Source organism: Aeromonas sp. EERV15, from assembly GCF_900079845.1.
Taxonomy (GTDB): Bacteria; Pseudomonadota; Gammaproteobacteria; order Enterobacterales; family Aeromonadaceae; genus Aeromonas; species Aeromonas sobria.
On record NZ_FKKY02000001.1, the window covers coordinates 172,784 to 229,353 of the forward strand.

Genomic DNA, 56,570 nt, shown 5'->3' on the forward strand with positions numbered 1-56,570 from the left:
TGCAGGTGGTGGATCTCGACATGGGGGACGAGGTGCGCTCGGTGGACTCCCTCTCCGGCGGCGAGAGTTTTCTGGTGTCGCTGGCGCTGGCGCTGGCCCTATCCAGCCTCTCGTCGCGCCAGACCCAGGTCGAGTCGTTGTTTATCGACGAAGGGTTCGGCACCCTTGATCCGGACAGTCTGGATCTGGCGCTCTCCAGCCTCGACTCCCTGCAGGCCGCCGGTCGCCAGATCGGGGTCATCTCCCACGTCCAGACCTTGGTGGAGCGGATTGGCGTACAAATCAAGGTCGAAGCCCTCGGCGGCGGCGAGAGCCGAGTGCGGGTCCCCTGAGTAACATCGGTTCAATCACCAATACCATCAGCTCAATCACCACGCCATAAACCACAAGACCCCGCCAATTGGCGGGGTCTTGTTGTAAGGGAGGCTATCAACCGAAGCGGTAGGCGCCCATATAGAGGCTGCCGCCATCCCAGCTTTCGTGCAGCCGGGTGGGCGCCACACCATCGGCCGCCCCCAGCGCCACAAAGAGTGGGCGCAGGTGGTCGTCGTGGGGATGGGACTCCACCGCTCCGGGAGCCAGCCGACGATAGTCGAGCAGCGCCAGCCGATCCTCGTCAGCCATCTTCTGCTCCAGCCAACCGACAAACTGGCTGGCCCACTCCGGCACCGGTGAATCATCCGGCCCCAGCGCCCGCAGGTTGTGGGTGATGGCGCCGGAGGCGAGGATGCCAATCCCCTGACTGCGCAGCGCCCCCAGCACCTCCCCCAGCTGCCACAACTGGGCCGGGGTGAAACTGGCGGGGATGGAGATCTGCAGCAGCGGGATCTCGCTCTCAGGGTCGATCAGGGAGAGCGGTGACCAGACCCCGTGATCCAGCTCGCGCCGCACCGGGGTGGCGGTCAGTCCCGCCAGCGCCAGCTGGTCGCTCACCCCCTGCTGCAACCACTCGGGGCTGCGGGCAGGCCAGCGCATCCGGTAGAGGGGCTCGGGAAAGCCGTAGAAGTCATACATCAGCGCCGGTTTAGGCTCGACGTTGATCTGCAGCTCGCGGCTGAACCAGTGGGCGGAGATGACCACCAACCCCTTGAGCTCACCCAGACGCAGGGTACGCAGAAAGCGGGTGGCGGGTTGCTCACGCAGTACCAGATCCGGTGCGCCGTGAGAGATAAACCAGACGGGGGCGAGGGACATAAAGCGAACTCCAACAAGGTGTCAGGGGGCGATACCTGAGGGGATATCGCTGTTGGAATCGATTATCACCCTGCCATTTAAGGTGAACAATCCAGCAAGATAGATAAGCACTATCAACCAATGGTTGATAATTTCACCCCTTCACTCCTTCACGACCGAGAAGCGGCAATACATATCAAGGCGGTGGTGCATCCGGCTGCGGTCGGGGAGCACGAAGCGCCATCCGGGTCGCGGCGCCATGATCCTGCCACTCCCGCCACGCCAGCCCCTCGGCGGCAGCCTCCTCTGTCACCGGATGGGAGAAGCTCGCAAACAGACGAAGGTTGTCAGGCCAGCAGTGACCAGGCAGTGCCTGAACCAGCAGCAGGGCGGTGCCCAGCAAGAGCAGGGCCAATCCGGTTTCATGGCTGTTTTTCATCCCGACCTCCTTCACCTGCGCGCCAATGAACTAACATTTTTGCGCAAGCTGGTGACAAGACGGTGACAGTGGGGGGGTGGTCATTTTACAACATCTGAACCTCAACCGGGCCAAACCACCACAGGTGGTAACATTCGTGTCCCGTCAGTCCGGATCAGTGGCCGTATATCCTAAATAGTGACCGATAGGAAAACGTTATCCCTTAAAAGAAAACGTTATCTGGTCAAAACGTTGTTTCTGGATCATAAAAAGATTCCAAAAACTGGTGTATATTGCTCGGCGGAAATTCCTTAACCATGAAGATTGACATGAAAAAGACCAAAATCGTCTGCACCATCGGTCCGAAGACCGAATCCAAAGAAATGCTGGCCAAAATGCTGGATGCCGGCATGAACGTCATGCGCCTGAACTTCTCCCACGGTGACTACGCCGAACACGGCGGTCGTATCAGCAACCTGCGCGCAGTAATGGCCGAAACCGGCACCCACGCAGCTATCCTGCTGGACACCAAGGGTCCGGAAATCCGTACCATCAAGCTGGAAGGCGGCAATGACGTCGCGCTGGTCGCTGGCCAGACTTTCACCTTCACCACCGACCAGACCGTGGTTGGTAACAAAGACAAAGTAGCTGTGACCTATGCCGGTTTCGCCAACGACCTGCGCGTCGGCAACCGCATCCTGGTTGATGACGGCCTGATCGGTCTGGACGTTATCGAAATCACCGAGCGCGAAGTTATCTGTAAAGTGCTGAACAACGGTGATCTGGGCGAGAACAAAGGCGTTAACCTGCCGGGCGTCTCCATCAAGCTGCCGGCCCTGGCCGAGAAAGACAAGCGCGACCTGATCTTCGGTTGCGAGCAAGGCGTTGATTTCGTTGCTGCTTCCTTCATCCGTAAGAAAGAAGACGTACTGGAAATCCGTGAGCACCTGAAAGCCCACGGTGGCGAGAACATCCAGATCATCTCCAAAATCGAAAACCAGGAAGGCCTGGACAACTTCGACGAGATCCTGGCTGTCTCCGACGGCATCATGGTTGCTCGTGGCGACATGGGTGTAGAAATTCCGGTTGAAGAAGTTATCTTCGCCCAGAAGATGATCATCACCAAGTGCAACAAGGCACGTAAAGTGGTTATCACTGCCACCCAGATGCTGGATTCCATGATCAAGAACCCGCGTCCGACCCGCGCCGAAGCTGGTGACGTGGCTAACGCCGTGCTGGATGGTACCGACGCAGTGATGCTGTCCGGTGAGTCCGCCAAGGGTAAGTACCCGCTGGAAGCCGTGACCATCATGGCCACCATCTGCGAGCGTACCGATGCAGTGATGCAATCCAACCTGTCTGCTGCCAATGACAGCAACAAGCTGCGCATCACCGAAGCCGTTTGTAAAGGTGCCGTAGAGACCTCCGAGAAGCTGGACGCCCCGCTGATCGTGGTTGCTACCGAAGGCGGCAAATCTGCCAAAGCCATTCGCAAGTACTTCCCGCAAGCCTGGATCCTGGCCATCACCACCAACAAGAAAACTGCTGCCCAGCTGGTTCTGACCAAGGGTGTGGTTGCTCATGTTGTTGACAGCATCGCTTCTACCGACGATTTCTATCGCATCGGTAAAGAAGCTGCGCTGCAAAGCGGTATGGGCCTGAAGGGTGACGTAGTTGTTATGGTCTCCGGTGCACTGGTACCGAGCGGCACTACCAACACCGCTTCTGTTCACGTTCTTTAATCAGAGCTGAACAACGTGAAAACGGCGCCTTCAGGCGCCGTTTTTTTTATCCCTCCCCCTGCTTACCAGACCATCCCGGTGTTAGAATCCACGCCAATTTAATCTATGTGGGAAGTTTCCCACGCCCCGTGTAATAACCCGGAAGTTATATGCCCTCAATACGTTTTAAAAGAGCCTCGGCCACCCTGTTGCCGCTGCTCTGTCTAATCTCCAGTCTCTGCACCCCGCTCGCCATGGCGCAAGATGTGCCCTCTCGAGCCACAGTTCAGCGCACGCTGGACAGTCTGGCGAAAACAGAAACGCCGACGGTCAGCCAGCAAGAGGATCAGAAGTTGCTGACCGCAACCCTCGCCCTGCTCGACAGCATCGACAAGGAAGAGGCCAAAGCTAAAACCCAGGCCCAGCGCATCCGCAACCTGCCCACCGAGCTCAACGAGATCAGTGCCAAGATCGATGCCCTGACCAAAGGCAAGAGCGTCGAGCAGATCAAGAGCGAATACGCCAGCATGAGTCTGGCGGAGCTCGATAGCCGCCAGCCGGAAGTACTGGCCAATATGCAGGGAGCCCAGGAGGCGCTAGGCGCCATTGGCAGTCAGCTGACCACTCTGCAGACCCTGCCGGAGCGTGCCCAGACCAGCATGAGCCGCGCCTACCAGCGCAGCCAGGAGATCCGCAGCCGTCTCAATGCAGGCGAAACTGTCAGCAGTGCCGAGAAGATGAAGCTGAACGCCGAATCCGCACTGCTGGATCTGCAACTGGCGCTCCTGCAAAAGGATTTGGATAACCGCACCAGCATGCAGGATCTGGCGGTCAAACAGCGCGACTACCAAAGTGCCCGTCTCGCCAGCGAAGAGCAGAAGCTGCAACTGCTGCAGGAGCAGAGCAGTGCCAAGCGCCTTGGCGACACCGAAAAAACGGCCGAACAGACCGGTGAACTGGTCGCCAGCGAAGATAACCCGCTGGTGCAAAAAGAGCAGGAACTCAACCACCAGCTGAGTCAGCAGTTAGTCAACGCCACCAGCAACCTCAACTCGCTGGTACAAAAAAACCTGCAAGCCAAGACCTGGTTAGAACGCGGCATCCAGACCGAGCGCAACCTGAACGAACAGGTACAGATGCTCAAAGGCAATCTGCTGCTCTCTCGTATCCTCTATCAGCTCTACCAGCAACTGGAGGCGGCCCCCGCAATCGCCGTCAAGAATCTGGAAGAGCAGATCGCCGATCTGCATCTGGCCCAGTTCGAACTGAGCCAGCAGCGTGACCAGCTGTTCCAGAAGAACCTCTATCTGGACAACCTGATTGCTGGCAGCAAGGATCCGGTCAGCGAGGAGGACAAGGCCAGCCTTGCCAAGCTGCTCGATACCCGTATCAACCTGCTCGACCAGCTTAACCGCCAACTCGACAGCCAGCTCACCAACGCCATCAGCCTGCAGCTGACCCAGCAGCAGCTGGCCCGTACCCACGACGCTATCGAGTTTACCCTGCAGCAGCACATCTTCTGGGTAAGCAGCAACAAGCCTATCGACAGCAAGTGGCTTATCAACTGGCCCACCCAGGCTTACAAACAAGCCTCTGACTGGGTGCTCAAGCCCGACTGGAAGCACTGGCGCGCACAGCTGCTGGCGGTCTCCGTACTGGCCTTCCCGCTGTTGCTGATCGGGGGCGTACTGATGTGGAAGCGCCCCATCCTTATCGAACAACAGAAGCGGATCACCAAAGATCTGGGTCGCTTCCGTCAAGACAGCCAGTGGCACACCCCCAAGGCGCTGCTGTTCACCCTGTTGCATCGCCTGCCGGGCAGCCTGTTCATTCTGGCTGGCGGCCTGTTAATCACCTACTGCGGTCTGCTCAGCCCGAAACTGACGTTCCAGATCACCCTCAACCTCGCCCTCGGTTATCTGGTATTCAGTGTCTATCTGGCCGTGATGCGTCCGGGCGGCATCGCCGAATCCCACTTCCGGATCCCGAAGGCGGAGTTGCAGGCCACACACACCAGCATGCGCTACCTCTGGCTGCCACTGCTGCCGCTGATCATGCTCGCAACCAAGGCGGTGGTTGAACCCTCGACTCTTGGCAACGACGTGATCGGCCAAGGTATGACGCTCTTCCTGCTTGGACTGGCCGCCTATCTGGTGTTCCCCATCTCCCGCGCCCGCATCAAGGGCGAGGCGAGCATGCAAAAGTCGATCATCGCGATCGCGCTGGCACTGGCGCCAGTGGCACTCATCGTGTTGGCGGTGCTTGGTTACTACTACACAGCACTGAAGCTGACCGGTCGCCTGATCGAATCCTTCTACCTGCTGATTACCTGGGGTTTGATCTACCGTACCGCCCTGCGTGGTCTGGAGCTGGCCGCCCGTCGCCTGGCTTATCGCCGCGCAGTCGCCAAACGTGATCACAAGTCTCAGGAAGATGCAGAAGGTGGCGAATCCATTGAAGAACAGCCGATGGATCTGGAGGATGTCAGCCAGCAATCCCTGCGCCTGACCCGTACCGTGCTGCTGGTGATCTTCGGCGTGGCCTTCTACTGGCTCTGGTCTGATCTGGTGGCGGTATTCTCTTACCTCGATAGCATGGTGTTGTGGCACAAGAGCGAAGGAACCGGCGCCAATGCCATCCTCTTCCCGGTTAGCCTCAGTGATGTGCTGATCGGCTTCCTCATGCTCGGTGGTGCCTGGTCACTGGCCCGCAACCTGCCGGGTCTGCTGGAAGTACTGGTGCTTTCACGGTTACGCCTGGCCCAGGGTACTGCCTACGCCTTCACCACCATGCTCAACTACCTGCTGATTGGGGTAGGTACCCTGACCGCCCTCTCCATGATGGGCGTGCAGTGGGACAAGCTGCAGTGGGTCGCGGGTGGTCTGTCGGTCGGTATCGGTTTCGGTATGAAGGAGATACTCTCCAACTTCGTCTCCGGCATCATCATTCTGTTTGAACGTCCGGTACGGATCGGTGACACCGTCACTATCGGCTCCTTCTCCGGTACCGTCTCCAAGATCCGTATCCGCGCCACCACCCTGACCGACTTCGACCGCAAAGAGGTGATCATCCCCAACCAGCAGTTGATGACCGAACGGCTGATCAACTGGTCCCTCAGTGATACCGTCACCCGGGTTATTGTGCGAGTCGGTGTGGCCTATGGTTCGGATCTGGAGCTGACCCGCACCCTGCTCAAACAGGCTGCGGATGAGAACAGCCGTGTACTGAAAGACCCGTCACCTATCGTCTACTTCCTCACCTTTGGCGCCAGCACCCTGGATCATGAGCTGCGCTTCTTCGTGAGCGAACTGGGTGATCGCAACCCGGCGGTGGACGAGTTGAACCGCAAGATCGATCAGCTGTTCCGCGAGAATGGCATCGAGATCGCCTTCAACCAGATGGATGTCTATATCAAGAACATGCAGGGAGAAGAGCAGAAGGTGGAGTCCAGCTCCACCGCCCTGCCGCCTCCAGCTGAAGATGGCAAGCAGCCAGCCTGATAGCCCAGCTGCAATGACTTGATGACAAAAGCCGCTCACCCAAGGGGAGCGGCTTTTTCATGGCTATCTCTCAATGATCTGTTGAAAGGCTAATCTTGGCATAACACCTCAGTTCCAGGCCTACCATCATGGATATCTCAGCCTTTCAATACCGGTTGCCGGTATCTACAAAGACCGCTGTAAGCAGAGTTCAATCCAAACATGTTCAGACTGTCTCATCCCCCTGCGAGCACCACCAGACCGATCGGAAAACCCCATCCCGCAGTCGCTATAAATCGGTTTACCACCCCGGGGCACTGACCTATGGTAAAGCATGCAATATATGCATCAAGGAGCCAGGTTCCCGATGAATGACCTAGAACTGCAACAGATCCTGTTTCGCTCCTTCGATGTAATACCGCTGCCTATTCTGGTGTCGGAAGCCATTACGCGACCCGATAGCACCTCACCGGACCTGCTTTCGCAACGGCTCCACCGTTTTATCAACAAGGCATTCCTTGAACAACTGGGTTACGACCTTGCTGATCTGCCGGACATGGCCTCCTGGTTTCGACTCGCCTACCCGGATGAAGGGTATCGTCGCACCATCATAGATGCCTGGCATACCCAGGTGGAGCAGAGCCTGGCTCAAGGGCTGGAAGTCGCCGAAATGCCTGCGCTGATCCGCTGCAAGAACGGTCAGTCCCGTTGGTTTGTCGCCACCGCACAACTGGGGGCGGATGCCATCCCTGATTGCCATATCATCACCTTTCGCGACATTCACGACCTGCAGTGCATGGTGGAAGAGGTGAGTCGCCTCTCCTGTACCGATCCCCTCACCGAACTGACCAACCGGCGCGGGGCCCAGCAACAGCTGCAGGCCCACTGGTTGCAAGATGAGACCCTGGCGGTGGTACTGGGGGATATCGACCATTTCAAGCTGATCAACGACTGTTATGGTCATCCTGCAGGCGATGCCGTGCTCTGTGCCGTCGCTCACGCCATGGCCAGCCAACTGCTGCCAGGAGAGAGCCTGGCCCGCTGGGGCGGGGAAGAGTTTTTGCTGATCTTGCCAGGTTGCACCATCGAGCAGGCCGTATTACGTGCCGAGCAGCTGCGACAGCAGGTCTGTGCCACCCGCTTACCGTGGCAAGGGGAGCAGCTCTCGATCACCATCAGCTTGGGTTGTGCCAGCATGAAGAGCCAGGAGAGCCTCGACAATCTGCTGATGATGGCCGACCGGGCCCTCTATCAAGCCAAGGCACAGGGGCGTAATAGGGTTGTCATCTCGGCGGAATAAAGTCGTGATCAGAAGGGGAAGCCGACTCCCGGCCATAAAAAAACCGAAGCACCAGGCTTCGGTTTTTTATTGCAGCAACTGGCTTGCGCCAGCCGGGCATTACTTCTTGATACGGATAACCGGGGTCTCGCCCACAGTCACAGCACCAGTCAGTTTGATCAGCTCTTTGATCTCATCCATGTTGGAGATGACAACCGGCGTCAGGGTAGACTTGGCTTTCGCTTCCAGAATGGCCAGATCGAACTCGATGATGGTGTCGCCACGCTTGACCTGCTGGCCTTCATGAGCGATACGAGTGAAACCTTCACCCTTCAGTTCAACGGTGTCGATACCGAAGTGAACGAACAGCTCGATACCTGAGTCGGATTCCAGAGAGAACGCGTGGTTGGTCTCGAAAATCTTGCCGATGGTACCATCGCACGGAGCAACCATCTTGTTGCCAGTTGGCTTGATGGCAATACCGTCACCCACGATCTTCTCAGCGAAGACAACATCAGGCACATCTTCGATCGGTACGATTTCACCTGACAGCGGGGCATACAGCTCAATGCCACCGGTATCAGAGCTATCATCGGAAACCAGTTTCTTCAGTTTATCAAACAGACCCATAGTAAAGCTCCTAGAGATGATTTGTCGCTGCTTGCAGCCGATCTTAGCAGACTGCTTTTTGCTTAATAAAGTTATCTACGCAAGCTTCAATTTCAGCTGCAGTGGCAAAGCTCAGCGCCTGCTCGGCCATTGCCTTAACATCTTCAAAGTTGGTGTTGCGGATAAGCTTCTTGATACGCGGTACAGAGATGGCGCTCATGGAGAACTCATCCAGACCCATACCCAGCAGCAGCAGGGTGGCGCGCTCGTCACCGGCCAGTTCACCACACATACCGGTCCACTTACCTTCGGCGTGGGACGCATCGATAACCATCTTGATCAGAGTCAGGACGGAGGGCGACAGCGGGTTGTACATGGCGGAAATCATCTCGTTACCACGATCGACAGCCAGAGTGTACTGGGTCAGGTCGTTGGTACCGATACTGAAGAAATCCACTTCCTTGGCCAGATGGTGAGCCATCACGGCCGCAGCCGGGGTCTCGACCATGATACCCACTTCGATGGATTCATCAAAGGTTTTGCCTTCAGCACGCAGTTCGGCTTTCAGCGTCTCTACCGTTGCTTTCAGGCTACGGAACTCTTCGACAGAGATGATCATCGGGAACATGATGCGCAGTTTGCCGAAGGCAGACGCACGCAGAATGGCCCGCAGCTGAGCGTTCATGATGTCTGCGCGGTCAAAGAAGATCCGCACGGCACGCCAGCCCAGGAAAGGGTTCATCTCTTTCGGGAAATTCATGTACGGCAGTTCTTTGTCGCCGCCGATATCCATGGTGCGCACGATGATCGGCTGATCCGGCATCGCTTCGGCCACTTCTTTATAGGCTTTGAACTGCTCGTCTTCGGTCGGCAGCGCATCACGATCCATAAACAGGAACTCGGTACGGTACAGACCTACGCCTTCGGCGCCATTGCGGATGGCACCTTCGGTATCCTTGACGGTACCGATGTTGGCGCACACTTCGACCTGATGACCATCCAGGGTGATGGCAGGCAAGTCTTTCAGCTTGGCCAGCTCATCTTTCTCGGCCTGGAACTGGGCCTGGAACTTCTTGGCCTCGGTCAGCTGTTCAGCGGTCGGATTGACAATAATCTGGTTGTTGATCCCATCAAGGATCAGCAGGTCACCATTGTTGACACGCGCAGTGATGTCGTTGGTGCCCACGATGGCCGGCAGCTCCAGAGAGCGGGCCATGATGGAGGTGTGAGAGGTACGGCCACCGATATCGGTGACAAAACCCAGCACATATTTCAGATTGATCTGAGCAGTTTCAGACGGGGTCAGGTCTTTGGCGACCAGGATAACCTCTTCGTCGATGGTGCTCAGGTTGACAACGGCGATGCCCAGTACGTTCTTCACCAGACGGGTACCGATGTCACGGAAGTCAGTGGCGCGCTCACGCAGATAAGGGTCATCCAGATCAGCCATCATTTTGGCGTACTGTTCGATCACCTCATAAACGGCTTTGTCAGCGGAAGCCTTGTTGTCTTTGATGAAGGATCTGATATCCCCTTCCAGCTCCTCATCTTCGAGCAGCATGATGTGGCCTTCGAAGATGGCCTCTTTTTCCTCACCGAAGGTGCGACCGGCCATGGTTTTGATGGCTTCCAGCTGAGCAGCTGACTTGGTACGAGCTTCGAGGAAACGGTTGATCTCGACATCAATCTGCTCGGCAGAAATTTTGCCCTGATTGATAACGATTTCATCTTCTTTAAGAAGAAGCGCCTTACCGAATGCGATACCGGGGGACGCAAGAATGCCAGATATCATAATCCTTCCTATTAAAACGACTGTGGGGGAGGAATAAAGCTGGATTACTCCAGCTCGTCCATCAGGGCAACCAGCTTCTCAACAGCTTGTTGAGCGTCCGGACCATCGGCCTGGATGGTCACGTTGGTGCCCTTGGTCAGGCCCAGGGTCTGCAACTTGAACAGGCTCTTGGCGCTGGCGGACTTGCCACCGGAGACCACAGTGATCTCGCTTTGGAATTCTTTGGCTTCTTTCACGAACTGAGCTGCCGGACGGGTGTGCAGGCCGTTTTCAGCAGTGATAACAACAGACTTCTCGTACATGGTTTCACCCCATATTATTGATATTTTTTGGTGGATTGGTCGGTTTTGAAGCGCCCTGACCCACCGTGTCAGTATGGATATGTTGTAAAGTAACGAAAGCAGACCCGCAATAGCTTAATCCAGGTCAAGTTTCTGTGCAGTAATCGGCGCGCTGGTTGGCAATTTTCAGTTATTGGGCTACAAGCCGCATCAGGACTGGCCTGAAATTATTTTATAACGAAAAATAACACTTTGTTACTTTGTGATACCAAGCCAGCAAACACCGCGTGACGCCGCACAGGATATGAGATTTGCCGCACGATGTCTGCTTTTTTTCTCATGCAGGAACTTGTTATTTTACCCCAAAAAATAAGAAACAAGTGACACTAACTGGCGCTGAGTCTAGCCCATAAAGAAGCGGCGCTCCTGAGAGCGCCGCTTCTTTGACAAAATCCGATCAGTTACTGTTGCAGCTCTTGCTCGCTGAATACCCCGGCAAACAGGGCGCTGGAGAGGTAACGCTCCGCCGCGCTCGGCAGTATCACGACAATCGTTTTTCCTTCGAATTCTGGCAGTTCTGCCAGACGACTGGCCGCCACTACTGCGGCACCCGAGCTGATACCTGCCAGAATGCCCTCTTCCTCCATCAGACGGCGGGCCATCTCGATGGCTTCGTCGCTGGTGACCTGCTCAACCCGATCAATCAGGGACAGGTCCAGGTTGCCCGGGATAAAGCCGGCGCCGATCCCCTGGATCTTGTGGGGACCCGGTTTGATCTCTTCACCGGCCAGCTTCTGGCTGATGACCGGCGACTCGGCCGGTTCGACCGCGACAGAGACCACCGCCTTGCCCTGAGTCTGCTTCAGATAACGGGAGACACCGGTAAGGGTGCCACCGGTACCGACCCCGGCCACAAACACATCTACCTCGCCATCGGTGGCATCCCAGATCTCGGGGCCTGTGGTCTTTTCATGGATCTCCGGGTTGGCCGGGTTTTCAAACTGTTGCAGCAACACATACTTGCCCGGCTCGGATTCAAGGATCTCGTTGGCCTTGGCAATGGCTCCCTTCATACCGAGCGGCCCTTCGGTCAGCACCAGATTGGCACCGAGCGCCTTGAGCAGCTTGCGGCGCTCCAGGCTCATGGTGGCGGGCATGGTCAACGTAATGGCATAACCGCGAGCCGCCGCAACAAACGCCAGAGCAATACCGGTATTACCGCTGGTGGGCTCGATGATCTCCTTACCCTTGGTCAGGATGCCGCGCTTCTCGGCATCCCAGATCAGGTTGGCACCGATACGGCACTTGACGCTGAAACTCGGGTTACGGCTCTCGATCTTGGCCAGCACGCGGCCTTTGGTAACACGGTTGAGACGAACCAGCGGGGTGAGACCGATAGTCTGGCTGTTGTCCTCAAAAATTTTGCTCATGGTGCTATCCCTGTGTTTGTTACGACGATGAAACAAGATTACCCTGTGATTTCTGAATGAGAAGTGACTATTCGTTATAACCATATGGTATTACAACATATAGAGCTTATTCTCTCTGGCCCCTGACTCCGGGCGCCAATCGTCAAAGGAACCGACGTTATGGGATTTTCAGGAAGCAGCGATTATCTCGCCTCCGATGCATTGAGGATGGCGGTCAATGCCGCCATCACCCTCGAAAAGCCGCTGCTGATCAAAGGGGAACCGGGCACCGGCAAGACGGTGCTGGCAGAAGCGGTCGCCGACCATCTCGGCACAGACCTCATTGCCTGGCATATCAAGTCCACCACCAAGGCCCAGCAGGGGCTCTACGAATACGATGCTGTGGCCCGGCTGCGCGACTCCCAGCTCGGCGACCCTAAAGTGGCCGATATCAGCCACTACATTCGCCAGGGCAAGCTGTGGCAGGCTTTCAGCGCCGAGCTGCGGCCGGTACTGCTGATCGACGAGATCGACAAGGCCGATATCGAATTCCCCAACGATCTGCTGCTGGAGCTGGATCGGATGGAGTTCGATGTCTACGAGACCGGCGAGCGAGTTAAGGCGCGCCAGCGGCCGGTGGTCATCATCACCTCCAACAATGAAAAAGAGCTGCCGGATGCCTTCCTGCGCCGCTGTTTCTTCCACTACATCCGCTTCCCCGACAAGGGCGAGATGCAGGCCATCGTCAAACTCCACTACCCCAACCTCAAGGAGAGCCTGCTCGGCGAGGCGATGGATCTCTTCTTCGAGCTGCGCGAGGTTGAGGGGCTGCGCAAGAAGCCCTCCACCTCCGAACTATTGGACTGGATCCGGCTGCTCTTGGCCGACGATATCGCCCCCGAGGCGATGCGCGCCCGCGAGCCGGGCAAGCTGGTGCCCGCGCTTTACGGCGCCCTGCTCAAGACCGAGCAGGATCTGCATCTATTCGAGAAGCTCGCCTTTTTGGCCCGGCGCGGCAGCTGACCCATGCTGATCGACTTTTTTACCCACCTGCGCCGCCACAAGCTCCCCTGCAGCCTGCGCGAACTGCTGGACTTGCACGCCGCGCTGGCAGCCCGGCTGGTCACTGTCGATATGGATGAGTTCTACCAACTCTCCCGCTGCCTGCTGGTAAAAGACGAGGCCCACTACGATCGCTTCGATCGCGCCTTCGCCGAGTACTACGAGGGGCTGGACGCCATCCCCCTGCTGCCGGAGAGCCTGCCCGAGGAGTGGCTGCGCAAGGAGTTCGAGCGACTGTTGAGCCCAGAGGAGAAGGCGCTGCTCAAATCCCTCGGCGGACTCGACAAGCTGCTGGAGACCCTTAATCAGCGGTTGAACGAGCAGAAAGAGCGCCATGCCGGTGGCAACAAGTGGGTAGGAACCGGTGGCAGCAGCCCGTTTGGCCACGGCGGTTTTCACCCCGAGGGCATTCGCATGGGTGGAGAGGGGCAGCACGGCAAGGCGGTCAAGGTGTGGGAGGCTCGTCACTATCGCAACTTCAGCGACGACTCGCCGCTCGGCCAGCGTGCCATCCAGCTGGCACTGCGCAAGCTCAGACGCTGGGTGCGCAAGGGCAATCCCGACGAGCTGGATCTCGACGACACCATAAAAAGCTCTGCCCGCCAAGGGTGGCTCGATGTGAAGCTGCGACCCGAGCGCCACAACGGGGTGAAGCTATTGGTCTTTTTCGATGTGGGGGGCTCCATGGATGCCCACGTGGCAGAGGTGCAGCGCCTGTTCTCTGCCCTGCGCCACGAGTTCAAGCATCTGGAGTACTTCTATTTTCACAACTGCCTCTACGACTTCGTCTGGAAGGATAACGAGCGCCGCTTTGAGGAGCGGTTCGACACCCTGCGGCTGCTGCGCACCTACGGCAGCGACTACCGGGTAATTTTGGTGGGAGACGCCAAGATGGGTCCCTACGAGATCAGCTGGCCCGGCGGCAGCGTCGAGCAGTGGAACGAGGAGTCGGGTCAGGTATGGCTCACTCGCTTGCAGCAGCACTTTCCCAAGCTGGTGTGGATCAACCCTATTCCGCGGCGGGAGTGGCTCTGGCACCCCTCCATCAAGTTGATGAATGACGTGGTTGGCGGGCGGATGCATCCGCTGACCCTGGCGGGTCTCGCTGCGGCGATCGACCAGCTGTAACCCTCTCTACCCTATAAACCGACAAGCCGGGAACGCACCCGGCGAGGAGCAAAGATGACCTCTATCGTGATCAGTGGCTCAGGCCTCTATACCCCACCCTTTGCCGTCAGCAATGAAGAGCTGGTGGTCGCCTTTAACCAGTATGTGGATCTCTACAACGAAGAGAACGCCTCCGCCATCGACGCTGGCCAGCTACCCGCCAAGCAGCATTCAAGCTGCGAGTTCATCGAGAAGGCCTCCGGCATCAAAAGCCGTTATCTGGTGAGCCGCGAGGGGGTGCTCAACCCCGACATCATGCAGCCGCTGCTGGCGGAACGGCCCGATGAAATGCCCTCCATCATGGTGGAGATGGCGGTGGCCGCCGCCGAACAGGCGCTGATCGCCGCCGGCCGCGAGCCGGGGGAGATCGATTTGGTGATAGTGGCGGCATCCAATATGCCGCGCCCCTATCCGGCGCTGGCCATCGAGCTGCAGCACTATCTGGGGGCGAGCGGCATGGCCTTTGACATGAACGTGGCCTGCTCATCCGCCACCTTCGGCATCAAGACTGCCGCGGACATGCTGGCGGCGGGCACCGCCAGAGTGGCGCTGGTGGTCAATCCGGAGATCTGCTCGGGGCACCTCAATTTTCGCGATCGGGATAGCCACTTTATCTTCGGCGATGCCTGCACTGCTGTGCTGCTGGAGCGGGAAGCCGATTGCAAGGTGGCCAATCCGTGGCAACTGGTGGCCAGCAAGCTGGTGACCCAGTACTCCAACAACATCCGCAACAACTTCGGCTTTCTGAATCGGCTCAGCCTGCGTACCCGCTATGGCGATGACAAGCTGTTCCGCCAGCAGGGGCGCAAGGTGTTCAAGGAGGTATTGCCGCTGGTGTGCGACCAGATCACCAGCCAGCTCGATGAGCAAGGCTGGCCCACCGAAAGCCTGAGCCGACTCTGGCTCCATCAGGCCAACCTCACCATGAACCAGTTCATCGGCCGCAAGCTGCTCGGCCACGATGCCAGCCAGCAGGAGGCGCCGGTCATTCTTGATAGCTATGGTAATACCAGCTCGGCGGGTTCCATCATCGCGTTTCATCTGTACAATCGCGACCTTGCTGCGGGGGCCCGCGGTGTACTTTGCTCATTTGGCGCTGGCTACTCCATCGGTAGCCTGCTGCTGCAGCGTCTGTAATGGCGGGCCTCCCGCCGATATAACAATAACCAGCAACATGGGTGGGAATATGCAGAGGATCACGGGGCGCTGCGCCCTGCACTACGGGGTAACCCTGTCACTCTTTTGTCTCTATGGCTGGCAGGTCTGCCCGTTTCTCGAGAGCCTCACCCTACCCCAGTTGCTGGGGCCAACCCTGGTGACGTTCGCCATCATGTTCGCCGTGCGCAACCGGCTGCTCTCAAGGCGGCCCCTGCCGCGCAACGAGCTGAACGGGTTCGGCCTGGAGGTGGGTTTCTACCTGCTAGGGGCGCTGCTGCTCTCGTGCTACAACGCCCTGAACCACGACTTTCCGCTGGAGAGCCATCTCAAGGTGCTGCTGGGAATGACTACCCTCGGCTTTCTGGTCGCAGCCGATCTGACCCTGGAGCGGGGCTGGCATCGGGCCAGAGCACGGCAAGCTGAGCAGAGTCTGGCGCTGAGCCACCCGCTGGCCATGCCGCTGCCACGCAAGTTCACCCTCTTTACACTGGCGACCCTCACCCTGCTGGGAGGCGTCTTCTTCTTGCTGTTCAACAAGGATCTGGAGTGGCTGGTGACGGTGGAGCGCAGTCTGCCGAGGGCCGATGCCCAGCACTACATCCTGTGGGAGATCGCCTTCGTGATGACGGTGACCTTCTGCTATCTCGCCCTCATCATCCACGGTTATGGTCGCAATCTCGGCCTCTCCCTGCGCCAGCAGACCCGCACCATGGCCAGAGTGCAATGCGGTGACTTCGACGCCCGGGTGCCGGTCACCCGGGATGACGAGTTCGGCCTGATTGCCGCCAGCACCAATCAGATGATCGGCGAGCTGAAATCCCGCAGCGACGAGCTCAACCTGACCCGTGACGTGGCCATCCTCGGCCTCGCCTCGCTGGCGGAGACTCGGGACAACGAGACCGGCGCCCATATCATCCGCACCCAACACTATGTGAAGGCGCTGGCGCAATACCTCAGTCGCAACGAGCGGGATCGCTACCCGCTCGATGACGCCACCATCGACCTGCTGTTCAAATCGGCGCCCCTGCACGATGTGGGCAAGGTGGGCATTCCCGACGCCATCCTGCTCAAACCGGGCAAACTGACCGACGAGGAGTTCGCCATCATGAAGCGCCACCCGCAGATCGGCGCCGATGCGCTGGCCAGTGCCGAGGCGCAGCTGGGCTCCAACTCCTTCCTGCGACTGGCCAGGGAGATCTCCCTCACCCATCACGAAAAGTGGGATGGCAGCGGCTATCCGGCAGGGCTGGCGGGTGAGGATATTCCTCTCTCCGGGCGCTTGATGGCGGTGGCGGATGTCTACGATGCGCTCATCTCGAAGCGGGTCTACAAACCAGCCTTCAGCCATGACGAGGCGAAAGCCATCATCGTGAAAGGGATCGGCAACCATTTTGATCCCGGCATCGTCGCGGCTTTTCTCGCCTGCGAGGCGCAGTTCAGGGAAATTGCCGCGCAGTTTCAGGATCACCACTGAGCAGGTGCATCCCGACCCTTTGCCGTGGTGGCTGACAGGGCAACCTGCGTCATAAAAATGCACACAAGCGGCATGTGCCACGCCGGGCATATTGATATTTCCCTTTATTTACAGATGTTTTTTGTCATTTTGTGATCCGGGTTCGTGCTGATGACGCAACCGGGATCACAAGATGGCAGGAAAATCGCGGCATTAGCCATCCAGCGTCTAATGATGGCTTCCAATGAAAGCGAGGTTTGCTATCATCTGGTGATATTTTTCATCTTTCGCCAGCCAAACAAGAATACCCTCATGTACACACAGTTCTTCGGCCTCTCGGAACATCCGTTTTCCATCTCGCCCAATCCCAAATACCTCTATATGAGCGAGCGCCACGGCGAAGCCCTTGCTCACCTCAACTATGGATTGCAGGATGGCGGCGGCTTTGTGCTGCTGACCGGCGAAGTGGGCACCGGCAAGACCACCGTCTCCCGCTGCCTGCTGCAGCAACTGCCGGCAGAGACCGAGATCGCCTATATTCTCAACCCCTCGCTGACCGAGCGGGATTTGCTAGCGGCCATCTGCGATGAATTTCAACTCCCCTACCCTGACGATGCCGGGATCAAGCGGCTGTTTGACCTGATCCGCGATCACCTGCTGGCCAACCTGGCAGCAGGCAAGCGTAGCGTGGTGTTGGTGGATGAGGCCCAGCATCTGCTGCCCGGGGTGCTGGAGCAGTTGCGTCTGCTCACCAACCTCGAAACCGACGAACGCAAACTGCTGCAAGTGGTGCTGATCGGTCAACCCGAGCTGCAGCAGATGCTGCGCCAACCCCTGCTGCGTCAGCTGGCCCAACGCATTACCGCCCGCTATCACCTGTTGCCTCTGTCGCACCCTGATGTGGATGCCTATGTCCGTTTTCGCCTGCAGGTGGCTGGCTGCGTGCAACCGATTTTTACCCCCAGAGCCATCAAGACACTCCACCGCCTGAGTGGTGGCATCCCCCGTTTTATCAACCTCATCTGCGATCGCGCACTGATCGCCGCCTTCTCCCGTGGCAGCTACAAAATAGTGCATAGCGATATCAGTCAGGCCGCATTTGAAGTAAACGGGGTGCGCGATGAGGGGAGCTGGATCTCCGGTCTGATGATAACGCTGGCGGGCGCCCTGCTGGTGGCCGCAGGTTGGTGGGGCTGGCAACTGTTTGGCGTATTGCCCGAGCGCCCGGTGGTCAAGGTCGAGGTGCCGGTCACCGTCGACGAGACTGCCGAGCAGCAGGAACAACTCACCGAGGCGATCAATCAGGCCATCGATCCCGATAGCGCCATGCAGAATCTTTACAAAGTCTGGGGCTATGAGGTCGACTCTTTCGAGGCGACCTGTGACAACGCCCCTCGCGCTGGCCTGCGCTGTCTGGAGGGTGAGGCGAGCCTCGATGAACTGCGCGCCCTGCAACATCCCGCCATGATCACTCTGACCGACGAGACTGGTGGTATCTACTACGCGACCCTGGTCAATCTGGGGCCGAGCAAGGCCAGCCTGATGATCGGCAGCCAAAGCTGGCAGGTGGAGCGGCAGTGGCTCACCGACAACTGGGGTGGCAGCTACACCTTGCTCTGGCGCATGCCCAAAGGGGGGGTCAGCCTGATTGCCAGTAATGCCGGACAAACCCAGATCCAGTGGCTCGACAACGCCCTGAGCCGTGCGCTGCAACAGCCCGAACGCAAGGTGCGCCGTTTCGATGGCGAGCTCAAAAACAAACTGCAGCAGTTCCAGCAAGATCAGGGACTGACCCCCGACGGCATCGCAGGCAGCAATACCCTGTTGCGCCTCAATGTCCACTCCGGTGAACCCATGCCCAGACTGGAGGATGCCTCCTGATGTCCACCCTGCTCAAAGCGCTGCACCGCGCACAGCAACCGCAACAGAGCGCCCATATCCCTGCCATGGGATTGCCAATGCCCCGTGAAGAAGAGCGCAACCCCCGCCGCATCGGCTGGCTGCTCGCACCGTTGGCGCTGCTGCTGGGGGTTGCCGCCAACTATGGCTGGCATCTGCTGCACAATCGCCCCATTGAGGAAAAAGTGGAAGTAAAGGAGGTGATTACCCCTCCCTTCGTGCGGGTCGAACCCAAGGCGATGATCACCCGGCCACTGCCGCCCCCCTTGCCAGAGCCGGTAGTACAACCCAAAGTGGTGGCCAGAAACGACGCAGCCAACCAGGGCCAGGCCCCCTCTTTGAGTCTGGCCGAGCAATTGATGCGGGCACTCAACGATACCCCGTTGCAAGAAACCCCCGGGGCATCCGCTCAGAACGTACAACCGGCCCAATTGATGGCACTGGCTGCTGCCCCGCAGTCGATACGCCAGCAAGTGCCGACACTGAGCTATGGCTCCCATCTGTTCTCATCCAATGCGGCCAAGCGGGCCGTCGTGCTCAATGGCCGCGAATACCGTGAGGGCAACGAAGTGGCGCCCGGCGTGCACCTTGCCACCATAGAGCAGCAGTACATTGTGCTGGATGTGAGTGGACAGAGCGTGACCCTCAAGGCGCTGCAGGATTGGCGCGGATAACTCATAAATTGCACAGGGTCATCGTTGGCGCCATCTTGGCGAGCATCAGGCGGGGCATGTAGTGACGCAGGCTGTTACTTTTATCAGCACCCATTCAGGCTTAGTGTGATGAAATATTCATTTTTGCTTATTGGCGTGCTCAGCGCCGTTGTGTCGCAGCCACCGTCCGTACACAATACGCAGCCGACCCAGAACCTGGAATTTGTTGATTAATATGACATTACGATTCAGGGATGAGATCTTGACCCTGCTGGCCCAGTGCCGGCGGCTCCCCATGACCAGAGTCACCCAGGTGATTTTTCTGGTATTGCTGCTGATGCTGGCGCAACAGAGCGCCGCCCTCACCTGGCGTCTGCTCACTCTGGCAAGCCCGCAAACCAGCCAGCCGTGGCAACCAGTACCGGTAGCCACTGCCAGCCAGAGCGGTCCACGCCTTGAACTGGGAGAGATAAGCCGTCTGGCCCTGTTTGGCAAGGCGATCCCCAAGGCGCAGGCAAAAGCCGCCGCCGTGGCCGCCAACGCGCCGCGCACCCAGCTCAATGCCCAGCTCAACGGGGTGTTGGCGAGCTCAGAGCCCGCCAAATCCATCGCCATCATCGCCATGTCCGGCATTCAAAACTCCTATGGTGTCGGTGATATGATTGACGGCACTCAGGCCAGGATCCGCCAGGTCTTCTCCGATCGGGTGATTATCGAACGGGATGGTCGTGACGAAACCCTGATGCTGGACGGCGAGGAGTACGGCAAGCCGCTGCCACAAACCGGTAACGCCGCACCGCTTGGCGCCCTGCGCAGCGAGCTGATGACCGATCCGGGCAAGATCACCGATTACCTCAATATTTCACCGGTTCAGGTGGATGGCCGCATGACCGGCTATCGCCTCAATCCGGGCACCCATCCGGAATTTTTCAACCAGAGCGGGCTGCAGGCCAATGATCTGGCCATCAGCATCAACGGGCTGGATTTACGAGACAACATGCAAGCCATGCAGGCCATGCAGCAGATGGCGGGTGCCACCGAACTGACAGTGACCGTCGAGCGACAGGGCGAACAGTTCGACATCTATGTGCGCTTGTCAGAATAATGATTTGGAGTCGTACCAATAATGACCACTAAAGGGAAATGCTGGCGTCTGGCCACTATCGCAGCGGCACTGATGATGGCGGGCTCAGCCTGGGCCACCGAATATTCAGCCAGTTTCAAGAACGCCGAGATTGAAGAGTTCATCAATACGGTGGGCAAGAACCTCAATAAAACCATCATCATAGAGCCATCGGTGCGCGGCAAGATCAACGTGCGCAGCTACGACCTGCTCAATGAGGAGCAGTACTACCAGTTCTTCCTGAGCGTGCTCGACGTCTACGGCTTCGCCGTGGTGCCGATGGACAACGGGGTGCTCAAGGTGCTGCGCTCGCGGGATGCCAAAACCTCCGCCATTCCGGTGGTGGATGGCAGCAACCCGGGGGTGGGCGACGAGATGGTGACTAGAGTCGTCCCGGTGCGCAACGTCTCTGTCCGTGAGCTTGCCCCATTGCTGCGCCAGCTCAACGACAACGCCGGTGGTGGCAACGTGGTGCACTACGAGCCCTCCAACGTACTGCTGATCACCGGCCGCGCCGCCGTGGTCAATCGGCTGGTGGAAGTGGTCAACCGGGTCGACCGCGCCGGCGATCAGGATGTGGACATCATCAAGCTCAAGTTCGCCTCTGCCGGCGAGATGGTGCGACTGGTGACCAACCTCAACAAGGATGGCAGCCCCCAGGGAGGCACCGCCTCCCTGCTGCTCTCCCCCAAGGTGGTGGCCGACGAGCGCACCAACTCGGTGGTGGTAAGCGGTGAACCGAAAGCGCGTGCCCGCATTATCCAGATGGTGCGCCAGCTCGACCGCGACCTGCAAAGCCAGGGCAATACCCGGGTCTTCTACCTCAAATATGGCAAGGCCAAAGACATGGTCGAGGTGCTCAAGGGGGTCAGCTCCAGCATCGAGGCCGACAAGAAGGGCGGCGGCGCCACCACAGGTGGTGCCAGCATCGGCGGTGGCAAGCTGGCCATCTCCGCCGACGAGACCACCAATGCGCTGGTCATCACCGCTCAGCCGGATGTGATGTCCGAGCTTGAGCAGGTGGTCGCCAAGCTCGATATTCGCCGTGCCCAGGTGCTGGTGGAGGCGATCATCGTCGAAATCCAGGATAGCGATGGTCTGAACCTCGGGGTGCAGTGGGGCAATGCCAATGGCGGGGGTACCCAGTTTACCAACACGGGCCTGCCACTCGGTGGCGCCATTGCCGCAGGCAAGGATTACCAGAATGGCAAGCCTGAAACTGCAGCCAAATTGCTGGACGGCTTCAACGGCATGGCTGCTGGCTTCTATAAAGGGGATTGGGCCATGCTGTTGACCGCCCTCGCCTCCAATACCAAAAACGATATTCTCTCCACCCCGAGTATCGTCACCATGGATAACAAGGAAGCCTCATTTAACGCGGGTAAGGAAGTCCCGACCCAGACAGGCAGCCAAAGTTCCACCAGTACTGACAGCATCTATAACACCATCGAATACAAAACTGTCGGTACCAAGTTGACCGTCACCCCACAGATCAACGAGGGGGATTCGGTGCTGCTCAATATCGAGCAGGAGGTCTCCAGTGTTGGCAAGCAGGCTGAAGGTACAACGGGTCTCGGCCCGACCTTTGATACCCGTATCGTCAAGAATGCGGTGCTGGTCAAAAGCGGCGAGACCGTGGTACTGGGCGGTCTGATGGATACCCAGACCCTGGAGGAGATATCCAAAGTGCCACTGCTTGGTGATATTCCGGTGCTGGGCTATCTGTTTCGCTCTACCTCGAACACCACCACCAAGCGCAATCTGATGGTGTTTATCCGCCCGACTATTTTGCGCGATGCCAACGTCTACTCCGGCATCTCCAGCAACAAGTACTCCCTGTTCCGTGCCGAGCAACTTGATTTGGCCGCCGAGGAACGCTATCTCACCTCGCCCAAACGCCAGGTACTGCCTGCTTATGGCCAGGATGTGATGATGTCGCCCGAGGTGCAAAAACAGATTGAGCTGATGAAGGCTCACCAGCAGGGAACGGCCGACAGCACCCGCTCGGTTGTCCAGGGTCAGCCCTGATGAGTGCCTACCATCTCGATGGGGGGGTAGGCCCTGCGCCCCTGCCCGAGCTGCCCTTTGCCTTTGCCCGCAACTTCGGGGTGATCCTGATGGAGCGGGCTGGCTTGGCGATATTGCAGTGCCGCCCCGGCGTCACCCCACAAGCCCTGCTGGAAGTACGGCGGGTAGCTGGCTGTGCCTTCACGGTAGAGCAACTGGACAACGACACCTTTGAAGAGCTGCTGATGGCCCACTACCAGCGCGACTCCTCCGAGGCGCGCCAGTTGATGGAAGATCTCGGCAACGAGATGGACTTCTTTGCGCTGGCCGAAGAGCTGCCGCAAAGCGAAGACCTGCTGGATGCCGATGACGACGCCCCCATCATTCGCCTGATCAACGCCATGTTGAGTGAAGCGATCAAGGAAGAGGCCTCCGATATCCATATCGAGACCTTCGAGCGGGCCTTGGTGATCCGCTTTCGCATCGATGGGGTGCTGCGGGAGATCCTACGCCCCCATCGCAAACTGGCCTCGCTGCTGGTATCGCGGATCAAAGTGATGTCGCGGATGGATATCGCCGAGAAGCGGGTACCGCAAGATGGCCGCATCTCATTGCGTATCGGCGGCCGCGCGGTCGACGTGCGGGTTTCAACCATGCCGTCGAGCTACGGCGAGCGAGTGGTGCTCCGTCTGCTGGACAAAAACAACGTGCGCCTCGAGCTCAAACAGCTCGGCATGACCAAGCCCAACCGCACCATCATCAGCGAACTGATTCGCAAACCCCACGGCATTATCCTGGTGACCGGCCCGACCGGTTCAGGCAAGTCCACCACCCTCTATGCGGCGCTCTCGGAGATCAACTCGCGGGATCGCAACATCCTGACGGTGGAAGATCCCATCGAATATGACCTCGAAGGGGTGGGCCAGACCCAGGTCAACAGCAAGGTGGACATGACCTTCGCTCGCGGTCTGCGCGCCATCTTGCGCCAAGACCCGGACGTGGTGATGGTGGGGGAGATCCGGGACCTGGAGACCGCCCAGATCGGGGTACAAGCATCCCTCACCGGTCACCTGGTGATGTCGACCCTGCACACCAACACCGCTATCGGTGCCATCACCCGGATGCGGGACATGGGGATCGAGCCCTTCCTGCTCTCCTCATCCCTGTTGGCGGTGCTGGCCCAGCGACTGGTGCGTACCCTCTGCCCCGACTGCCGTGCCCCGCGCCCCATCACCGAGCAGGAGCGGCTGGCGATGGGCATCGAGCTGGCACCCGATCAACAGGTGTGGCGCCCGGTGGGCTGCGAGCAGTGCAACCACACCGGCTATCGTGGCCGGACCGGCATTCACGAGCTGGTGGTGATCGACGAAGCGGTGCGCGAGGCAATCCACAGTGCCAGTGGCGAACTCGCCATCGAGCGGCTGATCCGTGGCCACACCCCCAGCATTCGCCGCGATGGCATCGACAAGGTCCTCAAGGGGCAGACCAGCCTCGAAGAGGTACTGCGCGTGACCCGGGAAGATTGAGATGGCGGCATTCGAATACAAGGCCCTCGACAACAAGGGGCGCAGCAAGAGCGGCGTGATGGAGGGTGACTCGGCCCGTCAGGTACGCCAGCTGCTGCGTGAGCAAGGGCTCACCCCCCTTGAAGTGAACGAAACCACCGAGAAGGCGAAGCGGGAAGCGACCCGTTTTGCCCTGTTCCGGCGTGGCGCCAGCACCGCCGAACTGGCCCTGATCACCCGCCAGCTGGCGACCCTGGTCGGTGCCGGTCTCACCATCGAAGAGGCGCTGCGGGCGGTCGCCGAGCAGTGCGAGAAGGCTCACCTGCGCAGTCTGGTGGCAACCGTGCGCAGCAAGGTGGTGGAAGGTTATTCGCTGGCCGACTCGCTGGGGGCCTTCCCCCACGTGTTCGACCAGCTGTTTCGCTCCATGGTGGCGGCCGGTGAGAAATCGGGCCATCTGGAAAAAGTGCTCAACCGGCTCGCCGATTACACCGAACAGCGCCAGCACATGCGCACCAAGCTGCTGCAGGCGATGATCTACCCGATCGTGCTCACCTGCGTGGCGGTCGGGGTGATCTCGATCCTGCTCACCGCCGTGGTGCCCAAGGTAGTGGCCCAATTTGAACACATGGGTCAGCAACTGCCGGCTACCACCCGCTTTCTCATCGGCACCAGCGAGCTGATGCAGCACTATGGCCTGTGGTTCCTGCTGCTGATCTTCCTCGGCAGCTTTGTCTGGCGCTGGTGGCTGACCGATGAGAAACGCCGCCGCCACTGGCATCAGGTGATCCTTGGCCTGCCGGTGATTGGTCGGGTCAGCCGCGGTCTCAACACCGCCCGTTTCGCCCGCACATTGAGCATTCTCAACGCCAGTGCGGTGCCATTGCTGGAAGGAATGAAGATCTCCGGCGAAGTGCTCTCCAACGACTTTGCCCGCACCCGTATTGGTGAGGCGGCAGAGCGGGTGCGCGAAGGAACCAGCCTGCGCAAGGCGCTGACCGAGACCAAAATTTTCCCGCCCATGATGCTGCACATGATCGCGTCGGGCGAGCAGAGTGGCGAGCTCGACAGCATGCTGGAGCGAGCGGCGGACAACCAGGATCGGGAGTTTGAATCCCAGGTCAACATCGCCCTCGGGGTGTTCGAGCCGCTGTTGGTGGTCTCCATGGCTGGCGTGGTGCTGTTTATCGTGATGTCGATCCTGCAGCCGATCCTCGAGCTCAACAACATGGTGAATATGTAATTTTCCGGCGTTCGACAGGGAACCTGTCGACCCCACCCATTGATCAATCTCTGATGGGCCATCCCATCTCATTCGTTACGGAGCAACTCATGAACAAACGTCGTCAATCCGGTTTTACCCTGCTGGAAGTCATGGTGGTCATCGTGATCCTCGGCATTCTGGCCAGTCTGGTGGTGCCCAACCTGATGGGCAACAAGGAGAAGGCTGACCAGCAGAAAGCGGTCTCCGATATCGTGGCGCTGGAAAACGCCCTCGACATGTACAAGCTGGACAACAACCGCTACCCGACCACTGAACAGGGGCTGGACGCATTGGTGACCAAGCCTTCCATCGATCCGGCGCCGCGCAGCTACCGCGATGGCGGCTACATCAAGCGCCTGCCGCAAGATCCCTGGGGCAACCAGTACCAGCTGCTGAGCCCGGGCCAGTTTGGCAAGCTCGACATCTTCTCCATGGGTCTGGATGGTGAAGCCGGTACCGATGACGACATCGGTAACTGGAACCTGAAGGATTTCCAATAAGTGATTTGCCACCACCGCATTCACTCCCTCCTGTTGGAGCAGCCTGAATGAGGGCTGCGCCACCTGCTCGTCGCCAATCCGGCTTTACCCTGCTGGAGGTACTGCTGGTCGCCATGCTGATGGGGCTGGTAGCCACCGCTGTCACCCTCAGCATGGGGGGTGCCAGAGGGGATCGTGAGCTGGACAAGCAGGCGCGCCGCCTGATGGCGACCCTGCAGCTGGCGCAGGAGTATGCGGTGATGGATGGTCGGCTGGTGGGCATTCGCATCGAAGATAACGGCTGGCAATTCATGCAGCGTCAGGCCAAGGATCGCAAGTGGCTGGCCCTGACCGGCGACAAGCAACTCGGTCCGGTGCAACTGCCCGAAAATATGGTGCTGACGCTGGAGCTGGAAGGCTTTGGCTGGCAACCGAACCCCGATGAAAAAACCGAACAGAAGCGGGACGAGAAAGAGCGCACACCGCAACTGCTGGTCTTCCCGGGCGGCGAGCTGAGCCCGTTCGTGCTCACCTTCACCCAGCAGGATGACGACGTGCGCTACACCCGCATCGTCAAGGGGGACGAGTTCGGTCGCCTGACACTGCTCACCGGTGATGAAGATGAAGAGGTCTCCGAGTGAACGCCCGCGGTATGACCTTGTTTGAGAAAGGTGTGATGGTGGCGCTACCTCTGTGCCAGCAACACGCCCAACGGGTGATGCTATGTCTGTTTCAACAACACGCGCAGCAGGTGGCGCTATGAACGCCCGTGGCATGACGTTACTCGAAGTGATGGTTGCGCTAGCGATATTTGCCATCGCCGGTCTGGCAGTGATGAAAACCGCCAGCGAGCACCTCTCGGCGCTCAACTATCTGGAGCAGAAGACCCTGGCCAGCTGGGTGGTGGAAAACCAGCTGGTACAGCAAAAACTCGAGAACAAGTGGCCCCGCAGTAGCTGGGTCGAAGGGGACGAGCAGATGGCAGGCACTACCTGGTACTGGCGCTATCGTGGCGTGGCCACCAATGACAATAATTTTCGTGCCCTCGATATGGAAGTGCGCACCGAGGCCAAAGCCGACAGCCCGGTGGCCATAATGCGGACCTATATCAGCCGATGATTCAACACCCTATCCGCACGACTCACCACGCCCGGCCAGCTCGTCAGGGCGGTTTTACCCTGCTGGAGATGCTGGTGGCGATCGCCATCTTCGCCAGCCTCAGCATGGGTGCCTATCAAGTGCTGCAGGGGGTGCTCACCAGCGATGAGGTGGCCAAACGCAAGGAGGCTCGCCTCAATGAATTGCAGCTCGCCTTCACCCTGCTGGAGCGAGATGTCACCCAGATGGTGCCGCGCAGTGGTCGCATCGAGGGGGAGAACAGCAAAGTGCTGCTGGCGGCGTCACGTTTCGGCCAGCAGAGCGATGACTGGGGCATGGCCTTTATGCGCAGCGGCTGGCTCAACCCCGATGGCATGTTGCCCCGTTCTCATCTGCAGCGGGTCGGCTGGCGCCTCAAGGATCAGAAGCTGGAGCGGCTCAGCGATCTCTATCCGGACCCGGTGATCGGCAACGAGCCACGGATCCAGCAGGTGTTGACCGGCGTCACGGCGTTTCGCCTCTATTTCTACGACAAGGGCAGCTGGAAAGAAGGGTGGACCCAGCGCAGCGTGCTGCCCTACGGGCTGGCGGTGGAACTGGATCTGGAGGATTACGGCACCATTCGCCGTCAATTCCTGATTGGGGCCGGTGGCCAGCGAGTCGAAAATGCGAACTAAGCGCCCCTCACCACCCCGCCGCCAGGGTGGCATGGCCCTGCTGGTGGTGCTGCTGATCCTCTCGATTATGGTGATCATCGCCAGCAACATGAGTGGTCGCCTGCAGCTGGAGCTGCGCCGCACCGCCAACATTACCACCGGCAAACAGGCCTGGTGGTATGCCCTGTCGGCGGAAGCGCTGGTGAGCAAGGTGCTGGCGCAGGATTTCAAAGATAACCCGGAAGTGGTCAATCTCAGTCAAAACTGGGCCCGCAAGAATACGGTGTTTCCGGTAGATGATGGCCAGCTGCGGGGTGAGGTAACCGACCTGCAATCCTGCTTCAATCTCAACAGCCTGAGCTTGCCCCCTAAGGAGGGCAGCAGTGGCGAGGAGCTGGAGCAACAACCCTATCCAGTACAGGTGTTTCGCGAGCTGCTCAAACAGCTGGCGATGGAGGAGTATGAGGCAGCCCAGCTCACCGATGCCATTCGTGACTGGACCGACAAGGATACCGCGCTGGTCTCGAGCCTCGGCGCCGAAGATGCCTACTACGAGGGGCTCAAGCCCCCCTATCTGACCGCCAACCAGTTGATGCTGGGCAAGGACGAGCTGCGGGCAGTACGCGGAGTAACGGCCAGGGTCTATGCCAAACTGGCCCCCTACGTCTGCGCCCTGCCGAACGACAAGTTGAAGATCAATATCAATACCCTGGCCCCCGAGCGCCCCGAGTTACTGGTCGCCCTCTATCTGGGCAAGATTGAGTTGAATGACGCCAAACGGGTGCTAACCGAGCGCCCGACCAAGGGGTGGAAAGAGCCCAAGCTGATGACGGATCAACTCACCTCGGCCGACTCGGTCAAAGGGTTGAAAGAGGCGCTGGTAGTCAAAAGCGACTTCTTTGAAGCCCGTATGGTCGCTGAAGTGGGCGATAACCGGGCCTGGCTCGAAACCCTGTTCCAGCGGGGCAAGGACAACAAACTGGTGATGCTGCGCCGCCTCAATGGTGGCGCCGAATAAACAGCGTATCTGCGGGCATCTGGTCGCGGGTACAACAGGTTTTGGCTGCAGCCTGCGGGCTGCGCACTGATCGTCCCCTTGAGGCGAACAGTATCGCAGGAGAGAGATGCGTGAGCGAAAGTCTGGTCATCCGACTGGGGACCAATAAACAACAACCCGTGGCCTGGCTGGTCTGGTCCGGTCAGGAGCAGGAGATCATCGCCTCCGGCACCCTGCCCTCGGCCGATGCACTGACAGAGCTGCAGGAGCGGGCCGGTGGCCGCCCCGTGGTCACGCTAGTGCCGGGCAGCGATCTGGTGTTCCGGCGTGTTACCCTGCCGGGCCGTTACAACAATCAGTCGGCGGCGGCCCTCCCCTACCTGCTGGAAGAGCAGATCGCCTCCGATGTGGAAACCCTGCATCTGGTAGTGCTGGCCAATGAGGGCCCACAAGTCGATCTGATGGCGGTGGATCAGCAAAAGATGAATGAGTGGCTCGGCTGGCTCGAGGCTGCCGGCCTCAAGAGCCTGCAACTGCTGCCCGATGTGCTGGCGCTGCCACCGGCCGCTGATGGCTGGTCTGCCCTGCAACTCGGCAGCGAATGGCTGGTGCGCCAGAGCCCCTGTCAGGGGATCGTCGCCGACGAACCGCTGCTGGCCATGTTGCTGGCAACCGAAGTCGAACCGGTCACCATCCACAGCCACACCCCGCTGCCCGCCATTGCCGCCGCCAACTGGCAGGCAGCAGAGCCCGAACTGCCGATGCTGCTGCTGGCCAAGGGGGCACTCAGCTGCCGCGCCAACCTGCTCACTGGCCCCTACCGGCCACAGACCGAATATGCCCGCTACTGGTTGCAGTGGCGCAAGGTGGCCATCACCGCTGGCCTGTTGCTGCTGGTGGCCCTCGGCCAGCGCGGGGTGCAGCTCTATCAGCTCACCGAACAGGACAAGGCGCTGAAAACGGAGATCCGTGCCGTCTATACCCGCATCTTTCCGGGCGAGAACCGCATCGTCAACGTGCGCAGCCAGATGACCCAGCACCTCAAGTTGATGGGACAAACACCGCAAAACGGCGTGCTGCTGATGCTGACCGAGCTGGCCCCCACCTTTGCCGAAGTGCCCGGCCTCAAACCGCAGGTGATGCGCTTTGACGCCAGTCGCCGCGAGCTGCGGCTGCAGGTCACCGCCCCCGGCTTTGCCGAGATCGAACGGTTCCGCGAGCTGGCAGGCAAGCAATTCGAGGTACAGCAGGGCGAGGTGCGCAGCACCGAGGGCAAGGTAGAGGGTTCACTGGTGCTCAAAGGTAAATCATCATGATGGAAAAATTGCAGAGCTGGTGGCAGGGCATCAGCGCACGGGAACAGCGGTTGGTGGTCGTGGGCGGTGCCCTGCTGCTGGTCGGCCTCTGCTACTGGAGCATCTGGCAGCCCATCGCCAACCGCATCGCGGAGCGGGAGCGGCAGGTGCAGAACCAGCAGCAGACCCTGGCCTGGCTCAAGGAGAAGGGTGCAGAGGTGCTGGCCATGCAAGGTGGCGCGGGGCGCCAGATCGACACCAGCGGCACCCTGGAAGGGGTAGTCAACCGCACCGCCTTCAACCACAAGATCAAGATTGCCCGGCTGCAACCCCAGGCTCAGGAGCTGCAGGTGTGGATCGACACAGTCCCGTTCGATGACTTGCTGCTGTGGCTCGCGACGCTGGTGGAGCAACACGGCATTCAGGTCCAAATCATCGAGATCGCCCGCGAGGGGCTGGCCCCCGGTCTGGTCAAAGTCAGACGTTTGCAGCTGAGTCGTCCCCAATGAAAAAGCGCATCCTGATTGCCAGCCTGTTTCTGGCCGCCTATCTGGTCTTCCTGCTGGCCACCCTGCCTGCGGCGCTGGTGGCGCGCTATCTGCCACTGCCTGCCAATGTCGCCAACCTGCTGAAACTGGAAGGGGTGAGCGGCACCCTCTGGAACGGCCAGGCAGCCCGGCTGCAATATGCCAGCGAATCGGTGAACCAGCTGCGCTGGGATCTCAACGGTTGGTCGCTGCTGCGCCTCGCCCCCGAAGTGACCCTTCGCTTTGGCGATCGCAACGGGCTCAACGGTCAGGGCGTTGTCGGCTGGAATGGCGCCGCCTTCGGCCGGGAGCTGACCCTCAACGTCCCCGCCCCCTGGTTGCTGAGCCGAGTGCCGATGCGCCTGCCGATCCCGATCACCGTCACCGGCCAGCTGCAACTCAAAGTGGATCAGTTTGCCCAGGGCAATCCCTGGTGCGACAACCTCTACGGCAACCTCGATTGGTATAACGCCAGCGCCGATACCCCGGCAGGCAAATTGGATCTGGCAGACCCCGAGGTGAAACTCACCTGCCTCGACTCCAAACTGGTGGCCGAACTGAAGCAGGGCTCCGATGCGGTACAGACCATCGGTCGCCTCGAGCTGCAACCCAATGGCCAGTATCTGTTCCAGGGCACCCTCAAGCCTGGGCCCGAGCTGCCAGAGCAGATGCAGCAGGGGCTCCCCTTCCTCGGCCAGCCCGACAGTCAGGGCCGCTTCCCCCTGCGCTATCAGGGCCGGATCTAACGCCCTCCCCACTGACCCCGGAACCACTCCGGGGTCGGCTTTTTTACCCCTTTGTGTCCTTCTCCTCTCACTGCACTGACTCCCTCAGCCCTTACTCATTCAGCCCTTACGTACCGCCATATCCCCTGCAAGTGCGCCTGTTTATCCTCCCTACCAGCCCGCTCAATGCAGCAACAACCAGCCTCCCTCGTCAATTCACCTGCCGCCAATGGTCAATGAGCGCGCACCTTGTTGAAAAAGCAGCAACTCACCTCAGCAAATCTGAATATCAACCATATTGCATTGCTTATTAAATGTGAGCTGCCGCTCGTTATTGATCTTTTCCAGCCAGATTGCAGCCAACCACAAGGAAGAAAAAATAACCATCTGAAAAATAACAACTAAATAAGAATTAAAGTCCTCGTTACGCGCCATTCCGCCTCATTCCCTCTGTGCCTGCCCATCAAAATTGTGAGCGATGGCAAAACCATAGGTCAACCAAAGACAATTGATATAAATATCGAAATACCAGATGGAACCCGAGGATAGATACAATCAGGTCAATTGGAGATGATTGATTTGTCTTTATAGCGCGACAGGCAACCATCTCGACCGATCTGTTCATTTGGTTTTCAAGCGTTGAGGGAAGAGTTATGGAAAAGAAGCGTATCTACCTGTTTTGCTCTGCCGGGATGTCTACTTCACTGCTGGTTTCAAAGATGAAGGCGCAGGCGGAAAAATATGATGTGCCGGTGCTGATCGATGCCTACCCGGAGACCCTGGCTGGCGAGAAGGGGCAGGATGCCGATCTGGTGCTGCTGGGCCCACAAATCGCCTACATGCTGCCAGAGATCCAGCAGCAGCTGCCGGGCAAACCGGTCGAAGTGATCGACACCCTGCTCTACGGCAAGGTCGATGGCCTCGGCGTGCTGAAAGCAGCCGTCGCCTCCATCAAGAAGAGCCTCGCATAGGTAAGGAGATCCCTGTGAGCAACATCATCGCATCGTTGGAGAAGGTCATACTGCCCATTGCCGTCAAGCTGGGCAAACAGCCTCATGTCAACGCCATCAAGAACGGCTTTATCAAGATGATGCCCCTGACGCTGGTCGGGGCCATGTTCGTTCTCATCAACAACGTATTCCTGAGCTTTGGCGAAGGATCATTCTTCTACTCCATCGGTGTGCGGCTCGATCCAGCCACCATCACTACTCTGGATGGCCTCAAGAGCATCGGCGGCAACGTCTATAACGGCACCCTGGGGATCATGTCCCTGATGGCCCCCTTCTTTATCGGGCTGGCACTGGCCGAAGAGCGCAAGACCGACCCCCTGGCCTCCGGCCTGCTGTCGGTTGCAGCCTTTATGACGGTCACGCCGTTCAGCGTGGGCGACGCCTATGCGGTCGGCGCCAACTGGCTGGGCGGAGCCAACATCATCTCCGGCATGCTGATAGGTATCGCCGTGGCCGAGATGTTCGCCTTTATCGTCCGTCGCAACTGGGTCATCACCCTGCCCGACAGTGTACCGGCCTCGGTCTCCCGCTCCTTCTCTGCGCTAATCCCGGGCTTTATCATCCTCTCCATCATGGGGATCATCTCCTATCTGTTGAGCGATGCCGGCACCAACTTCCACCAGCTGATCATGGACAGCATCGCCAAACCGCTGTCCAACATGAGCGGTCTGGTCGGCTGGGTCTATGTGATCTTCTCCTCCTTCCTCTGGTTCTTCGGGGTACACGGCATGCTGGCGCTCACCGCGCTGGAATCCGGCATTTTGTTCCCGTTTGCTCTGGAAAACGTCGCCCTCTACAACCAGTACGGCTCGGTTGAAGCAGCCATCGCGGCAGGCAAAGAGTTCCACTTCTGGGCCAAGCCGATCACCGACTCCTTCGTCTTCCTCGGCGGTACCGGTGCCACCCTTGGCCTCATCATCGCCATCTTTATGGTCTCCCGCCGCGATGACTACCGTCAGGTGGCCAAGCTGGGTCTGCCCTCCGGCCTGTTCCAGATCAACGAGCCCATCCTGTTCGGCTTGCCGGTCATCATGAACCCCATTCTGGTGGTGCCCTTCATTCTGGTACACCCAGTGTTGATGGGGATCACCATGGCGGCCTACTACGCCGGGATCATCCCACCCATCACCAACATAGCGCCATGGACCATGCCGACCGGCCTGGGAGCCTTCTTCAACACCAACGGCAGCGTGGCCGCCTTCTGTCTGGCGATATTCAACCTGGGGGTCGCGACCATGATGTATATCCCCTTCGTGCTGATTGCCAACAAGGCGCAGAACGTCATCGATGAAGAAGAGGAGAGCGAAGAGGATATCGCTCTGGCTCTGAAGTTCTGATAACAGCCATTCCAATGACAGCAAGGGAGGAGCAAAACTCCTCCCCTAACAGCCTGGAGAAGTAACCCATGCAGTATCGTTTTCCGGATAACTTCTGGTGGGGCAGCGCCAGCTCGGCCCCGCAGATGGAAGGCGCCGCCAACCGCGGCGGCAAATCCGCCAATATCTTTGACTACTGGTTCTCCATCGAACCGCAGCGTTTCCACAACGGGGTCGGCCCGACCGACACTTCTACCTTCTATGACAACTTCGAGAGCGACATCAAGCTGCTCAAGCAGCTGGGGCACAACAGTTTTCGCACCTCCATCTCCTGGTCACGGCTGATCCCGGACGGGGTGGGCGAAATCAACCAGGAGGCGGTCAGCTTCTACAACGCCGTCTTTGACCGGCTGCTGGCCGAGGGGATCACCCCGCTTATCAACCTCTACCACTTCGACATGCCGATGTGCATGCAGGAGCGTGGCGGCTGGGAGAGCCGGGAAGTGGTGGCCGCCTATGTGCGCTACGCCACCCGCTGCTTCGACCTGTTTGGCGGTCGCATCAAGCACTGGTTCACCTTCAACGAGCCGATTGTGCCGGTCGAGTGCGGCTACCTTGGCCACTACCACTACCCCTGCGTGGTCGATTTTGGTAGGGCGGCCACCGTCGCCTACCACACCGCGCTGGCCCATGCCGGTGCCGTGCAGGCCTATCGCGCCTGCCAGCATGATGGCGAGATCGGCATCATCCTCAACCTGAGCCCGACCTATCCCCGCTCGCAGGATCCGGCAGATCTCGCCGCCTCCCGCATCGCGGATCTGCTGCTCAACAAGAGCTTCCTCGATCCGGCCCTGAAGGGGAGCTACGACCCCGAGCTGGTCGCGCTGCTAGAGCAGTACGACTTGCTGCCGCAGATCGAAGAGGGTGACAAGGCGCTGCTCGCCGCCGGCAAGGTGGATATCCTCGGTATCAACTACTACCAGCCGCGCCGGGTCAAGGCCAAAGAGGTGGCGTGGCAGGGTGTACCGCGCACGCCGGAAGATCTGTTCGACTACTACGAGATGCCGGGCCGCAAGATGAACCCCCACCGCGGCTGGGAGATTTACGAAAAAGGGATCTACGACATCCTCACCGACCTGCGAGTCAACTACGGCAACCTGCCCTGCTACATCTCGGAGAACGGCATGGGGGTCGAAGGGGAAGAGCGCTTTATCGGTCCCGAGGGACGGGTGGAGGATGACTACCGCATCCAGTTCATTCGCGAGCACCTCCAGTGGCTGCATCGCGCACTGGAAGAGGGCAGCGCCTGTCGCGGCTATCACCTGTGGACCTTTATCGACAACTGGTCGTGGCTCAACGCCTACAAGAACCGTTACGGCTTCGTCCGCCTCGATCTGGAGAGCCAGCAGCGCACCATCAAGAAGAGCGGCTACTGGTTTGCCGAGGTAGCGCGCAACCATGGTTTTAATTAACGGTTTCAATTAACGCATTTACGTAAGGAACGACACATGTTCGATCTGGACAACATCACTGAAGAGGCCACCACCAGCAACGATCTGGAAGAGGTGGTAATGGGGCTTATCATCAACTCCGGGCAGGCCCGCAGTCTCGCCTACACCGCGCTGAAAAAGGCCAAGGAGGGGGACCTGGCCGCCGCTCACCAGCTGATGGCCCAATCCCGCGAGGCGCTCAATGCCGCCCATCTGGTGCAGACCCAGCTGATCGAGGACGATCAGGGGGAAGGCAAGATCCCGGTCACCCTGGTGCTGGTCCATGCCCAGGATCACCTGATGACCTCCATGCTGGCCCGTGAGCTGATCAGCGAGCTGATCGAGCTGCACGAAAAGCTGCAGAACCAATAACCTCTGGACGGGGCGAGAGGCCCCGTCATCGACCCGCAGATCAGGAAGCGACTCATGAGCGTTAAAACAATCCGGGAAACCGAACTGTTTAACAACAAACCATTCCACATGTTCATCTACAACAAACAGGTGAGCGGAACCGGTTTGCACCAGCACGACTACTACGAGTTCACCCTGGTACTGACCGGTCGTTACTATCAGGAGGTCAACGGCAAGCGGGTGCTGCTGGAGCGGGGGGACGTGGTGTTTATCCCGCTCGGCTCCCGCCATCAAAGCTTCTACGAGTTCGGCACCACCCGCATCTTCAACGTTGGGATCACCCGTACCTATTTTGACGAGCACTTCAAATACCTGCTGCCGGAACACTTCGTCGCCTCACAGGCCTATGCGCTCAAGAGCGAGTTCCTCAGCTACATCGAGTCGGTGCTGGTCTCACCGGGGTTTAGGGAAGAGGCGCTGACCGAATTTCTCGAAGTGGTGACCTACGCGGTGATGAACCGGCTGCGTCACTACAAGGAGACCTCCGCCAGCGATGATCTTCCGCTCTGGCTCCACGAAACCGTGGAGCGGATGCACGATCACGATCGCCCCCTCTTTGCCGAGGATGCGCTGGCCAACATGGTCTCCCTCTGTGGCAAGAGCCAGGAGTATCTGACCCGGGCCACCCGGCGTTACTACAACAAGACGCCGATGCAGATCATCAACGAGATCCGGATCAACTACGCCAAGATGCAGCTGGAGGTGACCAACAACTCGGTGGCCGATATCGCCTTCGAGACCGGCTACAACGACGTCAGCCTCTTTATCAAAAACTTCAAGAAGCTCACCTCGTTTACCCCGGGCAGTTACCGCAAATATCTCTACCCGAAATTTGAAAGCCCGGCCTGATGCCGACAGTGAATTCCATGTAAATAGAACCGATTGCAATAGAAAGCACAGAACATGACCAGCCCCTGCCACAGGCGGCTGCGGCCCCTCTCACCCTGATGACAGAGCGGCCACCATCAAACCGATAGAGATCGATGAAAGAGGGATTTATGAGCGAGAAGATCAAGGTAGTCACCATAGGCGGCGGCAGCAGCTACACCCCCGAGCTGGTCGATGGTTTCATCAAGCGGTATGCCGAGCTGCCCATCAGCGAGCTGTGGCTGGTGGATATTCCCGCTGGCGAAGAGAAACTGAACATCATCTTCGACCTCTGCCAGCGGATGATCCGCCAGGCGGGCATCCCCATGACCCTGCACAAAACCCTGGATCGCCGCGAGGCACTGGTGGGCGCCCACTTCGTCACCACCCAGCTGCGAGTCGGCCAGTTGCAGGCGCGGGAGAAGGATGAGCGCATCCCCTTGAGCCACGGCATGCTGGGGCAGGAGACCAACGGCGCAGGCGGACTGTTCAAAGGGCTGCGCACCATTCCGGTCATCTTCGACATCATCCGCGATGTGGAGGCGCTCTGCCCGGATGCCTGGCTGATTAACTTCACCAATCCAGCCGGCATGGTGACCGAAGCGGTGCGCCGTCATACCAACTTCCGCCGCTTTATCGGGGTGTGCAACATTCCGGTCGGCATGCAGATGTTTGTGCGCGACGCCCTCAAACTGACCGAGCGGGATCACCTCTCGATGGATCTGTTTGGCCTCAACCATCTGGTCTTTATCGGCGATGTGCTGGTCAACGGCGAATCCCGCTTTGACGAACTGCTGGAAGGGGTCACCGATGGCAGCCTGACCCGCGCCAGCTCGGTCAAAAACATCTTCGACCTGCCGTTCGATCCCGGTTTTATCCGCGGCCTGCGCCTGCTCCCCTGCTCCTACCTGCGTTACTACTTCAAGGAGAAAGAGATGCTGGGGATCGAGATGGGCGAGTTCTACAAGGGCGGCGCCCGGGCTCAAGTGGTGCAGCAGGTCGAGAAGAAGCTGTTCGAGCTCTACCAGAACCCCGATCTGTGCGAAAAGCCCAAAGAGCTGGAGCTGCGTGGCGGCGCCTACTACTCCGATGCGGCCTGCGAGGTGATCAGCGCCATCTACAACGACAAGCAGACCGAACACTACGTCATCGTGCCCCATCAGGGCCATGTCACCAATATCCCGGCCGACTGGACGGTGGAGATGAGCTGCCTGATCGGGCGTGACGGTGCCATCCCCCACTCGCGCCTCACCCGCTTTGACGACAAGGTGAACGGGCTGGTGCACCTCATCAAGAGCTTCGAGATCGCCGCCGCTAGGGCCGCCATCAGTGGCAACTTCGATGACCTGCTGTTGGCGATGAACCTCAACCCGCTGATCCACTCCGACAACGATGCCCGCATCGTCGCCCGCGAGCTGCTGCTGGCCCACCGCGAACACCTGCCCAACTTCGCCGCCGCCATCGACGCCCTCGCCTGAGGCCAGCACGCCCCGCCCGAACTGGCGGGGCGCTTAACTGCAAGGGAACCCTCATGAGCAAGAGATTGATCATCAACGCCGACGACTTCGGCCTCTGCCGCGCCCAGAACTACGGCATCGTAGAGGCGTTCGAGCACGGAGTCGTCAGCTCCACCACTGCGATTGTCACCTCCCCTGCCATCGAACACGCCGCCTGGCTGGCCAAACGCTTCCCCGCGTTGCCAGTCGGGCTGCACTTTATGCTCAGCTGGGGCAAACCACTCACGCCGCTCACCTCGCTGGTGAACGAACAGGGCGAGCTCAACAAGGGGATCTGGCACAAGAGCGAGGCGGGAGAGCTGGATCTGGCCGAGATATCCGGCGAGCTGGCGAGTCAGTATCAGCGCTTTGTCGCGATCTTCGGCAAGACACCGACCCATATCGACAGCCACCACCATGTTCATATGCTGCCGACTATCTACCCGCTGGTGGAGGCCTTTGCCAAGGCGCATGACCTGCCCCTTCGCATCGACCGGGGCGAAATAGCCCGCCACGGACTGACCGTCACCCACCCGCAGAGCTGCGATCGGTTCGACGACCGCTTCTACGGCGCGCAGCTGACCCAAAACAGCCTGCTACAACTGCTCGATGAAGCCAGTGAACAGGGAGCCCATTCGCTCGAGATCATGTGCCACCCCTCCTTTATCGATCTGGAGATGCAAGGCAGCTCCTACTGCCAGCCCCGCCTCAACGAACTGGCTATCCTGACCGACTCGTCCCTGCCCGCCCTTATCGCCGAGCGCGGCTACCGCCTCGCCAGCTATCAAGAGTGGCAATAGCCCGCACGCCATCAGCTGAACCGGCAAGCATCAGAATGTGCCAAGCCGCAGATACGAAAAAGCCCAAGCGATTGAATCGCTTGGGCTTTCTCTTAATATGGCGGAGGAGGTGGGATTTGAACCCACGGATGGTCACCCATCGCCGGTTTTCAAGACCGGTGCATTCAGCCGCTCTGCCACCCCTCCGAACGGCGTGCATACTACGTCAATGGCCCGTTCATATGCAATACATATTTCCTGTGGGATAGTGTGCGGGAGCAAAATGGCAGGTGGCTTGAAATTGTTCCTCGTCATCCCTATTTGTTCTACATACAATGCGTATAACAAGCGGTAACAAACAGCGATCACGAGACGGCCGCTCGCCGCCTCACCCGGACATCAAGAGGACACCCAAGATGGATACCCGTTCTATCTTCACTGGCACCCAAAGTGCCGTACGTGATACCAACAAGGTGCTGCGTAACACCTATATGCTGCTCTCCCTCACGCTGGGCTTCTCTGCCGTAGTGGCAGGGGTCGCTACTGTGATGAACATGCCGCCGCTGCACTGGGCCGTATTCCTGATCGGCGTCTACGGTCTGATGTTCCTGACTCAGAAAAACCAGAATAACGGCATGGGTCTGGTATTCACCTTCGCCCTGACCGGTCTGATGGGCTACAGCCTGGGCCCGATCATCAACATGTACATGAACAATGGTGGTGGCGAGATCGTGATGACCGCCCTTGGCGGTACCGCGCTCACCTTCTTCGGTCTGTCGGCCTATGCCCTGACTACCAAGCGTGACCTCTCCTTTATCGGCGGCATGCTGTTCGTCGGTTTCTGGGTGCTGCTGGTGGCCATGGTTGCCAACATCTTCCTGCAGATGAGCGCCCTGAGCCTGGCCCTGTCTGCCATGTTCATGCTGTTCTCCTCTGGTGCCATCCTGCTGACTACCCAGCAGATCGTGCGCGGTGGCGAGACCAACTACATCTCTGCCACCGTCACCCTGTATGTCTCCATCTACAATATCTTCCTGAGCTTGCTGAGCCTGCTTGGCGGCAACCGCAACTAATCAGAGCAACCCCGCTTCGGCGCTGTCGCTGATACCCAACTCCCCACCCCATCGGTGGGGAGTTTTTTTTTGCGCGAGTGCATTGCTAGGGTTGGGGCCGATCGCCGTTCAAACACCCTTTTCTTGGTCAAGCCAGGTGGTCTGCATCATACCGGAGCACTTTGCTGTATCGCCCGTTCTGCCCACCAGCCTGTCTCTTAAACGCGAATGATGATCAAGAGACAGGCACGCGGCGGGCTTTACCTTGCCAACGGCCACGGGTAGTGTGCTGACAGCGCTTGCCCGAGGATGTCACCATGCCCTATGCCCTGCTCCCCACCCTCCCAAACACCTGTACCCCCGCCCAGATATTGGCTGAGGAGCAACACTGGCTGCGCGACTGTGCCCGTGACGGCCAGCCCCGCGCTCACCTTTGGCAAGCCCCCCAATGCCTGATTGTCACCCGCAAGGATACCCGGCTCCCCCATTACGAAGCCGCCTGCCAGCAACTTGCAGATGAAGGCTGGCCGGTACATGTGCGCGACAGCGGCGGCACCGCAGTGCCCCACGGGGCGGGCATTCTCAACCTCTCCTTACTGCTGCCTCGCACCACCACAGACCTCGCCCACTACTACCGGCTGCTGGGGGCGCCGCTGCTGACCCTGCTGGCGGAGTACGGCCTTGCGGGAAGTTACGACTTCGTGCCCGGCTCCTTTTGCGACGGTCAGTACAATCTGGTGATCGGGGGGCGCAAGATCACCGGCACCGCCCAGCGCTGGCTGGCGCCGGGGCAGGATCACCAGGGCGCCGTGCTGGCGCAAGCCATGCTGCTGGTGGCCGGTGGTGTGGATGAGGGAACCAAGATGGCGAGCCGCTTCTACGAGCTGGCGGGGGGCGAGCTGCGCTTTATGACGGGAACCTCCACCACGCTGGCAAGCTGCATTAGCTGGCGCGGTAGCGACCAGGCGTTGGTGGAGAAGGTGCGAGCACGTCTGGATAGCCTGCTGAGCGAGGGGCAGTCCCCTTCACCCTGACCTTCTCCCGGAGGGGGAGGGAAAATACCCGCCATGGAAATAGCGCAGCGCACAAAAAAGCCACGACATCAGGTCGTGGCTTTGATTTCTTAAGGCTCACCTCGCGGAGCAAATCCCGCAACAGCACAGCCAACTCAGGCCGTCTGCGGCTCGGGCTCCGACTCCGTATCGCAGTCGCGGCCAAAGTAGGCGCGAGTCTCGGCGATCACCACATGACGCAGGCCAATCAGGCCGATGAGGTTGGGCACCGCCATCAGACCGTTGACGATATCCGCCAGCAACCAAATCATATCCAGATGGAGGAAGGCGCCGCTCGCCACCAACGCCAGATAAACCAGACGATAGGGCTTGATCGCCTTGACCCCGAACAGGTACTCGGTGCAGCGCTCGCCATAGTAGTTCCAGCCAAGGATGGTGGTAAAGGCGAAGAACAGCAGGCCAATGCTCACCAGATACTGGCCAATATGGGCATCCAGTCCTTGCGCAAAAGCGGCACTGGTCATGGCCGCACCGCTCAAGTCACCACCCCACACACCGGTCACTACCAGGGTCAGGCCGGTCATGGTACAGATGATGATGGTGTCGATGAAGGTGCCAGTCATGGAGACCAGCCCCTGCTCCACACAGGAGTCGGTCTTGGCCGCCGCAGCCGCGATGGGGGCAGAACCCAACCCCGACTCGTTGGAGAAGACCCCGCGCGCCACCCCGGACTGGATTGCCAGCATGATGCTGGCACCGACGAAGCCGCCGGTCGCCGCATGGCCGCTAAAGGCGCTCTCGATCACCAGCATGACGGCATCGGGCAGGGCACTGGCGTTGTTCACCAGCACACCCAGACAGGCGACGATGTAGAAGATGGCCATGAAGGGGACCACCTTACTCGATACGCTGGAGATGGACTGGATGCCCCCCAGAGTCACCAGCGCCACGATCAGGGTCAGCACCACGGCAGTCGCTTCACGGGGCACCGAGAAGGAGAGGCTCATGGCGTCGGAGATGGCATTAACCTGCGGGAAGGTACCGATACCGAAGAAGGCTACGCCGATGCCAAACAGGGCAAATAGCTTGGCGAGCGGCTTGGAACCCAACCCCTTCTCCAGATAGTACATGGGGCCACCCGCCATCTGGCCGTTGGCATCCTGCTCGCGATATTTGACCGCCAGCAGGCACTCGGCGTATTTGGTGGCCATGCCGAACAGCGCTGCCATCCACATCCAGAACAGGGCACCGGGGCCGCCCAGCTTGATGGCGGTGGCAACCCCGACGATGTTGCCGGTACCAATGGTGGCAGAGAGAGCGGTGCAGAGGGCGCCGAAGCTGGAGACATCCCCCTGCTTGCCCTGCCCCTGATCGCGGCCAAAGACCAGTCGCAGAGCGAGCGGCAAGCGCACCACCTGAAGCAGACCCAGACGCAGGGTGAGATAGATACCGGTCCCGACCAGCAGGATCAGCAGGGGCGGACCCCAGATAAAGCTATCGATGGCGGTTAACGCCGATTGAATTGATGACATGCATCCTCCTTAAAAAACAAAGATTAAGGAGGAGAAGGATGATCTTCCCATAGGTGTCACGATCGGCCAGAGGCGATCGGATGCGGGCCAAGAACGTGTTCACACTCTTACTGCGAGGCCGTGATCAAGGCTCATGTGCAGCTCGCTTATGTGGGACCGAGAGGCTCATGTATTCACATACACTCCGGTTCCTGCGCTGCTCTTTACCTTGCTGACGACCTCTCGTGACAGACCGTGAACAGTTCCAAGCTCAGGTACAACCATCCCATCCCCTCTGTCCTTTTGCCTGAGAGTTTCCGACACCAGCCTGCCCTTGCGGGTAGTCATGGTGCCTTGCTCCTTCGGCGCCCGATCTAACGGGTCTCTCCAGAGTATCGTCCAGTAGCAGTCCACACCGGTTGCCCGGTACCTGAAAGATTCACTTCTTCGGTGGATGGTCCCCCATCGCTCTCCTGCTACCTTCATCCGAACTAGTTTGGATTAGGAAGCGGGCATGTTAATCCAAAAAATGTGAGCTGTCTCGCACTTGAAAACCCTCTCTGGGATTTTTTAAACGGCAGGCTGAGCACCAGCAAAAATGTTAAACATTAGTTAATTATCAATAAGTTAAAGATAAATGAGTAATACGTGGCCCGAATGGGAATCCTGCCGGATAGAGAATAGTGCTCTCTCTCGTTTCGCCAAGAAAATCTTGCCAACATATCCAATCAAAATGCTTGCACACAGAATCAATAAGCCGATAATCCGGCGCATAACCAAGCACTTTGCCATCAATTTATGCACTGTGTTCGGTTGGTCCCACCGGACCGCTCGCCTGACCCGGCCGTCGCCGGTTCAATCGCATATGGCTTGGGCATATCACGCCCCCTAAGGATGACCAAAAGAGAATGAACGAGACTCTGGTTGCAAAAGATGTGGTTGCAAAAGATGTAGTCGCACAAGATTACCGTCAGCTGGTTGAACAATTCGGCTCCCCCCTGCTGCTGCTCGACAAGGCAGCGGTCCGCAAACAGTATCGGGCGCTGGCCGCGGCCCTGCCCGATGTACGATTGCACTATGCACTCAAACCCCTGCCCCACGAGGCAGTGGTCTCTGTCTTGAAGGAAGAGGGGGCCTGTTTCGACCTGGCCACCAATGGCGAAGTGGATCTGGTGCGCAGTCAGGGAGTTCGCCCGGGACGTTGCATTCATACCCATCCCATCAAACGCGACAGCGATATCCGTTATGCGCTGGAGTTCGGCTGCACCGTGTTTGTCTACGACAACCCGCTGGAGCTGGAGAAGTTCATTCCCTACAAGGACGAAGTGAAACTGCTGCTGCGGGTCAGCTTCCCGAACCCGGAGACCAAGGTCGATCTCTCCAAAAAGTTCGGCTGCACCCCGGAGCAGGCCCTGCCGCTGCTGCAGCTGGCTCACGCCAAGGGCCTCAAGGTGATGGGACTGTCGTTCCACGTCGGCTCCCAGGTGCCCCACTCCCGTCGCCATGTACAGGCTATCGATGCCTGCCGCGAGATCATGGAGCAGGCCTGGGATCTCGGGCTCAAGCCCTGGGTACTGGATATCGGCGGCGGTTTCCCGGTCGACTATGAGGGGGGCGAGTTCGATATCGACGGCTTCTGCGCGCCGATCCTCGAGGCGCTGGCCAAGTTGCCCGCCACCGTACAGAAGATTGCCGAACCGGGCCGCTTTATCAGCGCACCGGCCATGACCTCGGTGGCCAGCGTGATGGGCAAAGCCCACCGCGGCGACAAGATCTGGTACTACTTGGATGACGGCCTCTACGGCAGCTACAACGGCCAGCTCTATGACCATGTCACCTATCCGGTGAGCACCCCCTATGCCAACGGCGAGCAGCACAATTCGGTGCTCTCTGGCCCCACCTGCGACAGCGTGGATGTGATCCGCGAGGGCATCATGCTGCCGGATCTGGCCATCGGCGAGCTGGTGGTGGGCAAGGTGATGGGTGCCTACACCTGGGCCTCGGCCTCCACCTTCAACTTCTTCCCCAAGGCGAGCATCCTCATTCTGGACAGCAGCCAGAAGGGGCAAAAGCTGGTGGCAGTGGCCTGAGCGAACGGCTCAGCAACCAACACGCTCACCGGGCAAAAACAAGAGGGGGAAGCTTGAGCTTCCCCCTCTCTCATTTCACCGGCACCGGTCAGATAAACTGACTGGTCAGCAACCAACCGGTATAGGCGACGAAGCAGCTCAGCAGCACGCCCCCCTCCAGCCGGTTGATACGGCCTTGTCCCTTGCGGCCCAGACACATCACCAGCAGCAACAGGGTCAGCCCCATCATGACGGTCCAGTCACGGGTAAGCACCTCCGGGGCCACATCGAGGGGGTGAATACCCGCCGCAATCCCCACCACCGCCAGGGTGTTGAACAGGTTGGAGCCCAGCACGTTGCCAAGGGCCAGATCATGCTCGTTCTTGCGAATGGCGATCAGCGACGAGGCCAGCTCCGGCAGGGAGGTCCCTACCGCGACTATGGTGAGACCAATCACCAGGTCACTGATGCCAAATGCCTGAGCGATGGTCACCGCGCCCCATACCAGCAAACGGGAGGCGCCGATCAGCAGCACCAACCCGACAATGAGCCAGAGAATGGCGCGCTTGAGGGACATCCCCTCGCTCTCGATATCCTCGGCGGTCTCGGTATCCAGCGCATCTCCCTTGCCCCTCATGCCAGCCCAGATGGACCAGCCCATCAGACCAACAAACGCCACACCCAGAATGGCCGCATCCATCCGGCCCAAATGACCATCGAGCAGCAGGGCGCCGGAGAGCAGGGTAATGCCGAGCAGGATAGGGATCTCTTTGCGCACCACCTGAGAGGCGACCGAGATCGGGCTGATCAGGGCAGTCAGACCCAGGATCAAGGCAATATTGGTGATGTTGGAGCCATAGGCATTACCCAGCGCCAACCCGGGATTACCCTGAGAGGCGGCCAGTGCCGAGACCACCATCTCGGGGGCCGAAGTGCCAAACCCGATGATCACCATGCCGATCAGCAGCGGCGGCATCCCCGCATAACGGGCGGTCGCCGCAGCACCATCGACAAACTTGTCTGCACTCCAGACCAGCAGCGCCAGTCCGGCAATCAGGGCAACAAAAGCCAGGGTCATAATCTCTCCATCCCATCGCCAGAAAATAGCAGAGCCAGACTCGGGGCCTGGCTCTGCCATAAAGGTGGTCAAGTGTAACGGGCAGACCTCCCATTTCAAGAGGAAATCAAACCGTGATTAACATTTCATAGCGCAGCCAGCAGGCTCGCCGCATCGGAGACCTCGAACTTGCCGGGCGCCTCCACAAACAGTTGCTCGACCACGCCATCGTTGGCAATCAACGCAAAGCGCTGGGCGCGGATGCCGCCGAAGGCGCCGGTATCCTTGGCAAGACCCAGTGCCTGGGTCCAGCTGCCATCGCCATCCGCCAGCATGGTGATCGCCTCGGCATTCTGGGCCACTTGCCAAGCCCGCATCACAAAGGCGTCGTTGACCGAGAGGCAACAGATGGCATCGACACCTTTGGCCATGAATTGATCGGCCAGCACCACATAGCCCGGCAGATGAGCATTGGAGCAGGTAGGAGTAAAAGCGCCGGGTACCGCAAACAGCACCACTTTTTTACCGGCGAACAGCGTGTGGCTATCCCGCAGCTGCTTGCCCTCGGCGGTGATAAAGGTAAATTCGCCCGCAGGCAGGGGTTGTCCTACAGCAATCATGGGTTCTCGTCCTGAGTCGTGGTGGAAAGTGGCCAGTTTATCCCAGAGTGATAACGCAGCCTAACCGGTACACGGAGCAGGGCCACGGATGGCGGCAGGCATTTTTCCCTTGGGCAGACTACTCTTGAGCAGGTTTCACGGCGCCAGGAGGCCCCATGCAACACTACTACGATGGTCTGGAAATTCGTCCCCCCACCATGCGCGAACAGCAGCAACTGGACCAGCTCAATCATCAGCTTACCCATGTCAGCCAATACTGCGCCGGTTACTCCAGCGCCTATCGCCAGTGTCGCCTCGAGGATCTGGCAGAGCTGGCCACCCTCCCGCTGCTCGATAGCAAAGAGCTGTTTGCCGCCCAGCAGGCCCATCCCCCCTTCGCCGGTCTCACCGGTCGGCCAGCCAGTCAGGCGCTGCGGGTCTTCTCCTGTCCGGGCCAGCTGGCCATCCCCGAATATGCCGGGGCGGACTGGTGGGGCGCCGCCCGGGCGCTGTTTGCCGCCGGTTTCAAGGCGGGGGAGGTGATGCTCAACGGCCACGACTATCACGCGGGTCCCACCGCCTTTATCTTCGATAACGGTGCCCGCCAGCTGGGTGCCCCCGTGGTGCCTTGCGGGCCACACGATACCCAGCGCCAGCTGGAGGCGCTGCTGCGCTATCAGCCCACCGGCTATGTCGGCCCGCTGGTAACCCTGCTCGACCTGCTGGAGGCTGCCGAAGCAGCGGAGATCCCGACCGACTCATTGCGCCGCGCCCTGCTGTGCGAAGCCACCCATCCTGAAACCGCGCCACTGCGCGCCATTCACGGCATTGCGGCCCTCAACTGTCTGGTGTGGCAAGATATTGGGGTGGTGGCCTATGAGAGCCAGCCCGGTCAGGGCTTTATCGTCAACGAGAGTTGTATCGTCGAGATAGTCGATCCCGCCAGCGGCGAACCGGTGAGCGGCGACGAAATCGGCCAACTGGTGGTGACCCGGCTCGATCTGGAGTATCCCCTGCTGCGGCTGCTCACCGACTGGCAAGGGCACTGGCTCGCCAAGCCGAGCGGGTGCGGGCGCACCAACCGGCGCCTCAAGCTGGTGTAGCAACCCACAGAGATGCACAGATACACAAATGCAAACGGGCAGCCATCAGGCTGCCCGTCTTGTCTCTGGCGAGGAAAATGTCTGACGCTTGTCAGCGTCTCGCCTGCCAGGTGGCGATGGCGAGCAGGGAGTCAGGGGTAAACTCGGTGGCGCGCTCGGCAATCTCGGCCAGACTCATCCAGTGCACCGCGCTCACCTCTTCGGCCTGCAACTGCAACGGCCCCTGATAGCGGCAACTGAAGAGGCCGCCCCAGACCCGGTAGCCCTCCCCTTCGGCGTAGAAGCTGCCAAAGCCCTGCAGGGGAACATCCGCGATACCCAGCTCCTCGGCCAGCTCGCGCCGGGCGGAGAGCTCCATCTCCTCACCGGTCGTGACCACACCACCGGCGCAGGCATCCAGCATGCCGGGGCAGAAATCCTTGCTGAGGGTGCGCCGCTGCACCAGGATCCGATCCGCGTCGTCGAGCACCAGAATATAGCTGGCGCGATGGCAGAGATTCTCCCGCCGCACCTTGGCTCGCTCGGCCACGCCAATCACCCGGTTATTCCCGTCCACCACATCAACCCATTCCACGCGCAGACCCTTTGGTTCGTTCCATTCAAGCCCGCAGTATATCGGTGCAGCCCTTTGTCATGGCACTACTTTTTCTGCCGGGGCGGCTCTTTTTCTGGATCCCATCGCCAGAGTGAGGATTCATGCAAATCTTTATAAAGCGTCATCTCAGTGTCATCGACTGACACCATAGTGTGCCCTGTCCAGGCAATCAGGGAACGTGTGATGAAGGTGTTCAAGCAGTTATCCCCACGGCAGATCGCTCGCTACATCAAGAGCTTTCACCGAGGCTATTTTGCCATCGAGTCGCTGGGGACATTTGAATTCAACGCGGGCAGGATCAGCCTCCATGGCCTGACCTGTCGCCAGCGGCTAAGGCTGGCTCGCCAGATCAATCAGGCCGTCAGCCAGCTTGGTCACAACGAGCTGTTGCCGGACATGTGAGTTAAAGGGTCTTGCCCTACTGTCTGTTGTGCATCCATGCTTTGCCCGCCGGCTAGTCGCCGCGTGGGCCGTTTTCGATGTCGGTAATCATGCCGTTGCGCACCGTCACGAAGCGCATGAACTCGTTCTTGCCGAAGTTGTAGGTCCAGCGCTCGCCATATCTGACCTGCACCAGGTTGCCAAACTGGTTCTCTTCATTGCGGTTGAGCTCTTCGCGCAGCATAGGCTCACCGCACTTGAGCAACATCTCGGCAGTGGTATCCCCTTCGGTGATAAGGGCGTTCTTGCAACGCATGGCATCGGCACTGGCCGGAATGCTTAACAGCAGCAGGGTGAGTGCCGCCACGTTCTTCATCTTGTTCATCGGGTACCCCTTATCCTGTCCAATGAGTCGCAGTATGCCTGTTCCTGTTGCTGAAAAAACCGGTCAATGGTGCAAAATAGCGCGCCCCCCCGCTCTCGCAGCATGGTGGTCACGACACCGGCTGTCTATCGGGCCGCACTAAAACAAACGGCGACCCGAAGGTCGCCGTTTGCATCAAACTCGCAGGATCACAGGATGTCCAGCAGCTCGACTTCAAATACCAGTGCAGAGTAGGGCGGGATGGAACCAGCGCCACGGGCACCGTAGGCCAGATCGTGGGGGATGTAGAGCTTCCACTTGGAACCAACCGGCATCAGCTGCAGCGCTTCAACCCAGCCAGCGATCACGCCGGTTACCGGGAATTCAGCAGGCTGGCCACGGGCGACTGAGCTGTCGAATACGCCACCGTGGGTGAAAGTACCGTGGTAGTGCACACGAACAGACTGACCGGCTACCGGTACAGCACCGTTGCCCTCAACCATTACTTCGTACTGCAGACCGGAGTCGGTCACGTTCACTTCGCCGCGCTTGGCGTTGTCAGCCAGGAAGGCTTCGCCATCGGCAGCAGCGGCCTTGGCAACGGCTTCTTGCTCTTCCTGCATGCGCGCGGTGATCACCTGAAAGGCATCATTGACATCGTCACGGCTGACCGCGAACTCCAGACCATTGAGCGCATCTGCCAGACCTTGTTGCAGAGCCGGGATATCCAGACCGGCGAACGCTTGCTGCGCCAGTTGCTCACCCATGTTGCGGCCGATGCCATAGCTGGCCTTCTGTTCGATAGAGTCGTATTGGGACATTGAGATGTTGCTCCAGATCCATGTAGTAAAGAGGCGGGATAATATCAGACTTTTGGCTAGGGTGCTGCCGGGGACGCCCCTGATTTCCCCGTCAGTGGGAGGAACTTCACACAAGAAGCGGATGAACGCCGCCCAACGGCGGCGATCTGCTTAACCGCGATTCAGCAAGGCTCTCACCGTGGCGACCTTAGAGGGACACCATGCCACCACGCAGCTTTCCTCACGCCTTACTTCAGTAGAGCGCGTACCGCAACCACTTTGGCGCCATCGGTGATATTGACCCGACCATCATCCGAGGTGCCCATGTTGACGCCATGGGGCACCATGCCACCGCGCCAGCCCATGCCGGACATATGCACTTCGCTTACTCCGGTGAACTCGATGATGGTCCGCACGTTGTCGGAATTGACCCCGGCCCCCGGCATCAGGCTGGCGCGCCCCGCCAGCGCCTGCTGCATCTCCTGCAGGGTTTCCAGCCCCGCCAGCGCCGTTGCAGCGTGACCTGAGCTCAAAATGCGTTCGCAACCGGCAGCGACTATGGTCTCCAGGTCGAGGCGCCAGTCGGAGGAGAGGTCGATGGCGCGATGGAAGGTGACTCCCAACGGACCGGCGGCATCCACCAGCTGTTTGAGCTTGGCGGCAGGCACCCGCCCCTCCTCATCCAGCAGGCCGACCACTACCCCTTGCAGGCCGGCAGCGCGCGCGGCCGCGATATCCAGCTGCATCATCTCAAACTCGCCGTCGTTGAAGCAAAAATCCCCGGCGCGGGGGCGGATCATGGCGTAAACCGGCACGCTGGCGTGGCGGGCAGCCAGTTGCATAAAGCCGTAGGAAGGCGTCAGGCCACCCAGACCCAACGCAGAGCAGAGCTCGATGCGATCCGCCCCGGATTGCTGGGCGGTAAACAGAGATTCCAGGTTGTCGATACAGATTTCAAGACGGGTCATGAGGACTCCTTTATCGGGGAGATCAGACCCCACATCTGATCTCATAGATTGAGCAAGGCTGCGCCGCGCACACCACCGGCGCCGCCAAAGCGGGCCTGGCGGATCTCGGGCAGGGCAACACCGGGCAACAAATGGCCCGGCAGGCGCAGCGGCAACTGTTCATAGAGGGCAGGCAGACCACTCAGGCCGCCCCCCAACACCACCACCTCGGGATCAATCACCGAGATAGCGGTGGCAAGCCCGGCAGCCATGATCTCCAGCCAGCAGTCGATGGTTGCGACCGCATGGGGCTCATTTGCCTCGAAACGCCCCACAATCTGGTGACCCGTGGCGCGCTGGCCATGGAAATGGTGATAGAGACGCTCCAGACCGGTGCCGGATGCATAGGTTTCAAAACAGACCAGACGGCCGCAGCCGCAACGGGGACGGGGCAATTCGGGGTACTTCATCAGCATGGTGGCGGGCAAGGGGTAGTGGCCAATCTCGCCAGCCAGCCAGTTACGGCCCTGGATCAGCGTGCCCGCCAGATAGACGGCGCCGCCAATACCGGTACCGATGGTGACACCGAGCGCACTGCCTGCACCGTCGGCAGCCCCCTGATGCACTTCAGACCAGAGGAAGCAGTTGGCATCGTTCTCAACCTTGACCGGTCGTCCGAGCAGCTCCGCCAAGTCAGCCCCCAGATGACGACCATTGATGGAGGGCAGATTGGCCGCCACTATGCTGTGGTCATGACTGTTGATGATGCCTGGAAAACCGATGCCAACCGAGCCTCTGGCACCGAAGCGGGTATCTACCTGCTCGACCCGAGACTGGATAAGCTGCTGCAACCCCTCATAATCGTTGCCAGGGGTGCTCATGCGCTCTTCATGGCAGAGGTTCAACCCGCCGTCATAGACCGCGAAGGCGATCTTGGTTCCACCAATATCAAAGCCGTAATACATGCCAGCACTCCCTTGTCAGCCCGTGTTTATCCCGATCTGTTCTGGGGTGACATTGTATTAATTCGCAAAAAAAATAAAGTGACCGGGGGCGAAAAACGGGAGAGTGTTCAGAGCAAACGGCTCATTTGTCGCTGCAGGCAGGCGTGCCCAAGGCTTGTCAGGGTGCGCTCCTCGCCATCAAAGACGAAGCCGCGACGCAGGTAGAATCCCTCGCCAATGTGGTTACCATCGAGCAGCCACAACTTGACGCTACTGCAACCGGCGCGGCGCATCTGCATCGCCACCGTCTGCCACAGCCGCTTGCCGTAGCCTTGCCGCCAGTGATCAGGGTGAAGGTAAAATGCGCGGATCAGGGCACGGGTCTGCCCCTCTTCCTGCAGCGGCTGCCAGTAGAGCAGGCCGATCACCACCTCATCAAGGCAAAGCAGCATGGGCCTTGGGCCCGATTCGGCCAGACGGCCCTGCCAGATCTGCAGATGGGCGGTGACATCGAGCTGCTCCAGCATGTCGGCACCGAGCACCTGACCATAAGCCGCGAGCCAGCTGGCTCGCTGCATCACCGTCATGGCGGCGGCATCTTCACTGCGCGCCATGCGCAAGCTTATGCCTTGCATTGGGGCACCAGACCGTTGGCGCGGGCCTGCTCATAGAGCGGCTGCACTTGCGCCTGTTGTGCCTGCAGTTCTGCGATACGGTTCTCGTTGCTCGGGTGGGTAGAAAGCAACTGTGGCGGCGCGTTGCCACCGGCAGCAGCACTCATGTTCTGCCACAAGGGAACGGCTTGTGCAGGGTTAAAACCGGCACGGGCCATCAGCTCCAGGCCCAAACGGTCGGCTTCGCTCTCCTGAGTGCGGCCATAGGGCAGCATCACCCCCACCTCGACCCCGAGGCCAAGCGCCGCCATGGTGGCACCGCGATACTCGCTGGTGCCCATGGCGATGTCGGCTGCCGCCAGACCGATACCGGCCAGCTGGCTGCGAGAGAGCCGCTCGTTGGAGTGCTGGGCCAGCACGTGGGTCAGCTCGTGGCCAATAACGGTGGCGAGTTGATCCTGATTCTTGGCCACCTTGAGCAGGCCGCTGTAGACCCCGATCTTGCCGCCGGGCAGGGCGAAGGCGTTGACCTGCTTGGAGTCAAACACCACCACTTCCCAGCTGGTGATGCCATAGCTGGCAGGCACCTGGGCGGTCACCGCCTTGGCGACACAAGAGACATAGCCGTTGAGTTTGGCATCCTTGCTCACCTTCTCCTGCTTCTTCATCTGTTCGAAGGAGTCTGCGCCCAGCTGGCTCATCTGCTGGGGGGAGTAGAGCAACATCTGGCTGCGGCCGGTGGGTGACTGGGCGCAGGCAACCAACAAAGAACTGCAGAGGGCAACCAGGCCAAACTTGGTGAGAGACGCAATCATGAGGGGATCCTTTGCCGTGACGTTGCCCTATTCTCGGAAATGCCGCCCTGCGACGCAAGAGAACCGGCCCCCGTCCGGTGTAAAAACCGCCAGCTCACGCTATTAACAACACTGATAATCGCCAAAAACAAAACGAGCCCGCTAGGGGCTCGCTTTATCACAACATACAGGCAACTGACGCTTAGATGATGCCCAGCTTTTTCAGGTCAGCCTGCACCACTTTGGCTGGCACCGGTACATAGCCATCTTTGGCGACTATGCTCTGACCCGCCTTGGAGAGGATCATTTTGACAAACTCTTGCTCCATCGGGGCAAGGGGCTTGTTCGGATGCTTGTTCACATAAACGTACAGGAAGCGGGAGAGCGGATACTTGCCGGTGATGGCGTTGTCAGAGGTTGCTTCAATGAAGGTTTTGCCATCTTTGGAGAGCGGGACTGCACGCACGCCGGAGGTGACATAACCGATACCGGAGTAGCCGATGCCGTTCAGAGAAGCAGAAACAGACTGCACTACGGAGGCAGAACCCGGCTGCTCGTTCACGCCGCTCTTGAAGTCGCCGTTACACAGGGCGTGCTCCTTGAAGTAACCGTAGGTGCCGGATACCGAGTTGCGACCGAACAGTTGCAGATCCTTGGAAGACCAGTTGCCATCCAGACCCAGATCAGACCACTTGGTAGCTGCCTTGGCTTCGCCGCACTTGAGAGTGCTGGAGAAGACAGCGTCAACCTGCTGCATGGTCAGCCCCTTGATGGGGTTGTCCTTGTTGACGAACACCGCCAGCGCATCGACCGCGACGCGGATAGCAGTCGGTTTATAGCCGTAACGCTTCTCGAAAGCTTCCTCTTCACCGGCCTTCATGGCACGGCTCATCGGGCCAAACTGGGCAACACCTTCGGTCAGGGCAGTCGGTGCGGTAGAAGAACCGGCGGCCTGGATCTGCACGTTGACGTTGGGGTACACACGCTTAAATTCTTCGGCCCAAAAGGTCATCATGTTGGCCAGGGTGTCCGACCCGACAGAGGACAGGTTGCCCGAGATGCCGCTGGTTGGTGTGTAATCCGGCAGATCTTTATCCACACCGGCAGCCAGAGCGCTGACAGAAAACAGGGTTGCTGCGGTGAATCCGATTACACCAGCCAGTTTGTTGAGTTTCATCCAATCTCTCCAAAGTTACAGAAGGCGACTGCCTTGAGTTTCATTCTGTCCCCTCTATCAAAGATGACAGAAGGTTATTGCCAATACATGGCGCCGATTAACACTGTCTTGTGATGGTCAACCCGACTGAGTCAGTCAATCAGATCGTTGCGTTTCATTCAGGTTCTTCTGGCCAACATGGCAGAAGGTCTGCTCTTAAGACGGCGCCAGTATCTGACCTGGCAGTGACAAATTTATGGATTTAATGTGACACTTTAATGACATACCGAAAGATTCGAACAAATGAAAAGAGGGCCACGTTCAGTGGCCCTCTTGTTGCAGCTAACCCATTGCCATAAAAGACTATTTGATCACCACCATGCGACCCGGAATGAGAAAGCTGAAGCGGCTGCCAAGGCCAACCCGGCTCTCGATATCGAGCTGGCAGTCGTGATGACTGAGGGCGTGCTTGACGATGGCAAGACCGAGCCCGGAACCGCCGGTATGGCGGGAACGGGCCTTGTCGACCCGATAGAACCGCTCGGTCAAGCGCGCCAGATGCTCGGGGGCAATCCCCTCCCCCTCGTCGCTCACGGCAAACAGCGCCATCGCCCCCAGCTTGCGCCACTCCACCGTGATCTTGCGCTCCGCAGGGGTGTAGTGAATGGCGTTGTAGACCAGGTTGGAGACGGCGCTGCGCAGCTGCTCCTGATCCCCGCGCACCAACAGGTCAGGCTGTACCATAAATTCGATCTGGTGGGCCCGATCCCCCGACAGCGCCCGCGCCTCCTGCTCCAGCAGCCCCAACATGGCGGGCATGTCCACCAGATGGGAGAGATCCACGGTGGGCGCGGCCTCGATGCGCGACAACATCAGAAGCTGATTGACCAGATTATCCATCCGGATGGTCTGCTCCATCATCACCCTATGTGCCTTGGCCCACATGGCGGGCGAGAGCGGTTCCTCGGCCATCTCCGCCGTCATTTCCAAATACCCCTTGAGCACGGTCAGCGGCGTGCGCAACTCGTGGGAGACGTTGGAGACGAAGTGTTTGCGAGTCTTCTCGAGGCTACGCAAACGGGTGACATCCCGCACCACCAGCATCGCCTGATCCGAGGCGTAGGGCATGATCCGAAACTCGAGAAACTTCTCCTCGTTAATCGGGGAGTGCATCTCCAACGGCTCGTCATACGCCCCCTTGCCCAGATAGGCGTTAAACGCCGGATTGCGAATGAGGTTGCCGATATGCTGACCAGAATCCTCCGGCCAGCGAAAACCGAGCAGCTGCTCTGCCAACCGGTTGCACCAGAGGATGCTGCCGTCGGTGCGAAACACCACGGCGGCATCGGGCAACGCCTCGGCCCCCTCCCGAAAGCGGCGGATCAATCCCGCCAGCTCGCGGCGCCGGGCGCGGTGACGCTGCTGCAACTTGTAAATACCGTTGAAGATGTACTCCCAGCTGCCACTGCCGCTGGGGGGCACCAGGCTGCGATCGTGCCACAGCCAGTCAGATAGCCGCTTCTGGAAGCGATAGTGCCAGCCCAGATGACACACGGCCGCCACCAACAGGCAGAGCGGAAGGTGATCAATCAACCAGCCAACCAATGCGAACGGCGTATAGAAGAACACCACCCGCCACAACTGTCGCCGCCAGGCGTAAGGTTGCAACATAACTGCCCCTAGAGACGGGTTGAGAAGCGGTATCCGGCTCCACGCACCGTCTGGATCAATCTGTCGTGCCCTGTCTCTTCAATCGCCTTGCGCAGGCGACGAATATGCACATCCACGGTTCTGTCTTCGACGTACACATTGGTACCCCAGACATTATTGAGCAGCTGCTCACGGCTATAGACCCGCTCGGGGTGGGTCATGAAGAAGTGCAGCAGCTTGAATTCGGTCGGCCCCATGTCGAGCGCCTTCTCTTCGGCACTGACCCGGTGGGAGACAGGATCCAGCTTCAGCCCCTGCACCTCGATCACCTCGTCCACCGAGGTGGGCGACACGCGGCGCATCACCGCATGGAGGCGAGCGGTCAGCTCCTTGGGAGAGAACGGCTTGGTGATGTAGTCGTCGGCACCGGCCTCCAGACCACGTACCTTGTCCTCCTCTTCACCGCGGGCGGTGAGCATCACCACCGGGATCTGGCGCGTCACCTCATCCTGCTTGAGCTGCTTGATAAACTGGATGCCACTGCCGCCCGGCATCATCCAGTCCAGCACGATGAGTTCGGGGTAAGGTTCGCACACCTTCGCCAGTCCATCGGCGTAATCTTCCGCTTCAATCGTCTCATATCCCTTCTGCTCCAGCACAAAGCAGAGCATTTCGCGGATCGGTGCTTCGTCCTCGACCACCAGAATTCGCTTAGCCATATCCCTTCTCTCTCCTGTGTGAAGATGGGTGCGCCAATTATTAGAACTTTCTGTGACACTTTTATGACTTTATGACAGGCGGGATGATAAAGGTTTTCAGATTCAGTTGGCAGCAGTGAATTGCAGCAGGTCCCAGCGGTTGCCACTGATGTCCTCGAACACCACTACCAGGCCGTAAGGCTCGCTACGTGGCTGTTCACAAAAATGAACACCATAGTCCAGCATGCGCTGGTAATCCCCCCAGAAGTCGTCGGTCTCGAGGAACAGGAAGACCCGGCCTCCTCCCTGCTGACCGATGGCAGCCTGCTGCTGCGGGTTGGCAGCGCGAGCCAGCAGCAGTGCAGAACCGGGGGCGCCTTTGGGGGCAACCCGTACCCAGCGCTTGCCCGGTTTGCCCGGCTCATCAAGCAGGGTATCTTCCAGCAGCTCAAAGCCGAGCCCTTCGGTAAAAAAGCCGATGGCCAGGTCGTAGTTGGCCACCAGCAGGGTCAGCGCCCCGATCGATTGTTTTGTCATCTTACTCTCTCGCATTCATTGATTTTTCGGAGGTTGGCGGCACGGTAGCACTGCGGTCAGTTCACTTCCACCCGGTTGCGGCCCCGCT

56 protein-coding genes, 1 tRNA gene and 1 riboswitch (2 of these 58 running past the window's edge) are annotated in these 56,570 nt (G+C 59.3%); of the genes, 34 read left to right on the plus strand and 23 right to left on the minus strand.

The window, feature by feature from the left end:
• A protein-coding gene (locus BN4575_RS00750) for an AAA family ATPase (protein ID WP_068976741.1) crosses the window boundary here: on the plus strand, nt 1-332 show its 3' end. It extends 3,421 nt beyond the left edge of the window; only the last 332 of its 3,753 coding nucleotides appear in the window; its start codon lies off the left edge, out of view; it ends in the stop codon at nt 330-332.
• 97 nt (nt 333-429) lie between these two features.
• Here BN4575_RS00750 and BN4575_RS00755 read toward each other — a convergent pair whose 3' ends face one another.
• Both BN4575_RS00755 and BN4575_RS00760 read right to left on the minus strand, forming a co-directional pair.
• Nucleotides 430-1,194 carry a DODA-type extradiol aromatic ring-opening family dioxygenase gene (locus tag BN4575_RS00755; protein WP_068976742.1) on the minus strand — a complete coding sequence of 255 codons (765 nt, stop codon included), beginning with the start codon at nt 1,192-1,194 and terminating at the stop codon, nt 430-432.
• A 175-nt stretch (nt 1,195-1,369) separates the two neighbouring features.
• Nucleotides 1,370-1,612, minus strand: coding sequence for a hypothetical protein (locus BN4575_RS00760; protein WP_068976743.1), 243 nt, complete (start codon nt 1,610-1,612; stop codon nt 1,370-1,372).
• Nucleotides 1,613-1,920: 308 nt separating this feature from the next.
• Here BN4575_RS00760 and pykF point away from each other — a divergent pair, with 308 nt between their 5' ends.
• The 3 genes from pykF to BN4575_RS00775 all read left to right on the plus strand — a co-directional run bounded on the left by pykF (nt 1,921) and on the right by BN4575_RS00775 (nt 8,091).
• On the plus strand, nt 1,921-3,333 hold the full coding sequence (gene pykF / locus BN4575_RS00765; protein ID WP_042020195.1) for a pyruvate kinase PykF: 1,413 nt from the start codon (nt 1,921-1,923) through the stop codon (nt 3,331-3,333).
• Between the two features lie 149 nt (nt 3,334-3,482).
• Nucleotides 3,483-6,812 (plus strand): mechanosensitive channel MscK, encoded by a 3,330-nt coding sequence (gene mscK, locus BN4575_RS00770; RefSeq protein WP_068976744.1) that lies wholly within the window; start codon nt 3,483-3,485, stop codon nt 6,810-6,812.
• Nucleotides 6,813-7,158: 346 nt separating this feature from the next.
• Complete coding sequence (locus tag BN4575_RS00775; RefSeq protein WP_068976745.1) at nt 7,159-8,091, plus strand: GGDEF domain-containing protein; 933 nt, start codon at nt 7,159-7,161, stop codon at nt 8,089-8,091.
• A 99-nt stretch (nt 8,092-8,190) separates the two neighbouring features.
• On the opposite strand, the gene crr is transcribed toward BN4575_RS00775, so the two are convergent.
• The 4 genes from crr to cysK form a co-directional block, all read right to left on the minus strand.
• Nucleotides 8,191-8,700 carry a PTS glucose transporter subunit IIA gene (gene crr, locus BN4575_RS00780; RefSeq protein ID WP_042020191.1) on the minus strand — a complete coding sequence of 170 codons (510 nt, stop codon included), beginning with the start codon at nt 8,698-8,700 and terminating at the stop codon, nt 8,191-8,193.
• A 43-nt stretch (nt 8,701-8,743) separates the two neighbouring features.
• Nucleotides 8,744-10,471, minus strand: coding sequence for a phosphoenolpyruvate-protein phosphotransferase PtsI (ptsI, locus tag BN4575_RS00785; RefSeq protein WP_068976746.1), 1,728 nt, complete (start codon nt 10,469-10,471; stop codon nt 8,744-8,746).
• A gap of 44 nt (nt 10,472-10,515) precedes the next feature.
• Nucleotides 10,516-10,773, minus strand: a complete 258-nt coding sequence (locus tag BN4575_RS00790; RefSeq protein ID WP_005338266.1) for an HPr family phosphocarrier protein — start codon at nt 10,771-10,773, stop codon at nt 10,516-10,518.
• A gap of 440 nt (nt 10,774-11,213) precedes the next feature.
• The gene (gene cysK, locus BN4575_RS00795) at nt 11,214-12,182 is read right to left on the minus strand and encodes a cysteine synthase A (RefSeq protein WP_068976747.1); all 969 of its coding nucleotides are present in this window, start codon (nt 12,180-12,182) and stop codon (nt 11,214-11,216) included.
• A 159-nt stretch (nt 12,183-12,341) separates the two neighbouring features.
• On the opposite strand from cysK, the gene BN4575_RS00800 reads away from it, so the two are divergent.
• The 18 genes from BN4575_RS00800 (at nt 12,342) to exeN (ending at nt 31,250) form a co-directional block, all read left to right on the plus strand.
• Nucleotides 12,342-13,184: an AAA family ATPase gene (locus tag BN4575_RS00800; RefSeq protein WP_068976748.1), complete on the plus strand. Its 843-nt coding sequence runs from the start codon at nt 12,342-12,344 to the stop codon at nt 13,182-13,184.
• Nucleotides 13,185-13,187: 3 nt separating this feature from the next.
• On the plus strand, nt 13,188-14,351 hold the full coding sequence (locus BN4575_RS00805) for a vWA domain-containing protein (RefSeq protein WP_068976749.1): 1,164 nt from the start codon (nt 13,188-13,190) through the stop codon (nt 14,349-14,351).
• A gap of 54 nt (nt 14,352-14,405) precedes the next feature.
• Nucleotides 14,406-15,527: a beta-ketoacyl-ACP synthase III gene (locus BN4575_RS00810; protein WP_068976750.1), complete on the plus strand. Its 1,122-nt coding sequence runs from the start codon at nt 14,406-14,408 to the stop codon at nt 15,525-15,527.
• A 49-nt stretch (nt 15,528-15,576) separates the two neighbouring features.
• The gene (locus BN4575_RS00815; RefSeq protein ID WP_068976751.1) at nt 15,577-17,022 is read left to right on the plus strand and encodes an HD domain-containing phosphohydrolase; all 1,446 of its coding nucleotides are present in this window, start codon (nt 15,577-15,579) and stop codon (nt 17,020-17,022) included.
• 291 nt (nt 17,023-17,313) lie between these two features.
• On the plus strand, nt 17,314-18,882 hold the full coding sequence (locus BN4575_RS00820) for an ExeA family protein (protein ID WP_068976899.1): 1,569 nt from the start codon (nt 17,314-17,316) through the stop codon (nt 18,880-18,882).
• Nucleotides 18,882-19,574 (plus strand): GspB family T2SS assembly factor variant ExeB, encoded by a 693-nt coding sequence (gene exeB / locus BN4575_RS00825; RefSeq protein WP_068976752.1) that lies wholly within the window; start codon nt 18,882-18,884, stop codon nt 19,572-19,574. Before BN4575_RS00820 ends, exeB begins: the two co-directional genes overlap by 1 nt.
• Nucleotides 19,575-19,812: 238 nt before the next feature.
• Nucleotides 19,813-20,658, plus strand: a complete 846-nt coding sequence (exeC, locus tag BN4575_RS00830; protein WP_139245055.1) for a GspC family type II secretion system variant ExeC — start codon at nt 19,813-19,815, stop codon at nt 20,656-20,658.
• 21 nt (nt 20,659-20,679) lie between these two features.
• Nucleotides 20,680-22,704: a GspD family T2SS secretin variant ExeD gene (gene exeD, locus BN4575_RS00835; RefSeq protein ID WP_068976753.1), complete on the plus strand. Its 2,025-nt coding sequence runs from the start codon at nt 20,680-20,682 to the stop codon at nt 22,702-22,704.
• Nucleotides 22,704-24,209, plus strand: a complete 1,506-nt coding sequence (exeE, locus tag BN4575_RS00840) for a GspE family T2SS ATPase variant ExeE (RefSeq protein WP_042020174.1) — start codon at nt 22,704-22,706, stop codon at nt 24,207-24,209. Before exeD ends, exeE begins: the two co-directional genes overlap by 1 nt.
• 1 nt (nt 24,210) lies before the next feature.
• Nucleotides 24,211-25,431, plus strand: coding sequence for a GspF family T2SS innner membrane protein variant ExeF (gene exeF / locus BN4575_RS00845; RefSeq protein WP_068976754.1), 1,221 nt, complete (start codon nt 24,211-24,213; stop codon nt 25,429-25,431).
• Between the two features lie 89 nt (nt 25,432-25,520).
• The gene (gene exeG / locus BN4575_RS00850; protein WP_042020172.1) at nt 25,521-25,952 is read left to right on the plus strand and encodes a GspG family T2SS major pseudopilin variant ExeG; all 432 of its coding nucleotides are present in this window, start codon (nt 25,521-25,523) and stop codon (nt 25,950-25,952) included.
• Nucleotides 25,953-25,999: 47 nt separating this feature from the next.
• Nucleotides 26,000-26,572 carry a GspH family T2SS minor pseudopilin variant ExeH gene (gene exeH, locus BN4575_RS00855; protein WP_068976755.1) on the plus strand — a complete coding sequence of 191 codons (573 nt, stop codon included), beginning with the start codon at nt 26,000-26,002 and terminating at the stop codon, nt 26,570-26,572.
• Between the two features lie 118 nt (nt 26,573-26,690).
• Entirely contained in the window at nt 26,691-27,050 is a 360-nt protein-coding gene (gene exeI / locus BN4575_RS00860) for a GspI family T2SS minor pseudopilin variant ExeI (protein ID WP_068976756.1), read from the plus strand.
• On the plus strand, nt 27,047-27,706 hold the full coding sequence (exeJ, locus tag BN4575_RS00865; protein WP_068976757.1) for a GspJ family T2SS minor pseudopilin variant ExeJ: 660 nt from the start codon (nt 27,047-27,049) through the stop codon (nt 27,704-27,706). Before exeI ends, exeJ begins: the two co-directional genes overlap by 4 nt.
• Nucleotides 27,696-28,703 (plus strand): GspK family T2SS minor pseudopilin variant ExeK, encoded by a 1,008-nt coding sequence (exeK, locus tag BN4575_RS00870; RefSeq protein ID WP_083220973.1) that lies wholly within the window; start codon nt 27,696-27,698, stop codon nt 28,701-28,703. Before exeJ ends, exeK begins: the two co-directional genes overlap by 11 nt.
• Nucleotides 28,704-28,813: 110 nt before the next feature.
• On the plus strand, nt 28,814-29,998 hold the full coding sequence (exeL, locus tag BN4575_RS00875; protein ID WP_068976759.1) for a GspL family type II secretion system protein ExeL: 1,185 nt from the start codon (nt 28,814-28,816) through the stop codon (nt 29,996-29,998).
• Nucleotides 29,995-30,486 (plus strand): GspM family type II secretion system protein ExeM, encoded by a 492-nt coding sequence (exeM, locus tag BN4575_RS00880; RefSeq protein ID WP_068976760.1) that lies wholly within the window; start codon nt 29,995-29,997, stop codon nt 30,484-30,486. Before exeL ends, exeM begins: the two co-directional genes overlap by 4 nt.
• Nucleotides 30,483-31,250, plus strand: coding sequence for a GspN family type II secretion system protein ExeN (exeN, locus tag BN4575_RS00885; RefSeq protein WP_068976761.1), 768 nt, complete (start codon nt 30,483-30,485; stop codon nt 31,248-31,250). The genes exeM and exeN overlap by 4 nt, the downstream gene beginning before the upstream one ends.
• A gap of 252 nt (nt 31,251-31,502) precedes the next feature.
• Here exeN and BN4575_RS22015 read toward each other — a convergent pair whose 3' ends face one another.
• Nucleotides 31,503-31,664 (minus strand): hypothetical protein, encoded by a 162-nt coding sequence (locus tag BN4575_RS22015; RefSeq protein ID WP_176716406.1) that lies wholly within the window; start codon nt 31,662-31,664, stop codon nt 31,503-31,505.
• Between the two features lie 218 nt (nt 31,665-31,882).
• Between BN4575_RS22015 and BN4575_RS00890 the strand changes: the two genes are divergently transcribed.
• From BN4575_RS00890 to chbG, 7 genes are all read left to right on the plus strand, one after another.
• A complete protein-coding gene (locus BN4575_RS00890) occupies nt 31,883-32,200 on the plus strand; it encodes a PTS sugar transporter subunit IIB (RefSeq protein ID WP_033135185.1) in 318 nt (105 codons plus the stop codon).
• Between the two features lie 14 nt (nt 32,201-32,214).
• Complete coding sequence (chbC, locus tag BN4575_RS00895) at nt 32,215-33,576, plus strand: PTS N,N'-diacetylchitobiose transporter subunit IIC (protein WP_042020160.1); 1,362 nt, start codon at nt 32,215-32,217, stop codon at nt 33,574-33,576.
• 68 nt (nt 33,577-33,644) lie between these two features.
• Nucleotides 33,645-35,027 carry a glycoside hydrolase family 1 protein gene (locus BN4575_RS00900; protein ID WP_005350027.1) on the plus strand — a complete coding sequence of 461 codons (1,383 nt, stop codon included), beginning with the start codon at nt 33,645-33,647 and terminating at the stop codon, nt 35,025-35,027.
• Between the two features lie 36 nt (nt 35,028-35,063).
• A complete protein-coding gene (gene chbA / locus BN4575_RS00905) occupies nt 35,064-35,417 on the plus strand; it encodes a PTS N,N'-diacetylchitobiose transporter subunit IIA (RefSeq protein ID WP_005350025.1) in 354 nt (117 codons plus the stop codon).
• Nucleotides 35,418-35,471: 54 nt separating this feature from the next.
• On the plus strand, nt 35,472-36,305 hold the full coding sequence (gene chbR, locus BN4575_RS00910) for a transcriptional regulator ChbR (RefSeq protein WP_068976762.1): 834 nt from the start codon (nt 35,472-35,474) through the stop codon (nt 36,303-36,305).
• Nucleotides 36,306-36,454: 149 nt separating this feature from the next.
• Nucleotides 36,455-37,801, plus strand: a complete 1,347-nt coding sequence (locus BN4575_RS00915; protein WP_068976763.1) for a 6-phospho-beta-glucosidase — start codon at nt 36,455-36,457, stop codon at nt 37,799-37,801.
• 53 nt (nt 37,802-37,854) lie between these two features.
• The gene (gene chbG / locus BN4575_RS00920) at nt 37,855-38,619 is read left to right on the plus strand and encodes a chitin disaccharide deacetylase (protein WP_068976764.1); all 765 of its coding nucleotides are present in this window, start codon (nt 37,855-37,857) and stop codon (nt 38,617-38,619) included.
• A 98-nt stretch (nt 38,620-38,717) separates the two neighbouring features.
• Here chbG and BN4575_RS00925 read toward each other — a convergent pair.
• A tRNA-Ser gene (locus tag BN4575_RS00925) sits at nt 38,718-38,805 on the minus strand.
• 209 nt (nt 38,806-39,014) lie between these two features.
• Here BN4575_RS00925 and BN4575_RS00930 point away from each other — a divergent pair.
• Together BN4575_RS00930 and BN4575_RS00935 are read left to right on the plus strand one after the other, a co-directional pair.
• On the plus strand, nt 39,015-39,671 hold the full coding sequence (locus BN4575_RS00930; protein ID WP_042020141.1) for a Bax inhibitor-1/YccA family protein: 657 nt from the start codon (nt 39,015-39,017) through the stop codon (nt 39,669-39,671).
• A 296-nt stretch (nt 39,672-39,967) separates the two neighbouring features.
• Nucleotides 39,968-40,684 (plus strand): lipoyl protein ligase domain-containing protein, encoded by a 717-nt coding sequence (locus BN4575_RS00935; protein ID WP_068976765.1) that lies wholly within the window; start codon nt 39,968-39,970, stop codon nt 40,682-40,684.
• A gap of 134 nt (nt 40,685-40,818) precedes the next feature.
• Here the strand turns inward: BN4575_RS00935 and BN4575_RS00940 are convergent, their stop codons facing one another.
• The gene (locus BN4575_RS00940) at nt 40,819-42,195 is read right to left on the minus strand and encodes an alanine/glycine:cation symporter family protein (RefSeq protein WP_068976766.1); all 1,377 of its coding nucleotides are present in this window, start codon (nt 42,193-42,195) and stop codon (nt 40,819-40,821) included.
• Between the two features lie 264 nt (nt 42,196-42,459).
• Nucleotides 42,460-42,575, minus strand: a riboswitch (glycine riboswitch).
• Nucleotides 42,576-43,082: 507 nt separating this feature from the next.
• On the opposite strand from BN4575_RS00940, the gene BN4575_RS00945 reads away from it, so the two are divergent.
• Entirely contained in the window at nt 43,083-44,264 is a 1,182-nt protein-coding gene (locus tag BN4575_RS00945) for a type III PLP-dependent enzyme (protein WP_068976767.1), read from the plus strand.
• 88 nt (nt 44,265-44,352) lie between these two features.
• Here BN4575_RS00945 and BN4575_RS00950 read toward each other — a convergent pair whose 3' ends face one another.
• Nucleotides 44,353-45,321, minus strand: a complete 969-nt coding sequence (locus BN4575_RS00950) for a calcium/sodium antiporter (protein WP_068976768.1) — start codon at nt 45,319-45,321, stop codon at nt 44,353-44,355.
• 125 nt (nt 45,322-45,446) lie between these two features.
• Nucleotides 45,447-45,920: a peroxiredoxin gene (locus tag BN4575_RS00955; RefSeq protein ID WP_068976769.1), complete on the minus strand. Its 474-nt coding sequence runs from the start codon at nt 45,918-45,920 to the stop codon at nt 45,447-45,449.
• A 155-nt stretch (nt 45,921-46,075) separates the two neighbouring features.
• Between BN4575_RS00955 and BN4575_RS00960 the strand changes: the two genes are divergently transcribed.
• A complete protein-coding gene (locus BN4575_RS00960) occupies nt 46,076-47,002 on the plus strand; it encodes a phenylacetate--CoA ligase family protein (RefSeq protein ID WP_068976770.1) in 927 nt (308 codons plus the stop codon).
• 91 nt (nt 47,003-47,093) lie between these two features.
• Here BN4575_RS00960 and yfcD read toward each other — a convergent pair whose 3' ends face one another.
• On the minus strand, nt 47,094-47,576 hold the full coding sequence (yfcD, locus tag BN4575_RS00965) for an NUDIX hydrolase YfcD (protein WP_068976771.1): 483 nt from the start codon (nt 47,574-47,576) through the stop codon (nt 47,094-47,096).
• 204 nt (nt 47,577-47,780) lie between these two features.
• Here yfcD and BN4575_RS00970 point away from each other — a divergent pair, with 204 nt between their 5' ends.
• A complete protein-coding gene (locus BN4575_RS00970) occupies nt 47,781-47,999 on the plus strand; it encodes a DUF1107 family protein (RefSeq protein ID WP_042020133.1) in 219 nt (72 codons plus the stop codon).
• Between the two features lie 52 nt (nt 48,000-48,051).
• On the opposite strand, the gene BN4575_RS00975 is transcribed toward BN4575_RS00970, so the two are convergent.
• The 11 genes from BN4575_RS00975 to BN4575_RS01025 all read right to left on the minus strand — a co-directional run.
• Nucleotides 48,052-48,363: a DUF2845 domain-containing protein gene (locus tag BN4575_RS00975; protein WP_042020132.1), complete on the minus strand. Its 312-nt coding sequence runs from the start codon at nt 48,361-48,363 to the stop codon at nt 48,052-48,054.
• A 188-nt stretch (nt 48,364-48,551) separates the two neighbouring features.
• The gene (locus BN4575_RS00980; protein ID WP_068976772.1) at nt 48,552-49,163 is read right to left on the minus strand and encodes an FKBP-type peptidyl-prolyl cis-trans isomerase; all 612 of its coding nucleotides are present in this window, start codon (nt 49,161-49,163) and stop codon (nt 48,552-48,554) included.
• A 227-nt stretch (nt 49,164-49,390) separates the two neighbouring features.
• Complete coding sequence (locus BN4575_RS00985; RefSeq protein ID WP_068976773.1) at nt 49,391-50,110, minus strand: copper homeostasis protein CutC; 720 nt, start codon at nt 50,108-50,110, stop codon at nt 49,391-49,393.
• A gap of 41 nt (nt 50,111-50,151) precedes the next feature.
• Nucleotides 50,152-51,054: an ROK family protein gene (locus tag BN4575_RS00990; protein ID WP_068976774.1), complete on the minus strand. Its 903-nt coding sequence runs from the start codon at nt 51,052-51,054 to the stop codon at nt 50,152-50,154.
• A gap of 107 nt (nt 51,055-51,161) precedes the next feature.
• Nucleotides 51,162-51,668, minus strand: a complete 507-nt coding sequence (locus tag BN4575_RS00995; RefSeq protein ID WP_068976775.1) for a GNAT family N-acetyltransferase — start codon at nt 51,666-51,668, stop codon at nt 51,162-51,164.
• Nucleotides 51,656-52,462, minus strand: a complete 807-nt coding sequence (locus BN4575_RS01000; protein WP_068976776.1) for a M48 family metallopeptidase — start codon at nt 52,460-52,462, stop codon at nt 51,656-51,658. Before BN4575_RS01000 ends, BN4575_RS00995 begins: the two co-directional genes overlap by 13 nt.
• A 181-nt stretch (nt 52,463-52,643) precedes the next feature.
• On the minus strand, nt 52,644-53,618 hold the full coding sequence (locus BN4575_RS01005; protein WP_042020124.1) for a PstS family phosphate ABC transporter substrate-binding protein: 975 nt from the start codon (nt 53,616-53,618) through the stop codon (nt 52,644-52,646).
• Between the two features lie 342 nt (nt 53,619-53,960).
• Nucleotides 53,961-55,268, minus strand: a complete 1,308-nt coding sequence (phoR, locus tag BN4575_RS01010; RefSeq protein WP_068976777.1) for a phosphate regulon sensor histidine kinase PhoR — start codon at nt 55,266-55,268, stop codon at nt 53,961-53,963.
• An 8-nt stretch (nt 55,269-55,276) separates the two neighbouring features.
• The gene (phoB, locus tag BN4575_RS01015; protein ID WP_042020121.1) at nt 55,277-55,966 is read right to left on the minus strand and encodes a phosphate regulon transcriptional regulator PhoB; all 690 of its coding nucleotides are present in this window, start codon (nt 55,964-55,966) and stop codon (nt 55,277-55,279) included.
• A gap of 102 nt (nt 55,967-56,068) precedes the next feature.
• Nucleotides 56,069-56,482, minus strand: coding sequence for a VOC family protein (locus BN4575_RS01020; protein ID WP_068976778.1), 414 nt, complete (start codon nt 56,480-56,482; stop codon nt 56,069-56,071).
• 56 nt (nt 56,483-56,538) lie between these two features.
• Nucleotides 56,539-56,570 carry the final stretch of a GGDEF domain-containing protein gene (locus BN4575_RS01025; protein WP_068976779.1) on the minus strand. It continues 1,249 nt past the right edge of the window, so the window shows 32 of its 1,281 coding nt (coding positions 1,250-1,281); its start codon lies beyond the right edge, outside the window — the gene reads right to left on this strand; the stop codon is at nt 56,539-56,541.

Bases quoted from the DNA above. Each gene is read 5' to 3' on its own strand.
- BN4575_RS00980 (WP_068976772.1), bottom strand. From the start codon at position 49,163: ATGTCCCAATACGACTCTATCGAACAGAAGGCCAGCTATGGCATCGGC.
- BN4575_RS00815 (WP_068976751.1), top strand. From the start codon at position 15,577: ATGCAGAGGATCACGGGGCGCTGCGCCCTGCACTACGGGGTAACCCTG.
- BN4575_RS00775 (WP_068976745.1), top strand. From the start codon at position 7,159: ATGAATGACCTAGAACTGCAACAGATCCTGTTTCGCTCCTTCGATGTA.
- BN4575_RS00805 (WP_068976749.1), top strand. From the start codon at position 13,188: ATGCTGATCGACTTTTTTACCCACCTGCGCCGCCACAAGCTCCCCTGC.
- exeG (WP_042020172.1), top strand. From the start codon at position 25,521: ATGAACAAACGTCGTCAATCCGGTTTTACCCTGCTGGAAGTCATGGTG.
- BN4575_RS00935 (WP_068976765.1), top strand. From the start codon at position 39,968: ATGCCCTATGCCCTGCTCCCCACCCTCCCAAACACCTGTACCCCCGCC.
- exeF (WP_068976754.1), top strand. From the start codon at position 24,211: ATGGCGGCATTCGAATACAAGGCCCTCGACAACAAGGGGCGCAGCAAG.
- BN4575_RS01020 (WP_068976778.1), bottom strand. From the start codon at position 56,482: ATGACAAAACAATCGATCGGGGCGCTGACCCTGCTGGTGGCCAACTAC.
- phoR (WP_068976777.1), bottom strand. From the start codon at position 55,268: ATGTTGCAACCTTACGCCTGGCGGCGACAGTTGTGGCGGGTGGTGTTC.
- BN4575_RS01000 (WP_068976776.1), bottom strand. From the start codon at position 52,462: ATGATTGCGTCTCTCACCAAGTTTGGCCTGGTTGCCCTCTGCAGTTCT.
- exeK (WP_083220973.1), top strand. From the start codon at position 27,696: ATGCGAACTAAGCGCCCCTCACCACCCCGCCGCCAGGGTGGCATGGCC.
- BN4575_RS00955 (WP_068976769.1), bottom strand. From the start codon at position 45,920: ATGATTGCTGTAGGACAACCCCTGCCTGCGGGCGAATTTACCTTTATC.
- BN4575_RS00900 (WP_005350027.1), top strand. From the start codon at position 33,645: ATGCAGTATCGTTTTCCGGATAACTTCTGGTGGGGCAGCGCCAGCTCG.
- exeI (WP_068976756.1), top strand. From the start codon at position 26,691: ATGAACGCCCGTGGCATGACGTTACTCGAAGTGATGGTTGCGCTAGCG.
- cysK (WP_068976747.1), bottom strand. From the start codon at position 12,182: ATGAGCAAAATTTTTGAGGACAACAGCCAGACTATCGGTCTCACCCCG.
- ptsI (WP_068976746.1), bottom strand. From the start codon at position 10,471: ATGATATCTGGCATTCTTGCGTCCCCCGGTATCGCATTCGGTAAGGCG.
- exeD (WP_068976753.1), top strand. From the start codon at position 20,680: ATGACCACTAAAGGGAAATGCTGGCGTCTGGCCACTATCGCAGCGGCA.
- BN4575_RS00760 (WP_068976743.1), bottom strand. From the start codon at position 1,612: ATGAAAAACAGCCATGAAACCGGATTGGCCCTGCTCTTGCTGGGCACC.
- BN4575_RS00950 (WP_068976768.1), bottom strand. From the start codon at position 45,321: ATGACCCTGGCTTTTGTTGCCCTGATTGCCGGACTGGCGCTGCTGGTC.
- BN4575_RS00930 (WP_042020141.1), top strand. From the start codon at position 39,015: ATGGATACCCGTTCTATCTTCACTGGCACCCAAAGTGCCGTACGTGAT.
- BN4575_RS00945 (WP_068976767.1), top strand. From the start codon at position 43,083: ATGAACGAGACTCTGGTTGCAAAAGATGTGGTTGCAAAAGATGTAGTC.
- chbG (WP_068976764.1), top strand. From the start codon at position 37,855: ATGAGCAAGAGATTGATCATCAACGCCGACGACTTCGGCCTCTGCCGC.
- crr (WP_042020191.1), bottom strand. From the start codon at position 8,700: ATGGGTCTGTTTGATAAACTGAAGAAACTGGTTTCCGATGATAGCTCT.
- BN4575_RS00800 (WP_068976748.1), top strand. From the start codon at position 12,342: ATGGGATTTTCAGGAAGCAGCGATTATCTCGCCTCCGATGCATTGAGG.
- chbA (WP_005350025.1), top strand. From the start codon at position 35,064: ATGTTCGATCTGGACAACATCACTGAAGAGGCCACCACCAGCAACGAT.
- BN4575_RS00810 (WP_068976750.1), top strand. From the start codon at position 14,406: ATGACCTCTATCGTGATCAGTGGCTCAGGCCTCTATACCCCACCCTTT.
- BN4575_RS22015 (WP_176716406.1), bottom strand. From the start codon at position 31,664: ATGGCGCGTAACGAGGACTTTAATTCTTATTTAGTTGTTATTTTTCAG.
- BN4575_RS00890 (WP_033135185.1), top strand. From the start codon at position 31,883: ATGGAAAAGAAGCGTATCTACCTGTTTTGCTCTGCCGGGATGTCTACT.
- BN4575_RS00755 (WP_068976742.1), bottom strand. From the start codon at position 1,194: ATGTCCCTCGCCCCCGTCTGGTTTATCTCTCACGGCGCACCGGATCTG.
- BN4575_RS00915 (WP_068976763.1), top strand. From the start codon at position 36,455: ATGAGCGAGAAGATCAAGGTAGTCACCATAGGCGGCGGCAGCAGCTAC.
- BN4575_RS00990 (WP_068976774.1), bottom strand. From the start codon at position 51,054: ATGTATTACGGCTTTGATATTGGTGGAACCAAGATCGCCTTCGCGGTC.
- exeJ (WP_068976757.1), top strand. From the start codon at position 27,047: ATGATTCAACACCCTATCCGCACGACTCACCACGCCCGGCCAGCTCGT.
- exeH (WP_068976755.1), top strand. From the start codon at position 26,000: ATGAGGGCTGCGCCACCTGCTCGTCGCCAATCCGGCTTTACCCTGCTG.
- BN4575_RS00820 (WP_068976899.1), top strand. From the start codon at position 17,314: ATGTACACACAGTTCTTCGGCCTCTCGGAACATCCGTTTTCCATCTCG.
- pykF (WP_042020195.1), top strand. From the start codon at position 1,921: ATGAAAAAGACCAAAATCGTCTGCACCATCGGTCCGAAGACCGAATCC.
- chbR (WP_068976762.1), top strand. From the start codon at position 35,472: ATGAGCGTTAAAACAATCCGGGAAACCGAACTGTTTAACAACAAACCA.
- BN4575_RS00985 (WP_068976773.1), bottom strand. From the start codon at position 50,110: ATGACCCGTCTTGAAATCTGTATCGACAACCTGGAATCTCTGTTTACC.
- exeE (WP_042020174.1), top strand. From the start codon at position 22,704: ATGAGTGCCTACCATCTCGATGGGGGGGTAGGCCCTGCGCCCCTGCCC.
- exeB (WP_068976752.1), top strand. From the start codon at position 18,882: ATGTCCACCCTGCTCAAAGCGCTGCACCGCGCACAGCAACCGCAACAG.
- BN4575_RS00960 (WP_068976770.1), top strand. From the start codon at position 46,076: ATGCAACACTACTACGATGGTCTGGAAATTCGTCCCCCCACCATGCGC.
- phoB (WP_042020121.1), bottom strand. From the start codon at position 55,966: ATGGCTAAGCGAATTCTGGTGGTCGAGGACGAAGCACCGATCCGCGAA.
- BN4575_RS00940 (WP_068976766.1), bottom strand. From the start codon at position 42,195: ATGTCATCAATTCAATCGGCGTTAACCGCCATCGATAGCTTTATCTGG.
- exeM (WP_068976760.1), top strand. From the start codon at position 29,995: ATGATGGAAAAATTGCAGAGCTGGTGGCAGGGCATCAGCGCACGGGAA.
- BN4575_RS00975 (WP_042020132.1), bottom strand. From the start codon at position 48,363: ATGAACAAGATGAAGAACGTGGCGGCACTCACCCTGCTGCTGTTAAGC.
- BN4575_RS00790 (WP_005338266.1), bottom strand. From the start codon at position 10,773: ATGTACGAGAAGTCTGTTGTTATCACTGCTGAAAACGGCCTGCACACC.
- exeN (WP_068976761.1), top strand. From the start codon at position 30,483: ATGAAAAAGCGCATCCTGATTGCCAGCCTGTTTCTGGCCGCCTATCTG.
- BN4575_RS00995 (WP_068976775.1), bottom strand. From the start codon at position 51,668: ATGCAAGGCATAAGCTTGCGCATGGCGCGCAGTGAAGATGCCGCCGCC.
- BN4575_RS01005 (WP_042020124.1), bottom strand. From the start codon at position 53,618: ATGAAACTCAACAAACTGGCTGGTGTAATCGGATTCACCGCAGCAACC.
- mscK (WP_068976744.1), top strand. From the start codon at position 3,483: ATGCCCTCAATACGTTTTAAAAGAGCCTCGGCCACCCTGTTGCCGCTG.
- BN4575_RS00970 (WP_042020133.1), top strand. From the start codon at position 47,781: ATGAAGGTGTTCAAGCAGTTATCCCCACGGCAGATCGCTCGCTACATC.